We start from the raw sequence: 56361 nt of genomic DNA on the forward strand, positions 1-56361 counted from the left end.
TCCCATCGCCGAGCACACGACCACGACGTCGTTGCCCGCCTTGCGGGTCTCGACGATGCGTTCGGCGACCCGTTTGATGCGATCGGCACTCTCGAGCGAGGAACCGCCGTACTTCTGGACGACGAGCGCCACGTGAAACAAACCTCCTCGACCGCTGCGGTCGTCCCGGGCACGGGTTGTCCCCGCACTGACACCGGGCGACGAAGAGCGCCAACGCACCGCGGGCGCGTCGGATCGCCCCAGCGACCGAGCAGTCGGCAGCGTCGGCCGTACCGGCCGAAACGGCCTTCTACCAGGTCGCTCCGCTGCCGGATTAGCCTACCGAACCGATACCGCCCGGCCCCAGCCCCGGCCGCCGCCACTACGCTGTGAAGCTCGATTGTCGACAAGCGCGGAGGACTGGGTTGCCCACCACTCCAGGTGCGATCGAGCCACCCCTGGGAAGTTTCGGAAACAGCCCCGCTACGCAGCGGAAACACTCCGAGGCCACACCTCTGGAACGGCTGTTGGACGGATCACCCCGGCGGCGTCGGCTGATCGTCGCCGCCGCGCCAGCTGTGGTTTACCTCGCAATCCGCCTGGTCGGCCTGCTGGTGCTGGCGTGGCTGTCGGCGGCCAACGACGAGGCGCTCCTGGACAACCTGACCGCCTGGGACGGGCAGTGGTACCTCGAGATCGCCGAGCACGGATACGGCGGCGTGAACCCGAGCATGGTGGACGGGTTCGGCAACCGGTACCCCGAGACGCCGCTGGCGTTCTTCCCCGGCTACCCGTTCCTGATCGTGGCGTTCTCGCTGATCCCGGGGGTCAGCGCCACCGGTGGGGCGATCACCGCGAGCCTGGCCTGCGGGGTGGCCGCGGCCTACGGGCTGGCGCGGCTGGGGCGTCGGATCGGCGGTTCCGAGGGCGTCGGGCTGCTGCTGGTGGTGCTGTTCGCGGCGGCGCCCATGTCGGTGGTGCTGTCGATGGCGTACTCCGAGGCGCTGTTCTGCGCGCTGGCGATCTGGGCGCTGATCGGGGTCGTCGAGCGGAACTGGCTGCTGGCCGGGCTGTGCTGCGCCGCTTCCGGGCTGGTGCGGCCGACCGCCGCGGCGCTGATCGGCGTGGTCGGGCTGGCCGCCCTGGTCGCCGTCGTGCAGCGCAAGGACACCTGGCGGCCGTGGCTGGCGGTGCTGCTCGCGCCGAGCGGGATGCTGCTCTACATCGGCTGGGTGGGGATCCAGACCGGCAGCCTCACCGGGTACTTCGCGCTCCAGCAGCGCGGGTGGTCGTCGCACTTCGACGGCGGCTTCGCCACCGGCAAGTTCGTCCTGGAGTCGCTGACCACGGAGAAGTCGGTCTTCGAGACGTTCACGACGTGGATCGTGCTGGCCGCGCTGGTGCTGATGGTGCTGTGCCTGCGGCAGCGGATGCCGTGGCCGCTGCTGCTCTTCGCCGCCGCGGTGCTGGTGCTGGACCTGGGTTCGGACGGCTTGATGTACTCGAAGGTGCGCCTGATGCTGCCCGCGTTCCCGCTGCTCATCCCGGTTGTGATCGGGCTGGCGCGGCGCCGGACGACCACGGCGGCGACGACTGCGGTGCTGCTGGTGTTCTTCGGCTCGTGGTTCGGCGCCTACTCGCTGACGGCCTGGCAGTACGCGATCTGAGTGGACAGCGGCCGGTGCGGTCGACAGACTCGCGGGGCGACGACCAGGGAGGTGTCCCGTGACCGCTGAGGACTACACGGTCGAGGTTCCGGCGAGCAAGCCCGCGCAGACGTCCGTTCCGGTGCACCCGCTGCTGGCCGAGCGTTGGAGCCCGCGCGCGCTGGACCCGGCGACGGTGCTGAGCGACGAGCAGTTCACCGCGCTGTTCGAGGCGGCCCGGTGGGCGCCGTCGTGGGGCAACACCCAGCCCGCGCGCTACCTCGCGGCCCGCCGCGGCGAGCCGACCTTCGACCGCATCCACGGCACGCTGTCGCGCGGGAACAAGGGCTGGACCAGCAACGCCGCCGCGCTGGCGATAGGCGTGGCCCGGGTGGTCGACGAGGACGGCGAACCGATGCCCTACGGCGAGTACGGCTTGGCGCTGGCCACGGAGAACCTGGTGCTGCAGGCCGTCGCCGAGGGGCTCTACGGGCACCAGATGGCCGGGTTCGACCGCGACGCGGCGCGCGCCGAGTTCGGCATCCCGGCCGAGTTCGAGCCGATCGTGGCGGTCGCGATCGGCGGCCTGGGCAGCTTGGCGGGCATGCCCGAGCGGCTGCAGGAGAAGGAGCTCCGCCCCCGCACCCGCAAGCCCCTCGCCGAGCTGGTCTTCACCGACACCTGGGGCCAGCCGCGGTTCTGACCCCCCCTTTCCGCAGGTGGTTGCACGTGAGCGTTGTGCGGGGCGGTAGCACCGCACAACACTCACGAGACCTGACCAGCGCAGACCCGAGCTCTAGCGGTCTCGCAGGCGACGCAGGGCGAGCAGGCCGCCGATGCCGGGGATCAGGGCGAGCCAGCGGGCTGCGGGTGGTGCCGGGACCAGGAACGTGGCCGCGATGACGACCAGGTAAGCCGTGCCGTGGAGCGGGCCCAGCAGGGACGACACCTCGCTCACGTGCACCGTGAACAGGTTGAGCAGCAGGAGCGCGAGGGACGCGGCCTCGGCTGCGGCGGAGATCCGGAGGGTGCGCACTCAGGCTCCCGTGGTCGAGCCGGGGCGGACGATCATCAGGACCACGACCACGGCCCAGAGGACGTTGAAGATCCCGGTGGTCATGGCAAGTCGGCTCACCGTGCCGAGCATCTCGCGCGGCTCGTCGAGCAGGCGTCGTTGCGCGGGCAGGATCACCAGGGCGAGGACGCCAGCCGCGATCGCGGTGAGCGCGATCGACACGAGCAGCCAGGCGTCGGTCAGCACCCCGAGCTGCGCCCCGGTGGCGATCCCGAAGACCGGGACCGCGATCCCGAACACGGCATAGCCGCGGCAGATCCGGTGCAGCACCCGCGCGATCGCGGCGGAGCGCTCGTCGTCGGCCTGCTTCGCGAAGCGGGGGAACATCGAGGCGGCGACGGCGATCGGCCCGACCGCCAGGATCGCCGCGATCACGTGTATCGACAGCAGCAGCTTGGTCACGGTGGCCCCTCTCGGATCAATATGTTGCCAGACAACATATACGCAGCCAACGGTCGATGTGTAGGCTGTCGACCCATGAGGGCTGATGCGGTGCGAGGGCACCTGGACGGGCTGCTGCTCGCGGTGCTCGAATCCGGCCCGCTGCACGGCTACGCGATCATCACCGCTGTGCAGCGCCGCAGCGGCGGTGCGCTGGCGCTGCGCACGGGCACGATCTACCCGGCGCTGAACCGGCTGGAGCGGCTCGGATTCCTGCGCAGCACCTGGCAGTCCGTCGGCGAGCGGCGGCGGCGCTGCTACGAGCTCACCGACTCCGGACGCCGCGGCCTGGACACCGAGCGGAGCGCGTGGGACGAGTTCACCAGCGCGATCGGCTCGGTGCTCAATCCCGGGCGCGCCGTATGAGCGATCCCGTCGAGCATTACGTCGCAGACCTGGCACGGGCGCTGCGGGGGCCGACGCGGGCCAAGTCCCGGATGGTCGATGAGATCCGCGACGGGCTAGCGGAGACCATCGCCGCACACGCCGCCCACGGCGCGCCGCACGACGAGGCCGTCGAGCGAGCGCTGCGCGAGTTCGGCACCGTGGACGAACTCGTGCCGAGCTGCCAGCAGGAGCTGACCATCGCCCAGACCCGGCACACCGCGGCCAAGCTCGTCGCCGTCGTCGGGTTCCTGATCATCTGCGGCCACTTCGCCTGGACGACCGAGCGCCTGCCGACGACGGCGCAGCTCATGCTCGGCGTCGCGACGACGGCGGCAGCGCTCGCCGGAGCGGCGCTCGCCGCCACCGGGGTCCTCACCCGCTGGATGCCGATGCCGCAGAACCTCCCGCTCCTGGTCGGCTGGGCGAGCAGCACGGCCAGCGTCGCGATGCCCTTCGCCGCTCTCGCGCTGGCGACGACGGCACCCGTGGACACCGCCTGGCCGCTGATCCCGCTCTCCGCAGTGGTCGCTGTGGGATCGCACGTGGTCCTGGCGGCATCGGCCCGCACCTGCCGGGAATGCGCCCGCCTCCCCGCCGAGGGACCCGGCTGAGCACTCGGTTTTCGGGGTGAGCACGGCGATTTCGCGCGAAATCGCCAATCAGGCCGGGCCGGGGCTCGCGGCCTTGGCGCAGCGGCGGGCCAGGTCGGCGAAGGCGTCCTTCAGCTCCGGTGGGCCGATGACCTCGATGTCCGCGTCGAACCGGGTGATGGTGGCCGCCAGTCCGGGCCAGGACCACGAGCCGAGGATGAGGCGGCAGCGGTTCGGGCCGAGTTCCTCGACCACGCCGTCCCCGGCGAAGCGGGAGACCGCGGCCGCCGGGAGGTCGAGGATCACTTCGCCGCGGCAGGGCCAGGTTCCGGTGCCGTCGGCGCCTTTGAACCGGTTGAGGACGAAGGCCGCGACGTCTCCGCCGGGCACTTCTCGCGGCGTGAAGCGGGGGCCGGTCGGGATCCGCGGGGTGATCCGGTCCGCGCGGAAGGTGCGCCAGTCGTCGCGGTCGAGGTCCCAGGCGACGAGGTACCAGCGCCTGGCCCAGGTGACCAGGTGGTGCGGTTCCACCCGGCGCGGAGCTCCGGAGGCGTAGTCGAAGCGCAGGACCTCGCGGGCGCGGACGGCGGCACCGAGCGCGAGCAGGACGTTGCTGGCGACCTGCGGGGTCGAGCTGGGGACGGCGGTGACCTGGAGCGCGTCGATCCGGCTGCGCAGGCGCGCGGGCATGACCTGCCGGACGGTGTTCAGCGCGCGCACCGCCGATTCTTCGATGCCCGCCCCGGAGGTCGTGGCGATCTGGAGCGCGATGGCCAGGGCGATGGCCTGCTCGTCGTCGAACAGCAGCGGCGGGAGTTCCGCGCCGGGTTCGAGCCGGTACCTGCCATCGGGCCCCTTGCTGGCCGCGATGGGATAGCCGAGCTCGCGCAGGCGGTCGACGTCGCGCCGCACCGTGCGCGGGCTGACCTCCAGCCGCTCGGCCAGCAGCGCGCCCGGCCAGTCACGACGCGCTTGGAGCAGCGAGAGCAGTGCCAGCAGCCGCGCTGAGGTCTTCGGCATGTTCCCCATGCTGCCGGGAGAAGCGGACACATCCTGTCCTCTCCGCCTGACACGGTGCTCCCATGACCGACAACGCCGAGCGCACCGCTCTGATCAACGTGCTCGCCACCGTGCGATCCGCCCTGACCAACACCGTCCGCGGCCTCAGCGACGAACAGCTCGGCGAGCGGCCGACGGTGAGCGCGCTGTGCCTGGGCGGCCTGATCAAGCACGTCGCATCCGTCGAGGAGGCGTGGCTGCGCTTCGCCCTCGAAGGCCCGTCCGCGATGCGCTACGACCTGCCCGACGGCGTCACCTGGGCCGACCTCGCGTCCGGAACAGCGCGCGAGTTCCCGCAGTGGGCGATCGACCACCAGAACGAGTTCCGGATGCTGTCCGGCGACACGCTGGCCGGGATCCTCGCGCGCTACGAGCAGGTCGCCGCCCGCACCGGGGAGATCATCGCCGACATCGACCTGTCGACATCGCACCCGCTGCCGGAAGCGCCCTGGCACGAGCCCGGTTCGACGTGGAGCGTCCGCCGGGTGCTGATGCACGTCGTCGCCGAGACCGCCCAGCACGCCGGGCACGCCGACATCCTGCGCGAGACGATCGACGGCCAGAGGTCGTCCTGAGCAACGGACCTCAACGTGAAAATGCCTGATCTGGCGGGAGATTCCACCGCATGACCGTTCTGGACGTCCGGGCGCTCAACCGCGCCACGCTCGCCCGGCAGATGCTGCTAGACCGCTCCGACGCGTCGGCGCACGACGCCGTCGCGCACCTGTGCGGCCTGCAGGCGCAGGAACCGCAGGAGCCGTTCGTCGGGCTCTGGTCGCGGCTGCGCGCCTTCGAACCGGCGATGTTGTCCGATCTGCTGGTGCAACGGCGCGTGGTGCGGGTCCACCTGATGCGCCGCACCGTTCACCTGGTCACCGCCGAGGACGCGCTGGCCTGGCGCGGCCGTCACGACGCCATGCTGCGCCAACGGGTTCTCGGCGTTTACCGCGACGAGCTGGCCGGGATCGACCTGGAGGAGCTCGCCGCCGCGGGCCTCGCGGTCATGGCCGATGGCGAGCCGCGCTCGATGCCGGAGATCGCGCGGGAGCTCGCCGACCGCTGGCCGGGTGCGGGAGCGCGGGCGCTGGGCGAGATGCTGTTCGCCGCCCTCATCCCGGTGGTGCAGCTGCCGCCGCGAGGGCTGTGGCGGCAGAAGGGCGGAGTGCGCAACGCCCTGCTCTCGTCCTGGCTGGGGCGCGAGATCGACCCGCCGTCCGCGAACGGCGTCGATCCGGTCGGCGAAGTCCTGGTCCGGCGGTATCTCGCCGCTTTCGGGCCTGCGACGTCGACCGACCTGCGCTCCTGGTGCGGCCTCGCCGGGCTGCCGAAGGCGGTGGCCGCGGTGCGGGACGAGCTCGTCTCCTTCCGCGATGAGCGGGGCCGCGAACTGCTGGACCTCCCCGACGCGCCGAGGCCCGACCCCGGCACGCCCGCGCCGGTGCGGTTCCTGCCCGCGTTCGACAACGCGATCCTCGGCTACCACGACCGGAGCCGGATCATCGACGACGGGCACCGCGGCCTGTCGGTCGCCGGTGCACGCGTGGTCCTGGTCGACGGTCGGGTCGCCGCGACCTGGACCGTCGACGACGGAACGGTGCAGGTCAGCCCGCTGCGCGCGCTTTCCCGGACCGATCGCGACGAAGTCGCCGAGCAGGGCCGGGAGCTCGCGGCCTTCCTCTCCGACGGGGAGAGCGGCCGCGTCACCATCGCAGCGTGAGGGTCGTGAGCGCGAAACGGGGTTGGAACGCTGTTGCGCACTCACGACCCCACGGGACCAGCCGAGGAAGGCGAGGATCAGCCCGCAGCTCGCCGAACTCGCGGACGTCGAGATCTGCCGCCGCGCCTCCTGCACGGGCAGCAGCATGGCCGCTGACCAGGGACGACTAGGAGTCGAAGGTGTAGACGAGGGTCAGGACGCCGTGGGCGGCTTCGGTGGCGCGGCCGGAGAGCCCGGCGAGGCCCGCCGTGCCCGAGTGCGGGACCACGGTGCCGAACGTGGTCTGGTCGTCGCCGTCGGCCAGGCCGCCGTGCTGGATCACGAAGGTGCCCCGCCTGCCCTCCAGCGTCCCGGCGATGCGCTCGGAGGCGACGTAGCCCGCGCCCTCGGTCCCCTGCGCGGTGAGCACTTCGGCGACGCCGGTCCCTTCCAGCGCACCTCGGTAGGTCTTGCGGATCACGACCTTGGTCAGCTTCGGGCCTTCGCTCGGCTCCTCGTAGGGAACCTCGTCCCAGCTGTCGATCTCGAACTCCGCCTGGATCGTGGTGGTGTTCAACGCGATAACTCCTTCAGCGGGTGATGCGGGCGAGCGTGCCGTGCTCCAGAGCTGTCCACAGCGCTCCGTCGGGGCCGAGCGCGATGCCGTGCGGCTCGCTGCCGGGCGTGGGCAGGTCGTGGGTGGTGATCGCGCCTTCGGTGGTGATGGAGCCGACGCGGTTGCCGCCCCACTCGGTGAACCACAGCGCGTCGCCGACCGGGGTGATGGCGTGCGGGCGGGCGGCCCGGTCGGACAGCGGGAACTCCGCCACCTCGCCGTCGACCGTGATGCGCCCGATCTGACCTGCGGCGATCTCGACGAACCACAGCGCGCCGTCCGGGCCCGCAGTGATGCCGACCGGGGCGGCCGCCTCGGTGGGGAGCGGGTGGGTGGTGACCGCACCGCCCATGTCGATTCGGCCGATGGCGTTGGCCTGGTTCAGGGTGAACCACATGGCGTCGTCCGGCCCTGCGGTGATGGCGGACGGGAACGCGCCGACCGACGGGAATCCGGTCACCTCGCCGTCGGTGGTGATCCGGCCGATGCGATCGGTGGTGGTCTCGGTGAACCATAGCGCCCCGTCGGGACCAGCGGCGATGCCGTACGGCCCGCACTCCGGCAGCGGGAACTCGGTGATCTCACCAGCGGTGGTGATCCGGCCGATCCGGTGGCCCCCGTACTCGGTGAACCACAGCGCGCCGTCCGGGCCCGGCACGATGATCGTCGGGCCGGACTCGGGGTCCAGCTGGTGGCTGACCGGCTGCTCGCCGGGGACGAGCCGCCCGATCTGTCCACTCCGGACCAGCGTGTACCACAGCGCCCCGTCGGGGCCGGTGGTGATCGCGTACGGGCCCTTCCCGGGCACGGCGTGTTCCTGGATCATCGGATTCCTTCAGCGATGCGTGCGATTTCCGCCGGGGTCCCGGCCATGATGGTGCGGGCGTGCTCGGTGACCAGCTCGACGGGCCAGTCCCACCAGGCCGCGCTCAGCAGCAGGTCCACGTCGGCGTCGGCGAAGCGCCGCCGGATCGCTCGCGCCGGGTTGCCGCCGACGATCGCGTACGGCGGCACGTCCGAGGTGACCACCGCTCCCGCCGCGATGATGGCGCCGTCGCCGATCGTCACGCCGGGCATGACGGTGGCGCGGTAGCCGAACCAGACGTCGTTGCCGATCACCGTGTCGCCCCGGCTGGGCATGCCGGTGACGATGTCGAGCGTCCTCTCCGCCCACTCGCCGCCGAACATCGTGAACGGGTAGGTGGACACGCCCATCGTCGGGTGCTCGGCACCGGCCATCAGGAACCGGGTTTCCGCGGCGATCGCGCAGTACTTGCCGATGACCAGCCGTTCCGGCCCGTAGGTGTAGAGCACGTTGCGGTGCTCGAACCCGGTCGCCCCGTCCGGGTCGTCGTAGTAGGTGTAGTCGCCGACCACGATCTGCGGTGCGCTGATCAGCGGTTTCAGGAACACCACGCGCTCGTGGTCGGGCAGCGGGTGTCGGGTCATCGGATCGGGTGTCACCGTCGAGCTCCTGGTGGTGGGGTGTGGTCGAGGAAGCCGTAGACGCGGCGCAGGCGGCCGTGATCGGTGATCAGCACGGCGAGGCCGACGATCACCGGTGGGCCGTCCGCCGGTCCGAGCTCCCAGGTCAGGCGCGCCACGTCGTGGTGGCTGTCGACGCTCCCGGCCAGCCGGTACACCAGGCCGGGGAACTGCTGCTGGGCGGTGGCCACCACGTCGTCGACGGCCGCGCGGCCTTCGGCCGTCGCGATCGGGTCGACGTAACGCGCGTCCTCGGTCCACAGCTCGTCGATGAGCGCCCGGCGCTCGACCGGATCGCGCTCGTTCCAGGCGGCCAGGTACCTCCTGGCCAGTTCATCGGGCATGGCGCTCACGCTACGGTCGCCGACGAGCTGCGGAATCTGTCACAGCCAGGCAATCTGCTCCGATCGGCTTAAGTACTGTCACCAGGTGTTGCACGGACGAGGTGCCGAGATATCGGTCATCGACCGGTTGCTGGCGGACTGCCGGACCGGTCGCAGCGGAAGCCTGCTGATCACCGGGGAGCCCGGCATCGGCAAGACCGCGCTGTTGGAGCACGCGGCGACGGCCGAGGGGCTGCGGATCGTGCGCAGCACCGGGATCGAGTCCGAGGCACACCTGCCGTTCGCGGGCCTGCACCTGCTGCTGCGACCTGCCCTCGACCGGATCGACGCCCTCCCCGAGCCGCAGGCACGCGCCCTGCGCGGAGCTTTCGGGCTCACCCCGGCCGAGCCGGGCGATCGCATGCTCGTCGGCCTCGCGGTGCTCTCCCTGCTCGCCGAGTTCGCCGACGGCGGGCCCGTCCTGTGCCTGGTCGACGACGCGCAATGGCTGGACCGGGCGTCGTCCGAGGCGCTGCTGTTCGCCGCGCGGCGGCTCGACGCCGAGGGCATCGCGCTGATCATCGCGGCGCGGGACGGCTTCGCCGCGCCCGGGATCGACCAGCTGCCGCTCACCGGGATCGACGCGCCTGCCGCCGCCGAGCTGCTGGCCGAGCACGCCGCTCTCTCCCCCGCCGACCGGTACCGGGTGCTGGCCGAGGCGCGGGGCAATCCGCTCGCGCTGCTCGAACTTCCGGCCGCTCTCGCCGCGCACGAACCCGGCACCGGTGGTTCGCTGCCCATGCCCGCCACCGTCCAGGCGGCGTTCCTGGACCAGGTGCGGCAACTCCCCGAGGCCAGCCAGCACGTGCTGCTCGTCTCCGCGGCCGAGGACACCGGTGATCGCGGCGTGGTCCTGCGCGCGGCCGCCGCGCTCGGCTGCCGACCGGCGGATCTGGTGCCCGCGGAAGCGGCTGGGCTGATCCGGGTCGACAACCACACCGTGCGGTTCCGCCACCCCCTCGTGCGATCCGCCGTCTACCAGGCGTCGCCGGTCAGCCTCCGGCTCGTCGTGCACACCGCTCTCGCCGACGCCCTCGACCAGCCCGACGACGCCGACCGGCGCGCCTGGCACCGCGCCGTGGTGGCAACCGGACCCGACGAGCAGGTGGCCGCAGAGCTGGAGCGCACTGCTCAGCGAGCCGCAGCGCGCAGCGGTTACGCCGCCGCTTCGGCCGCCTACGAGCGCGCGGCGCAGCTGACGCCTCCCGGAGCCGACCACGCCCGCCGTCTCGTGCTGGCCGCCGAAGCGGCTGTCGAGGAGGGCGATGTCGACCGCATGGCCGAGCTCGCAACCACCGACGACCAGCCCCTGGCCGTCCGCGCCATCCGGGTCCGCGCCACCGCGGCCTTCCACCGCGGTTCGCTGCGCACGGCCCGCCAGCTGCTGACCGAGGCCGCCGCGCTCACCGACGACCTGCCGCTGGCCACGCACCTGCTGCTCGACGCGGTGCATGCCGCCTGGTACCTCGGGGAGCACGAGATCGCCGACGCCGCGGACCGGCTCGACGCCCTGCCGCTGCCGCCCGACGACCCGCTCACCCACGTCGCCCGGTTGCTCACCTGGGCTGTCCGATCCGCGATCGGACGGCCGTCCCCGGATCCCCTCGCAGCGCGGATCGCGGATGCCCGGCGAACCGGGTTCGGCGACACGATCCTGGTCGGCGCCACCAGCCTGCAGGCCACCGGCCAGGACGCCGAAGCCCACCGGGTGGCCCGCGAACTGCTCGCCCAGTGCCGCGACCAGGGCTGGATCGGCCGAACGCCACCGGTGCTGGTGTGCCTCGCCCGCGCGTCGACCTTCCGCAGCCGGCACACCGACGCCTGGAACGAGGCGACCCAGGCGTTGCAGATCGCGCAGGAACTCGGGCACCGGCAGTGGATCGGCGACACCAGCGGCGTGCTGGCCTACCTGGCCGCTGTGACAGGTGACGAGCAGCGCTGCCACGCCTTCGCCGACGACGCGCTCGCCGCACCGGAACCCGGCTCACCTGCGCCCGGCGCGTCCTGGGCGCAGTGGGCGCTGGCGCTGCTCGACCTCGGCAACGCCCGGTGGGATTCCGCCCTCGCCCGGTTGACCGCGCTGCACACCGGACCGGTTCGGCACCAGCTGCCCGGCCTGCGCAGCATCCCCGACTTGATCGAGGCAGCAGCACGGCTCGGCCGAACGACCGATGTCCACACACCGCTCGCGCAGCTCACCTCCTGGGCGTACCACGCCGAGCAGCCGTGGATCGACGCGCACGTCCACCGCTGCCGCGCGCTGCTCGCCCCCGACGAGGATGCGGCCGAGCTGTACCTCGCCGCGCTGCGGTGCCATCCCGACGACCGGCCGTTCGAGCGCGCCCGGACAGCCCTGCTGTACGGCGAATGGCTGCGCCGCGCGCGCCGGAAGTCCGATGCCAGGGCACAGCTTCGCGATGCGTTCGAGACGTTCCGCAGGCTCGACGCCGCGCCGTGGGCTGAGCGGGCCCGCACCGAACTCGATGCGACGGGCGAGGCCGTGCCGGAGCCCGCAGGCGGCGCGCTCGCCGCGCTGACCCCGCAGGAGCGGAAGATCATCCGGCTCGCGGCGCGCGGACTGTCCAACAAGGACATCGCCGCGCAGCTCTTCCTCAGCCCGCGCACCGTCGGTTACCACCTGTACAAGGCATTCCCGAAGCTCGGAGTCACCGCACGAACGGAACTCGCCGACCTCGCCGAGCTCTGAGCTCCGGAAGCGGGATCAGCCCTCCTCCGCTCGGGACCGGGCACTGCGCCGCCGTTCACCGCAGCATCGAGGCGGCCCGCTCAGTCCCACGTGATGCGGTGCCCGTACATCCAGTCCATCGCGTCCGGGTTCGGCTTTCGCAGCTTCAAGATCAGCGGCAGCACGTGCCGCATCACGGGCCCGAGCGTCTTGCCGTCGCCGTTGCGCTTCCCCTGCGCCACAACGCGTTCCACCCGCGCGCGGTGCAGCGACTCGTACGCGGTGAAGGCGGCGGGCACGCTGTCCGCGTCGCGCAGGCACTTCGCGAGGGTGACCGCGTCCTCGATCGCCATCGACGCGCCCTGGCCCGAGGCCGGTGAGGTGGCGTGCGCCGGGTCACCGACGATGATCATCCGCCCGCGGTGCCAGGTCGGCACCTTCGGGAAGTCGTAGGTGCTCCAGCCCGCGAAGATCTCGTCGGTCGCGGTGACGAGGTCGCGGGCGGGGCCGTCGTCCGCGTGAACAGGTCGAGCAGCTTGGCGCGCCACTGGTCCTCGCCGATGGCGGCCAGCTCCTTCGGCTGGCGCGGGTTGGCGAACCACCACACGTCGCCGTCGGGGTGGACGAGGTAGCAGTCGAAGCAGCCTCGGCCGAAGACCATGTGCATCTCGCCCGGCTCGGCGTCCAGGCGCAGGCCCTTCGCGAAGCCACCGGTGTTGAGCAGCGGCACGTACCTCGGTGCGGGGGCGTTCGGGTCGGTGATCGTGCGGACCGCGGAGCGCAGGCCGTCGGCGCCGATGAGCAGGTCGGCTCGCTCCGAGGTCCCGTCGGCGAATGTCGCCGTCACGCCGTCCCGCTCCGGTGTCGCGGAAACCAACCGCTTGCCGTACTCGATCGGGACGCCGCGGCGTACGGCCTCGTCCCGCAATACGCCGTAGAGCGCGGCGCGGGTGATGGTCAGCGTGCTGGTCCCGTCGGGCAGCGCTGCGCCGAAGCCGAACTCCGCCACGGGTCTCCGCCCGCCCATGGATATGGAGATCTTCGTGGTCGCGAACCCCTGGTCGCGCACGATCGAGTGCAGGTCGAGCGGCCGAGCCGATGCACCCGTACCGGATGCGCGAGGTGATCAAGGAGCGCGGCAAGGACCGGATCGCGAACGTCGCGCAGCGCAACAGCGTCTACCAGACGATCGACCGCCTGCTGCGCGCCGAGCTCATCGCCGTCCGGGAGACCGCCCGCGACGAGCGCAGGCCGGAGCGCACGGTGTACGAGATCACCGAAGCCGGTCGCGAAACCCTGCGCACCTGGACCGCCGAGATGCTCACGAGCCCGGCCCGCGAGTTCCCGGAGTTCCCCGCCGCACTCGCCACCGCCATGGTCCTGACCCCTGACGAAGTGGCGACCGGGCTGGCGAAGCGGGCGGCCGCCCTGAAGACCTCGCTGGCGGCCGACCGCGAATCCCTCCGCGCGGTGCCCGAACTACCGCGCCTGTTCCTCCTGGACGAGGAGCACTCGATCGCGGTCCGCGAAAGTGGATCGAGGGCGTGCTCTCCGCGCTGCGGTCCGGCGAGCTGACCTGGTCCGAGGAGCGGATCCGCGCGGTGGCCGAGAAGTTCGCCCAGCTCAGTGGCAGCAGTCGAGCACCTGCGGCGTCCAGTCGCGGGCCAGGACGTCGACCAGCCCCAGGTCGGTGATCTTGACGCTCGGCGAGACCGCCAGGGTCAGCGTCGACACGCTCATGAACGGGTTCGCGTGCCGCCAGCCCCACGCCTCGAGCGCTTCGCGCACTCGGCGGCTGCCCGCCACCGCCTCCGCCGTCGGCTCCGCCGACATGACGCCTCCGACGGCCAGCGGCAGTCGCGCCACCACGCCTCCGGCGTGCGCGACCGCCACTCCGCCGTCGTCGGCCAGCACCGCTTCCGCGGTGGCTCGCATCGCTCGCCGGGAGGTGCCCAGGGTGACGAAGTTGTGGCTGTCGTGGGCGTACGTCGTGGTCAGCGCGCCTTCGGCGAGGTCCATGCCGAGCACCGGGACGCACGAGGTGTTCGGTCGTCCGTGGCGGTTGCGCACCCAGAGGAGCGCGACCTTGCCCTCCCAGCGGACCTCGCCGTCGACGACTTCGAGCCTGATCTCCGCCGGTCGGGTGTAGGTGTCGACCGGATTCACCTGCAGGGCGCGGAAGTCGTGCGCGCCGTCGGGCAGGTCGAGGCGCCAGCGGAACTCGTCCGGGTCGATCTCGGCGATGTGCACCGAGCCCGCGAAGGGGTGGGTCACCTCGGGTTCCGGGTAGGTCGCGGTGCCGCCGCGGGCGACGACCGTGCCGCCCGCGATGACCGTGTGCACCGCGAAGTCCGCCAGTTCCCCGTCGAGCAGCAGCAGGTCCGCGCGCTTGGACGGGGCGACCACGCCGCGGTCGTACTTGCGCAGGCGTTGCGCGGGGTTCCAGGTCAGGGCGCGCAGGGCGTCCAGCGCGGGGAGCCCGGCCTCGACCGCCTTCCGACCGATGTGGTCCAGGTGGCCCTTGGCGGCGATGTGGTCGGCGGCCAGGTCGTCGGTGACCAGGCACAGCGGCGGCAGTTGCGGCAACGCCGTCAACGCGCCGACGACCTCCGGGAGCAGGCACTTCTCCTGCAGCATCACCGTCATGCCGAGGCGGGCCTTCTCCACCGCGACCTCGGGGGTGTTCTTGGTGTGGTCGGAGTCGATGCCGGTGGCCAGGTAGTCGCTGAGCTCCTCGCCGGAGAGGTTCGGGCAGTGGCCGTCGAGGATCGTGCCGCGCTCCCGCGCGACGCGCACGATGTCGTGCATCCGCTGGTCACCGGCCACCACGGCGCGGTAGTCCATCACCTCGGCGAGCGCGGAAACCCCGTCCCAGCCGAGGAGTTCGTCGATGTCCTCGGGGTCCAGGTGCGCGCCGGAGTACTCCATCCCGGCCAGCGCCGGGACGCACGACGGCACGCCCCAGAGCTGGGTCTGCGGGCTGCGCGCGCCCTCCTGGATCATCCACCGCATCGCGGCCTTGCCCGCGACGTTGACGATCTCGTGCGGATCGGCGAGGACGGTTGTGGTGCCGCGCGGCAGCGTCAGCCAGGCGAAGGCCGCCGGGGTGGTGAACGAGCTCTCGACGTGCATGTGCGCGTCGATGAACCCCGGCACGATCAGCCTGCCACCCGCGTCGATCACCTCGGCGGCCTCCGGCCCGGCCCCGGGCGGCACCACGCCGCTGATCACCTCGCCGGTGACCAGCACGTCGGCGTCGAACACCTCCCCGGTGAACGTGGACACCACACGTCCCCCGGCGATCCGCAGGTCAGCCATACCTCTCCCTCTCCTTGCCCCAGGGGTGTGCGATTTCAACGGGGCTCAGCGACGTGATTTCCCTTGAAGGCGGGGAAGTCGTCGCGAGCGCCGGGGGTCGGTCCCGACACCCCGCGATTTCGATTGAGCCTTTTTAACCTGCCCGTGGACCGCAGCTGCGAAGGGCGACCGGCACCGATCGGCGAGGGTCGCATGCGCCGCAGGCGCATAGCCCACCCTCGCAACCGGCACCGCCGCGGGTTCACGGTGCCCACCCCTCCGGGGTTCCTTCCGGCGAGGACGGCCCGGCTGCCGTGTATTGGCATACATAAAGCCGGGCACCCGCAGTCCAGGCGGGCGCTGAGGTTCCGCCACTTGCACCGCCACGCAGAACGAGGTTGGAAAAACCTCATTGAAATCAGACGTCCGATTTCCATTGAAGTTGCTGAAGAGTCGCTAGTGGGCGTTGGTCGCGAAGAAGAACACCAGGAACGGCAGCAGGATCCACATGCCCAGGTGGATGTCGCGGAACCGGCCCGCCACCACCTTGATCAGCACGTACGCGGTCAGCGCCGCGGCGATGCCGTTGCCGAAGTTGCCCCAGAAGATCGTGCACGCCACCAGCAGCGCCGCCGGGACCGCCTCGGTCAGGTCGCTGAGGTCGACCCGCTGGAACCCGCGCATCATGCCCAGCCCGACCACCACCAGCACCGGCGCGGTCGCCGCGGACGGGATCATGGTGGCGAACGGCGTCAACAGCAGCAGAACCAGGAACAGCCCGGCGGTGGTCAGCGACGTCAGCCCGGTGCGCCCGCCCGCATCGGACCCGGCCGCCGACTCGGCGTAGGTCGTGACCGACGGGGCGCCGACCAGCGAGCCGCCGGTGATCGCCACCGAGTCGACCAGGAACGTCCGGTTGATGTCGGACTTCTGACCGGTGCGCTCGGACAGGCCGATACGCTCGGTGACCGCGAGCACCACGCCCGTCGCGGAGAACAGCTCCGAGGCGAAGAACGCGAACAGGTACTGCAGGTACTCCGGCCGCAGCGCGCCCCAGAGGTCGATGTCGAAGGCCACCGGGCCGAGCCCGGCCGGGGCCTGGAACCAGTGGTCGGGCAGCTCGGTGACGCCCAGCGGGATGCCGATGATCGTCAGCGCCACGATGCCGATCACGAACGCGCCGGGCACCTTGCGCGCCTGCAGCGCGGCGACCAGCACGATGCCGCCCAGCGCGAGCAGCACCTCCGGCGAGTTGAGGTCGCCGATCTCCAGGCCGCTCTTGGACGGTTCGAGCATGCCGGAGAGCTTGAAGCCGACGTAGACGATGAACAGGCCGATCGCGGTGCCGATGGCCTTCCGGATGTTGTCCGGGATGACCTTGGCGAGCAGGCCGCGGAGTCCGAGCAGGGACAGCACGAAGATCGCCACGCCGGACCAGAACACCATGCCCATGGCCACCGGGTACGGCACGTGCTGCTGCTGGATCAGCGTGGCCGCGACCAGCGCGGTGCCGCCGAGGCCCGGCGCGAGCACGAACGGCATGTTGGCGAAGAGGCCGACCGCGGCCGTGGCCAGCACGATCGTCAGGATCGTGCCGGTGGTGGCCGCCTCGTGCGGGACCCCGGCCTTGGCGAGCATGCCGGGGATCACCACGACCGCGTAGGCCGAGGCGAAGAACATGCTCAGCCCGGCCAGCAGTTCGGTGCGCACCGAGCTGCCGCGCTCGGCCAGTCCGAACCAGCGGTCCAGCTTCGGCTGCTTCACATCGACCATCGGCCGCGACTCCCCTGGTGGCGATTGCAAGCGCTTGCAGTGCAAGCGATTGCAGGGAGGTTAAGCAGCGCGGTATGAAGGTGTCAAAGCAACGTGAGGGAGGACTCGATGGCGCGGCTGGCCGACGTGGCTCGCAAGGCCGGGGTGTCGGTGGCGACCGCGTCGCGCGCGCTGGTGCGACCGGAGATGGTCGCCGAGCGCACCCGGCAGCGGGTCCGGGACGCCGCGATCGAGCTCGGCTTCCGCTACCACCCGTCGGCACAGGCCCTGGCCACCGGCCGGAGCCGCCTGCTCGCGCTGCTGGTGCCCGACCTGACCAACCCCTTCTACGCGCCGATCATCGCGGGCGCGCAGCGCGCGGCCGAGGAATCCGGCAACGACCTGCTGGTCGTGGTCACCGACGAATCGCCGGAGCGCGAGCGGCAGCTGATCGACCGGCTGCGCGACCGGGTGGACGGATTCCTGGCCATCGCACCGCGCGGCGCCGGTTCGCTGTTCACCTCGCTGGACGTGCCGCTGGTGCTGGTGGACCGGCGGGTGCGCGGAGTTCCGTCGGTGGTCGTCGACACCCCGGGCGGGCTCGCCGAACTGGGCGCCCACCTGGCCGAACTCGGCCATCGGCGGGTCGCCTACCTCGGCGGACCGCGCGGCTCGTGGGCCGATCCGCGGCGGCTGGAGGGCCTGCAGCGCGGGCTGGCGCACGAGGTCGTCGCCTTCGGGCCGCTGCCACCGACTTTCGAAGCTGGCAGCGACATCGTCGACGAGCTGCTGGCGAGCGAGTGCACCGCGGCCGTCGCGTACAACAGCGCGCTCTTCCTCGGTCTGCTGTACCGCTTGGCGCAGTTGGGCGTCCAGGTCCCGGAGGCGCTGAGCGTCTGCTGCGCGGACAACCTCGCCGGTCTCGGCCTGGCCGTGCTGGAAGCGACCGCGCTGCACGTGCCCGCCGAAGACGCCGGTTCGTCGGCGGTGGAGATGGTGCTCGGAGCCGTCGAAGGCCGATCGCCGGAACCGAGGCACCGCTCGGTTCCGGTGCAGCTGGTCATCGGGAAAACGACCGCGATCCCACATTGATCATCCGATCGCGAGGGGTGAATTCACCTCAAGTTCGGGATTCAGCCGCCTCTGTCGTTACATTACGTGCGGTGATGCGGTAAGAATTCACACGTGTGGACCAGCACCAGATCCGTCGCCGAAGCGCTCGACCATACCGATGCGCTCGCCGATCTGCGCGTCCGCTACGACCTGCCACCCGGCCTGATCCGCCTCGACGGCGACAGCGGCGGACCGCTGCGCACCACCCCCGCTCGGCTGCGCCGGTTCGTCATGCACCGGCACGGGACGCACACCGGTCGCCCGCGCGGTGAGTCCGAGTGGCGGCGCGAAGCCCGCCTCGCCGCGATCGCGCTCGCCCCGCTGATCGGCGCCGCTCCGAAGGAGCTCACCGTCGGCGAATCGACGTCGATCAACCTGTTCAAGGCCCTGCTCGCGGCCGCTCGCCTGCGCCCCGGACGGCCGGTCCTCGCGGTGGGCCGGGACTGCTTCACCGCAGACCGGTTCCTCGCGAAGTCCGCCGCCGAGTTCATCGGCGGACGCCTGCACCTGTTCAACGACATCTCCGAGCTGGCCGCCCTGCCGTGCGACGAGGTGGCGGTCGTGGCGCTCTCGCACACCGACCTGCGGACCGGAGCGGTGCGGGATGCCTCGGCCATCACCGCCGAGATCCACCGCCGCGGCGCGCTGGCGCTGTGGGACCTGAGCCACTCGGCTGGCGCGCTGCACGTGGACCTGCACGGCTGGCGAGCGGACTTCGCCATCGGCTGCGGGCACAAGTACCTCGGCGGGGGCGCCGGAGCACCGGCCTACTCGTTCGTCGCCGACCGCCACCGCGGCACCTTCCCGGTGTGCACGACCGCCGGGGTGCTGCACCCGCTGGCGGACGGCTTCACCGGCTCGGCGTCGACGCTGTCGGTGTCCGAACTGCGCACCGGCCTGTCGATCCTGGCCGGTATCGACGTGGCGGAGCTGGCGGCCAAGACGGCGAGCCTGGTCCAGCTGTTCGTGGACCGCCTGGACCACTACTGCGCGGACACCGGCATCGAGGTGGTCCGGCCGCCGGGCCCGACCGGCGCCCAGATCCTCCTCCGCCACGAGCGGGCCCAGCACATCGCGGACGCGCTGTTCGACCGCGACATCGTCGTGGAACACCCGGCACCGGACCTCCTGCGCCTGAACTTCGCCCCGTCCTGGCTCCGCTACGTCGACGTCTGGGAGGCCGCCGAACAGCTCCACGCCGCCCTCCACGACGTGAACTGACGGTCCTCGCTCGCCCCCGTCCTCGCGGAAAGTTCGGACAGCTGGGCGGGTTCGGTGCGACACTGGTCGGGTCAACATCAACTGAAGTTCGTCGGCGCCTGGTTGGTCGGTGGAGCGCGCTGGCGTGCTCGCTCGTGCGGGTACGGCCAGCTTGCCGCCAGGCAGTGCTGCGTTCGTTCCCGGTCGAGCCCGATCGGAAGGACGACGATGACCGCCGACCACTTCGACCCCACCGCCGAACACCACGTGCCCGATCCGGAGCGGGACACGACGTTGCTGCTCGACGGCTTCTTCGAGCACCTCGGCGCAACTCTCCGCTCGCACGCGTTGCCCGCGGAACTGCTCGATGCCGTGCGGGAGCGGCATTCGGACCTGATGACCACCAACCTCTCTTCGGCCGTTGACGACATGTCCCACCAGCACCTCCGGACGACGTTGGCGCTGGTCGCCGCCTTCGAGGTGCTTCGCCCGGCGCTCGGGTCCACGGCCGCTGTGGACGCCGTGCGACGGGCCTACGTCGAACCGCTGGCCCCCGCCGTCCGGGCCGCGACCCGGGCGGTGCTGGACGAATCCGAGGATCCGTTCCGGGCCATGGTGGACATGGCGCGGGCTCGCGAACAGCACTTCTACGGCGCGGGTTTCGAGTTTCGGCACCCGGTGGACGACGACCGCCGCTACCACTCCGACGTGCACCGGTGCTTCTACCAGGAAGTGCTGGCCGCCAACTCCGCGTCCGAGCTGGGGCCGGTGCTGTGCGCGTTCGACCAGAGCTGGATCGAGGCGATCGACCCCGAACGGCACGGGTTCCGGTTCGAGCGTGCTTCCACGATAGCGCTCGGCGGGACGCACTGCCCCTTCCATTTCAACCGGGAGAGTTAGGTCGATCGGCCAGAAACCGTTGGCCTGCAAGACGATCCGATCCCACCGAACCCCGGCCGTTCGACCGATTCGCACCGCTGATCGCCGCGGCATGCTCGAAAGCGCATCCGGTGTGCGGGCTTTCCGGGCTCCGCACACAGCAGAGCTGTCGGAGAGGAGCGAGTCATGAACAGCGTTGCAGGGAACCTCGTCGGACGCCCGGGGGACGGAGCGGGTCGGCCAAGCATCCCGGGAAATTTCGGGGAGCCCTCCGGGGTTCTCGTCACCGGGCGGGGCGGGCGCGCTGGAGACTGGGGTCATGTCGATGCACCAACGCGCGGCGGAACTCGTCGCGGACTACCTCGACCTGGTCGATGCCGAAGCGGGCGGGCTCGTGACGGGCCTGTACCTGGAGGGCTCGGTGTCGCTCGGGGACTTCCGGCCGCACGCGAGTGACGTCGACTTCATCGCGGTGAGCGAGGAGCCGCCGGACTCGGCGGCGATCGCCGCGCTGGAGCGGGTGCACGCGCGGCTCGCCGATCGCCGACCGCACTTCGACGGTGCCTACCTGACGTGGCGGGACCTGGCCGTTGGACCCGCGGCGGCCGTCGGCAGGCCGAGCATCGAGGAAGCGCGGTTCCGCACGACGAGCGGGCGGCTGAGCCCGGTCACCTGGCACACCCTCGCCAGGTACGGCGTGACCTGCCGCGGTCCGGCGGTCGCCGAGGTGGACGTCTGGTCGGATGCCGCGGAGCTGGCGGCCTGGCAGGACGCCAACCTCGACGAGTACTGGGGACGGCTGCTGTCCCGGACCGCCCACCTCGCCGACCGGCCCGGCCCGTTCGCGCGGACCGATGCCGCCACGGCCTGGACGGTCACCGGGGTGGCGCGCCTGCACTACACGCTGTCCACGGGGGACATCACCTCCAAGGACGGTGCCGGGCGCCACGCGCTGCGGGTGTTCCCCGAGCAGTGGCACCGCGTGGTGCGGGGAGGCCTGCGCGTCCACCGCGCGGAGAACGACCAGTCGCTGTACCCGGATGCCCGGACTCGGTGGCGGGACGTGCTCGCCTTCGGCGAGATGGTGATCGCCGATGCGCACCGCTGCTACGCCGAGGGCCGCGGAGAAGGCTGACCGATCAGGAACACCGAGCGCCGTTCGAGCTGGCGTGCACCGAGACGTCCGGGGTACGCCGCTCGTTCCAGCGCTCCGGAGCCGAGGAACCCGACCGAAAGGCCGGAATTCCTTGGCCGATCGGCTGATCTGCCCGTCCCCGAATCAGCCGATCTCCTGATCCGCGAAGCTGATCTCGGCGGGCATCCTCGAAGGCGCATCCGGCGTGCGGGGCCATCCCCCACCCGTGCGCCGGGTGCTCACCGACCGGCGACTCCGGCGTACACCCGCTCCAGCTCGTCGTGCAGCTGGGCCGGGCGCACGTCGGTGGAGCGGAGCTGGCGGGTGGTGGTGCGCATGGTCGACACCAGGCGCTGGGCCTGCTGGAGATCTTGGGGGTTGTTGCGGACCGCCTTCTCGGTGGCCGCGTCGACCACCCGCTCCAGCACGCTGATCGTCGGCCACCAGCGTTCCGCCCGCGACGCCGTCGCGGGGTTCATCAGCTGCTGCTGGAGGGCTCCGCGGAGGTCGGCCAGCTGCCGGTAGGTGCGGCGGCGCAGCGCGGGGCGACCGTGCCGCACACCGGCCAGCGACTGGGAGACGTACTCCGCCACCGACGCCACGGCGTCGGCGAACAGGGCCTCCAGCTGCGGCCCCCGGTGCAGCGGCCGCAGCAGGAAACCGACGACCAGCACGATGGCGCACCCGACGAGCGTGTCGACCAACCGGGCCACCGCGTGGAACTCCGCGCCCTGGCTCATCTGCAGCAGCACCAGCGCGGTCACCACCGCGCTGAACAGGCCGTAGTGCCGGTCGATCGCGACCGGAAGCTTGGCCGCCAGCACGACGATGAACGGCAACAACCACCAACCGGGAGGTACCAGGGAGAGCAGCAGCAACGCGATCAGAACACCTGCGACGGTGCCGACGGCGCGCAGCACGGTGCGAGCGAAGACCGAGCCGGAGTTCGGCTTGAGCACCAGCGCGGCGGTCAGCGCGATCCAGTACGGCTGGTCCAGCCCGGCGAGCAGGCCGATCCCCTCGGCCAGCGCCAGGCACAGCACCATCCGGAGCACCTGGGCCCAGGTGGAGCGGCCGAAGGTCAGGCGCACGCGCTCCTTCTCGCTCGACACCTCGGCGTGCTTCGCGAGCCGGAACGCGCTGACCAGCTCCGCGATACCCCGGTCGAGAGCCTGTGCCAGCGGTGAACCGGCGGTGTCCGGCTGGTACGGCGGTGGCACCTCACCGGTGCGCATGCAGCGGGCCAGCGTGCGCAGGGCTTCACGGGCGCGCAGCGAAGGGCGTTCTCCGGCGTGCACCAGGGAGACCGAGGCCTCCACGATCGGGGTGGCGTGGGTGTAGACCAGGTACAGGCGGTCGCGCACCCGGCTGCGGGACATCGACCCGCCGCCGACCAGCACGTCGTGCGCGGTGTTCAGGGCCTTGGTCAGCTCCTGGCGGGCGGCCACCGGCGCCTCGGCGTCGAGCATCCGCAGCGTCGCGTCGAAGATCCCCGCGACCGCGCTGCGCGCCGGCGCGGTGCCCCGGAACGGCCAGGTGGCCACGACCAGCGCGAACAGCAGCAGCTCACCGGCGGAGAACCAAGCGACCTGCTCGACCACCGACAGGGTCGCCGACTTCTCACCGGTGGCGACGATGCAGAACGTCAGCATGTGCGCGCCGCCCGAGGACCACAGGTCGCCCATCCGGCTGGACAGCACCGACGGGACCGCCACCGCGAGCACCGCGGCGGCCGCCCACCACGGGCCGGGCGCAGCAGCTCCGGCGGCGAACCCGAGCGCGCCGAGGACCACGGCGACCCCGACCCGGCGCAGCCGGTAGCGGTACGAGCCGGTGAGGTCCGAGAAGCTCGCGCACAGCGCGCCGACCGAGGCGAGCACCGCTTCCTCGATCCGGCCGGTCAGCAGCCCGACCAGCTGCGGCACCCCGATGCCCAGCGCCACCGCGCAGACGCGCGTCCAGTCGACGGGGATGGACATCGGGCGCAACTGCCGCAGCAACCAGTCCGGCAGCAGGGGGCGGGGCAGCGCTTGACTCGTCAACACGCACATCCCTTCAGGAGGAGGGGACACGCGCTCCACGCCGAGCGGCTGGGATCTGCGCTCGATTGTCACCGGGCGGCGACCGGCGCACCCGCGATCGACACCGGTATCACACCGCGGGCTCGATCACACCCGATCGGGAAAGGTCCGCCCCAACCCGCCCCAACCCGCTCGGTCCCGGCGAGGGCCGGGCCGATCCGGCGACGCCCCTCGACACGGCAGTCCTAAATGGACGGACGGTTGAGGGCGCTCAGGACCCTGGTCGCGAGCGAGGCGATGACCAGCCAGAACAGGGCCGCCACTCCGTAGTTGACGAGCACCTCGAGCTTGGGGTCCGCGGGCATGAACAGGTCCTGGAAGCCCAGTGCCAGCCACTCCGCCCAGGACGCGACGAACTTCGTGATGCCGTTGTCCGGGTTGGCGTTGCCGATCGTCAGGATCACGTGCACCGCCAGCAGCGCGGCGGCCGCCGTGCCGAACCACCGGACGACCGAGATGAGCACGCCGAGGCCCCGGTGCCACGCCCGGCGCACGTCAGCGCGTCGCACACCGCCCTCCCGCGCCCCGGAACTCACTTCTTCCACCACGAATCCAGTGTGGCACGGGAAACGCGATCAGCCGAAGACCCGACCGAGCAGTCCGCCCACCAACACCCAGAAGCACGCGGCGAGGCCGTAGTCGAGCAGCACCTGGAGCACCGGGAAGTCCACCGACAGCAGACCGGGGAAGAACAGCGCCAGCGGCTCGGCGGCCTGCGCCACCGATCCGGCCAGCTCCCCCTCGCTGGCGATCCCGGTCAGGATGAACAGCAGGTGCAGCACCAGGAGCGCGGCGAACAGGAAGCCCACCCCCTGGAACAGCACCGCCACCCCGCTCCGACCCTTGCTCGCCGCCATCGAACCGCTCCCTCCACGTGAGTCCGCTCTCACTCTGCCAGCTCGAGCGCGACGAACCGGCACCACGGCTCCCACGATGTGGAAAGGGTGGTTGCATGGTGGGCCGCCCTTGGGTTTAGCCTGGGTCCGTGGCTCGCGTTCTCCTGCTTCGCCGCCGCGACGGGGTCTGACCGACCGGCCCCTCGTCGCGGGGTTCGAACGCGCCGGTCGTCGGTCCAGATCCGGAAACCGTGCAGGAGAACCACTCGCATGAGCAACATTTCCCCCGAACCGCAGGCCTCGTTCGCCGAGCGGGTGCGCAAGCCGTCCCGCCCCGCGCCCGCCGACCAGCAGCCGTGGAACCCGCAGCTGGGCAGCTCGATGCCGCACCACCGCTACCGCCCGTTCCACGAGCTGGTCGAGAACGTGTCGCTGCCGGACCGGACCTGGCCGGACAAGCGGATCACCCGCGCCCCGCTGTGGTGCGCGGTCGACCTGCGCGACGGCAACCAGGCGCTGATCGACCCGATGTCGCCCGCCCGCAAGCGCCGCATGTTCGACCTGCTGGTGCAGATGGGCTTCAAGGAGATCGAGGTCGGGTTCCCGGCGGCCAGCCAAACCGACTTCGACTTCGTCCGGGAGATCATCGAGGACGGCGCGATCCCCGAGGACGTGCGCATCCAGGTGCTGACCCAGTGCCGCCCGGAGCTGATCGAGCGCACCTTCCAGGCCCTGGAGGGCGCGCCGCGGGCGATCGTGCACATCTACAACTCGACCTCGATCCTGCAGCGCCGCGTGGTGTTCCGCGAGGAGCGCGAGGGCATCAAGAAGATCGCCACCTCGGCCGCCGAGATGACCCTGGAGCTGGCCGGCAAGTACTCCGACACCGACTTCCGCTTCCAGTACTCCCCGGAGTCCTACACCGGCACCGAGCTGTCCTACGCCGCCGAGGTGTGCGACGCGGTCACCGAGATCTGGCAGCCCACCCCGGAGCGGCCGGTGATCCTGAACCTGCCCGCCACCGTCGAGATGGCCACCCCCAACGTCTACGCGGACTCCATCGAGTGGATGCACCGCAACCTGGCCCGTCGCGACTCGGTGATCCTGTCCCTGCACCCGCACAACGACCGCGGCACCGGCATCGCCGCCGCCGAGCTCGGCTACCAGGCCGGGGCGGACCGCATCGAGGGCTGCCTGTTCGGCAACGGCGAGCGCACCGGCAACGTCGACCTGGTGGCGCTGGGCATGAACCTGTTCAGCCAGGGCATCGACCCGCAGATCGACTTCTCCGACATCGACTTCATCAAGCGCACCGTCGAGCACTGCAACCAGCTGCCGGTGCACGAGCGGCACCCGTGGGGCGGCGAGCTGGTCTACACCGCCTTCTCCGGCAGCCACCAGGACGCCATCAACAAGGGCCTGGACGCGCTGCGCGACGCGGCGGACAAGGCCGGGACGCCGGTGGACGAGTACCCGTGGGAGGTCCCGTACCTGCCGATCGACCCGAAGGACGTGGGCCGCACCTACGAGGCGGTCATCCGGGTCAACTCTCAGTCCGGCAAGGGCGGCGTCGCCTACATCATGAAGACCGAGCACCAGCTGGACCTGCCGCGCAAGCTGCAGATCGAGTTCTCCAAGGTGGTGCAGGCCCGCACCGACTCGGAGGGCGGCGAGGTCAACCCGACCGAGATGTGGGAGGCGTTCTCCGCGGAGTACCTGGAGGCCACCGCGCCGGTGAAGCTGGTGCGGCAGCGGGTCGCCGGGGAGAACGGCAACGAGACCATCACCGCGACCGTGGTCGTGGACGGCGAGGAGCAGGAGATCACCGGCACCGGCAACGGCCCGGTCTCGGCCTTCGTGGACGCGCTGAGCACCATCGGCTACGACGTGCGGGTCATGGACTACAACGAGCACGCGCTGACCGCCGGTGACGACGCCCGCGCGGCGGCGTACCTGGAGTGCGCGGTGGGCGACAAGGTCTTCTGGGGCGTCGGCGTGGACACCTCGACGATCACCGCGATGCTGCGCGCGGTGGTATCCGCGGTGAACCGCGCGAACCGCTGACCGACGGCGAACCGGAACGGCCTGCGCACCTCGTCAACCGGGGTGCGCAGGCCGTTCTGGTTTGTCCACAACCCTGTGGATAACTGTGCACAGGCTGTGGACAGCTCCGGGAGACCTGTGGATGCGCGCAGCGGAGTAGCGTGATCACCTCACCCCCGACCGGAGGCCCGCACCGTGCAAACCCGCCGCAGTCGGCGCTTGGCGCTCAAAGACCACGTCACCATGGCCGAGGTGAACGAGTTCGCCGCCGCCCGCGGCTGGACCGAGCTCGGCACCATGCGCGCGGACCCCGGGGCCGGGGTCTTCTTCGAGAAGAAGTGGCAGGTGCGGGACGAGCTCAGCCTCCACTACGTCGTCGACGACCTCGCGGGCGAGCGGTACGTGCTGGCGATGGGCCCGGATCCGGACGCCGAGCTGGCCGAGCTCACCTCGGGCCTGGACACCTGGACGATCTCCGAAGCAGCGTTCAACTTCGACGCGAGCGTCTACCGCGCCGACAAGGACCGGGCCGTCCGCCTCCTCGGCGTCGTCTCCCCCGCGGACCCCACCCGGGCGATCATCGACCGCGTCACCAAGGCCGCCCGCAGCGACCACTCCGAGATCAGGCACGCCGCCGTCCTGGCCATGGCCTACGCCGAGTGGCCGGATTACCGCCGCGCCCTGGAAGACCTCGTCGAGCGGGAGACCGACGAGGCGGTGCTCCTGGACGCCCAGGACGTGCTGTCCGCGCTGAACGCCGAGTAGGCGATCACGGGACCTTCGCGTCGGAGTCCTCGGCGGCCGCCAGCTCCTCGGCCTCGTCCGCCTTCGCCGCGCGGCGGCGCACCACCCGCACGATCAGCCAACCGATCACCACCGTGACCAGCAGGGCGATCCAGGAGAAGCGGTGGAACCACTGGCCCGCCACCAGGCCGAACACGTACGCCAGGGTGGTCACCGCGCCTGCCCAGGCGATGCCGCCGGTGGCGTTCGCGATCAGGAACTTCCGGTACTTCATGCCGAGGATGCCCGCCAGCGGCCCGGCCAGGATCCGCAGCAGCGCGACGAACCGGCCGCCGAACACCGCCCAGGCGCCCCACCGGTCGAACATCCGCTCGGCCTGCCGGACCGGTTTCGGCCCGAAGTGCTTCGGCAGCTTGCGCCCCAGCCAGCCCAGCAGGGTCCGGCCGTACCGCTTGCCGATGGCGTAGCCGATCGAATCGCCGATGATCGCCCCGCTGGCCGCGACGACGCCCAGCGCGATCGGGTTGACGATGCCCTGCGAGGCCGCCACACCCGCGCTGACCAGCATGATCTCACCGGGCAGCGGGATCCCCACGCTCTCCAGGCCGATGATCAACCCCACCACCAGGTAGATCACCCCGGGCGGGATCGAGTCCAGCAGTTCGATCATGGAGGTCCGTTCTGATCGGGTTCGGTCGCGGCCGCGACAGGCCACCGGCCAGAGTACGTATCCACCGCCGATGACGTCGCCGGGAACCCGAATACCCGCGCACATCTATGGCGCAGTCGCACATCCGGTGTGACCGTTACCACATCGGACGTTCGCGAGCATTGCTCGCGATGCCCGCAGGGGGAGGGCATTGTGCGCATCATCGGCATTCGGCACATACCGGTCGCCGTGCCGTTCCACCACGCGGAGCGGTGGACCTCGGGACGGCGCGGGCTGATCAGCGTGCTGATCGAGATCGACACCGACGAAGGCATCACCGGCATCGGCGAGGCCCCGGCGCACCCGTCGGCCGAGATCGTGCTCGCCGTGCTGCGCTCGGTCGAGCGCTTCGCCATCGGCGAGGACCCGTTCCGCACCGAGCGCCTCGCCAAGCTCGGCGAGGTCGTCGGCACCTGGCACCCGGTGGGCGCGACCAGCCCGGCGCTGGCCGCCATCGACATGGCCTGCTGGGACATCGTCGGCAAGGCCTGCGGCCAGCCGCTGGTCAACCTGTTCGGCGGACGGCTGCGCGAGGACGTCGAGTACCTGCACCAGATCCCGACCGGCGCGCCGGACCGGATGCGGGACCTGGCCGCGCAGGGTGCTGCTGCCGGGTCCGAGAGCTTCCACGTGCAGGTCGGCGCCGACGACCTCGACGTCGACGTGGAGCGGATCGCCGCCGTCCGGGACGGCATCGGCCCCGACCGGTCGATCCGGGTGGATGCCAACGCGGCTTGGTCGCCCGCGGCGGCCCTGCGGGCGCTGCGCGCCTTCGCGCCCTACGACATCGAGTTCGCCGAACAACCCGTCCCCACCCGCAACATCCCGGAGATGGCCCGGCTGCGCGCGCACGTCCGCACGCCGCTGCTCGCGGGCCAGCTGTGCCGCGACCGCCAGCTGGAGGTGATCCGCCTCGGCGCGGCCGACGCGATCTCGGTGGACAACGCGCTGGACGGCGGCCTGCTGAACATGAAGCGGTCGGCGGGCATCTGCGAGGCGGCGGGCATCCCGACCGTCAAGCACAGCCTCGGCGAGCTCGGCGTGGCCACCTGCGCGGCAGCGCACCTGATCGCGGCCACCCCGGGCTTCGGTCTCGCCAACCAGTCCTACCGCGCCCTGCTCTCGGACGACGTGCTCGAAGGCGGCCCGCTGCCGTACCGGAACGGTCGGCTGCGGGTGCCGGACGCACCCGGCATCGGGGTCGAGCTGGACCGCGACCGCCTGGCCCGGTACGCGGAGCTGTACCAGGTGGCGGGCGAGGAGTTCGAGGCCGCGGGCCCGCCGAGCTGAGCTGCGGGGTCCTACTGCGGTCGTAGTCGGCGGGCGCCGGAATCAGCGTCCGGTCCGGCGAACACACTCGACCAAAGACGGTACTGCGCGCGGCCTCCGTTCGGCAGCATGGTGCTACGTCGCGGGATGCCAAGCGACGCCCCTGGGGAACAGGGTCGGAGGGACGGGCCGGAGGGGCGGGGGAACAACGTCGGGGACCGGCCCTCCCTCTTGATCCTCTCGGGGACTTCCAGCGGTTGACGACACGTCCCGCTGCTGCTCGGCCGGGCTCCGGCGTTCGGGTTCTCGTGTTGGTCGGTGCGTGTGAAGTTCGGGTCGGCTCCGTTGCCGAAACCACCCGATCGGTGTACCGAACTTGATGCCGGGTTGTGCACCGGGTTCAGTCAGGCACCGGAATGACAGCCGTGCCGAGGTGAACATGTGGCCGATCGAAGACCCGTGCGAGCAGTTACGTTGGCGCATCCCGTGCCGACCGCCCGCCACCGACTCCCTGTCCGTGCTCGTGGTGGGTGATCGGGTCGCCGTCGTGCTGCCGCCCGGGGAGACGCTCGTGTTCACCGCGGACGAGGCGGACGGGCTCGCCGCACTGCTGGACAAGGCCGTCGGGTTCGCTGCCAGCGGCGGACCGGACCGATAGGAGGGTGCCGCGTGGGACTGATCGACACCGACCTCAGCTTCGATCCGCGCGACCCCTACTTCCCCGCCCCCGGCGCGACCGGCGTCGAGTGGGCCCTGCAGGTGTTCACCACGACCAACGGCTACGGCCTCGACTCGGCGGGCGTCCGGCTCAGCGACGACCGGACGCACCTGCACGCCGACCGCTACGCCTGGCTCGGCCAGCAGCTGCCCGTGGACGCCGGGTCGGTCGACGTCGCGGTGACCAGCAGCGGCGGCGTGCTCGAGTGGTCCATCGCGGTGCGCCACGAGGAGCCGATCAAGTCCGTCAAGCTGCTGCTGCGCGGCCTGCCCGCCGAGCAGCTGCGGGCGGGCTGGTGGGCGCCGAACACCGGGCGCGGTCGGGCGCACGGCGTCAACGGCCAGCGGTTCCAGCTCGAATACCCGGGCCCGGACTGGGCGACGCCGTGGGTGGCGGCGGGCACCGAGCAGAGCGGGCTCGTGCTCAGCGTGCGCGATCCGCTGGTGCGGCGGCAGATCCTGCACGTCCACCAGCCGCCCTACGCGCCGGGGCCGATCACCGAGCTGGTGCACCTGCCGATGGCCAGCGCCCGCTCGACCAGCTACCAGGTCCCGCCGATCCGGCTCCGCCCCGGAACCGACGCGCCCACCGCGGACGCCGACCTGGACGAGCACATGTCCTTCGTGGAGCAAGCGCACGGCCTGCAGCCCTGGGCCACCCGGCCGGACGTGCCGGACTGGATGCGCCGCATCGCGCTGGTGGTGACGCTGCACGGCCAGCACTGGACGGGGTACGTGTTCAACACCTTCCCGCAGATGGCCGAGGCCCTGCGCTTCGTCGCGCAGCACATCGAACCGCACCGGGTGCTGGCCTACCTGCCGGGTTGGGAGGGCCGCTACTACTACGCCTACCCGCAGTACCACCCCGGCGAGGACATGGGCGGCGCCGAGGGGTTCGCCGCGCTCACCCGCTCCGCGCGGCAGCTGGGCGTGCGGCTGATGCCGATGTTCGGCGGCCACGGCGCGAACGTCGTCCAGTACCCGCCGTGGGAGCGGGCGGTGCTGCGCAACGACACCGACCGGTACGTCGAGCTGCTGAACCGGCCGGACTGGGACAGCGACCGGGTCGGCGAGGGCGACCAGGTGTTCCTCAACCCCGGGGAACCGGAGTTCCGCGCGCACCTGGTGGAGTCGATCTCCGCGACGGTGCGCAACTTCGGCGTCGACGCGGCGTTCCTGGACACCCTCGGCTTCTGGTTCAACGACCCGCGCCACGACGTCTTCGACGGCTACCGGCAGCTGGTCGCCGAGCTGCGCAGCCGCCACCCCGAGCTGGTGCTGGCGGTGGAGGGCTGGTGGGACGCGCTGATGTCGCTCTTCCCGCTGAGCCAGCAGTGGTACGGCATGGACCGCGACCTCCGCAAACCCCGGGTGCTCAACCGCTACGCCCGCACCACCGGCCACCTCGCGGAGGGCACCCCCGGCCAGGGCAGCACGGGAGTGCACGAGAAGGGCTTCCTGCCCCGCCCGCCCGACGTCTTCCACGAGGGCCACATCCCGGTGGTCGGCATCTCGGACACCACCCTGCCCGCCCAGGCCGACGAGGTCGCCGCGATCTGCCGCTGGGCCGCCGAGCACGGCCCGGCCTGATCGTCGCTCGACGTCGAGTCCGATCATTCGGCGATGCGGCTGGCCTCCGCGATCAGGGCGTCGAGGACGAGCTGGACGGCCGGGCGTTCGGTGGCTCCGCGGCGGGAGACGACCTCGATGTTGCGACCGGCGCGGACGCCGCCCAGCGGGCGGAGCGCCACCGTGCGGAGGTTCGCCGAGTACCTCGGCAGCAGGGCGACGCCGTGGCCGTCGGCGACCAGCGCTTCCGTGACCTTGAAGTCGTTGATGCGCTGCACGACCTTCGGCCGGACACCGGTGCGGACGGCCAGCGAGCGCAGGACGTCGTCCACCGGGAACCCGACGTCCACGCTCAGCCACGGCTCCTCCACCAGCTCGGCCGGTTCGACGCGCTCCTGCTCGGCCAGCGGGTGCCCGAGCGGGAGCGCGACGTCCAGCGGCTCGCGCAGCAGCGGGGTGATCGCCATGCGCTCGCCGTCGAACGGCGGTGCCTGGTCGTCCCGGTGCGTGACGACCAGGTCGAAGTCCGCGGTCAGGCCGGGCACCTCCCCCGGCGTCATGTCGACGTCCCGGCACTCCAGCCGCACCTCGGGGTGCGCGGACATCCGCCGCAGCAGGCCGGGGAGCAGCAGGAACGCCCCGGACGGGAAGATCGCCACCCGCACGACTCCGCGCGGCGTGGACCGGTAGCTGTCCAGCTCGGCCTCGGCCCGGTCCAGCGCGGCGAGCACCTCGTCCGCCCGCGCGGCCAGCGCCCACCCGGCGTCGGTGAGCCGCAGCCCGCGCCCGGCGGGCTCGGTCAGCTGCACCCCGACCTCGGCCTGCAGCGCCCGGATCTGCTGCGAGACGGCGGACGGGGTGTAGGCCAGGGCCTTGGCAACAGCGGTGACGGTCCCCCGGTCGGCCAGCTCCCGCAGGAGCCGCAACCTGCGAACGTCCATGAAGGAAGGCTACGTGTTCTGCGTCGAACCGAATCCTGGACTTCACGGTTCGAGTTCCCGGGGTGTGGACGTCCATGAAGGACTTCTGCATGCTTAGTGCAGATAGTGTTGCTTGTGCTTCACAGTTGCGCCGATCAGGCTGGAGGGCGTGAATCCTCGGGACCGTTCGCTGGCCGTGCTCGTCGCCGTGCTGTGGGGCGCCAACTTCATCGCGCTCGACTTCGGGCTCGGGCACTTCCCGCCGTTCTTCTTCGCCGGGTTGCGGTTCGCCGTGCTGCTGCCGCTGCTGTTCTTCGTGCCGCGGCCGGATGTCCCGTGGAAGTGGCTGCTCGGGTACGGGTTGTGCTTCGGGGCCCTGCAGTTCGCGTTCCTGTTCGTGGCGATGAACATCGGGATGCCGACCGGGCTGGCGTCGCTGGTGCAGCAGGCGTCCGCCCCGTTCACCGTCGCGCTCGGAGCGCTGCTGCTGCGGGAGCGGATCACCCCCGTGCAGATCGTCGGGATCCTCACCGCGGTGCTCGGCATGGTGGTGATCGGCTGGCACCGCGCGCAGACCGCCGCCCTGCTGCCGATGCTGATCACCGTGTGCGGCGCGTTCTCGTGGGCCCTGGGCAACCTGTGCGCCCGGAAGGCGAACCCGCAGAACCCGCTGCACCTGACGCTGTGGATCTCGATCGTGCCGCCGCTGCCGATGTTCGCGCTGTCCGCGGCCGTCGAAGGACCGGGCGCCGGGTGGGACGCGCTGGCGACAGTCTTCGACTCCCCCACCGGCTGGTACGCGCTCGGCGGTCTCGCCTACACCTCGCTGCTGGCCACGATCATCGGGTCCGGGCTGTGGACGACCTTGATGGGCCGCTACCCGGCGAGCCGCGTGGCGCCGTTCTCGCTGCTGGTGCCGATCGTCGGGTTCACCACCGCGTGGCTGGTCCTGGACGAGCGCCCGCACCCGGTGGAGCTCGCGGCGGGCGCCGTCGTCGTGGCCGGGGTGCTGCTGGGCAGCCTCAAGCTCACCCGGCGCGCGACCCCGCCCGGACCGCTCGAACCCGTCCCGATCCGGGCGACCTGACTGCGGCGCCGCCCGACTCGGTGCGCAGCCAGCCGCCGCACTCGACCCGGATCTGGAACCGTGCCCGCCACCAAGCCGCCCAGCGCGGTCGCGGCCAGCACCGCGTCGACGGGTCGGGGTCACTGCCCGTCCGGTGCGATGTCGGGGCGCGGCTGACCAGCGCAGGTCAGGTCCGGGGGCGGCAGCACGCCGTCGACCAGGTATCCGGTCACGGCATCGTCCACGCACGCGTTGCCGCGCCGGGCGTACTGGCCGTGGTTGCCGTCGTCGACCACGGTGATCAACCGGTCACCGAGCCGCTCGGCCATCGCCGCCCCGCCCGCGTACGGGGTCTGCACGTCGGCCTCGGCCTGCACCACCACGCCGACCGGGTAGCCGTCCCGCTCGACGCGGGTCGGCGCTTCCGGCGGGGTGAACGACCGGAACGTGCAGGGGCCCGGCATCGCCGTGGCCGCTCCCCAGCCGTAGGGGTACTGCTCGCTGAAGAGCTCGACGTCGCGCCGGTAGACGTCGAGGTCCGAGGGCCAGTCGGTCTCGCAGTGGATCGTCCGGTTCACCGCCTCGTACCCGGACACCGTCGACGTCCCGGGCTCCGGCGGGGTGAACTCACCGGTGTCCCCGACCCGCCGCACTAGTTCGGCCAGTCCCGGCCAGTCGGAGCGCAGCGTGGACTGGTGCCCCACCGCCTGGTCGAAGCGCGTCTGCGGGCTGAAGCCGTGCTCGTCGGGCGTGCGCGACAGCGCGCGCGAGGTGGCCTCGACCGCGGCGAGCACCTCGGCCTTCGAGCTGCCCAGCCCGAACCGGCTGTCGCGCTGGCCGACCCACTCCGCCCACGCCTCGACGTTCTGCCGGTTGGCGAGGGACGAGGCCATGTCCACCTGCCGCCAGCTCAGGTTCGGCGGCAGCGAGGAGTCGAGCACGCTGCGGTCGAGGTGCGCGGGGAACATCGCGCCGTACACCGCGCCGAGGTAGGTCCCGTACGAGTAGCCGACGTAGTTGATCTTCTCCTCACCCAGGACGTCGCGGATGACGTCCATGTCCCGCGCGGTGTTGCGGGTGTTGATGAACGGCCGGACGTCCCCGCTCGCCCGCTGGCAGCCCTCCTCCGCCGCCTTCGCCCAGCGCGCGTAGGTGTCGAAATCGGCCTCGGTCGGCCGCGAGACGATCGGCTTCGAGACCTCGGTGTCCTCGCAGGAGACCGGCGTGGACCGCCCGACGCCTCGGGGGTCGAAGCCGATCAGGTCGTAGTGCTCGCTCAGCGGCGTGTCGGCGAAGCGCTGCTTGGGCCAGGACACCACCTCGCCCGCCGCGTTGGTGTCCGTGAGCCCGGAGCCGCCGGGACCGCCGGGGTTGGCCAGCAGCACGCCGCGGCGGTGCGCCGGGTCGGACGCCCGCTGGCGGCTGATCGCGATGCTGATCTGCTCGCCCTCGGGGTGGGCGTAGTCCAGCGGGACGCGGATCGACGCGCACTCTACGGAGGCGTCGAAGTCGCACGGTTGCCACGCCGGTTCTTGCGCGCGGAGATCGGATGCCGCGAAGGCCGTCGGAGCGCAGGCCGTGACGAGCACCAGTGCCGCCACCGCGCCGATCCCTGTCAGCTGGAAGTGCCTCATGGCAGCGACTGTGCTGCACCCGCGTCGGCGCCCGGTCCCGGCGACGTCGCGGTTTCGTCGCAACCGCCGTCAGGACCGGCGGTTGCTGCTGCGCTCGAAGTCCGGGTTGCAGACGTGGACCCCGTTGCCCTCCGGGCAGTCGTAGGACACCAGGGTCCGGCCCGATTCGGCCACCAGCCGGTCCGCCGTCGCCGCCGCCAGGATCGCCCGGTGCTCGCACGCGGTGCACCGCTGCGCGCTGCTGTACCTCACTCGCCACCTCCGTTCGCACCTGACCGGCGATCCTATGTGGACGACCCCGGGCACGGGGCCGACACGCACCTCCCGACCAGGAACTGCAGTTTCAATTGAAACTGCGGTTCCCACCCACACCGGATCGCAGTTTCAATTGAGCCTTTTCATCCTGCCCGTGGACCGCAGCTGCGAAGGGCGACCGGCACCGGTCGGCGAGGGTCGCATGCGCCGCCAGGCGCATAGCCCACCCTCGCAGCTCGCACCGCCGCGGGTTCTCAGCGTTCGCCTGGCGAGGACGGCCCAACTGCCGTGTATTGGCATACATAAAGTTGGGCACCCGCAGTCCAGGCGGGCGCTGAGGTTCCGCCACCGGCACCGCCACGCAGAACGAGGTTGGAAAAACCTCAATGGAAACTGCACCTCCCGGACGTCCGACGGCTCAGCTGGCCGAGGTGATGTCCCGGTCGCCGAAGTCCGCCGGGTCGACCGCTTCGGCGACCACCTCGTGCGGCTTCAGCCGCCCGTCGCGGATCTCCTCCGCGTAGTGGCACGCCACCCGGTGCCCGGGCTTCAGCTCGCGCAGCGCCGGGCGCTCCGTGTCGCAGCGGTTCGGCTGGCGCCACGGGCAGCGGGTGTGGAAGCGGCAGCCCGCCGGGGGGTTGGCCGGGGACGGCAGGTCGCCCGAGAGCAGGATCTGCTCGCGCGAGTCCTCCACGGTCGGGTCCGGCACCGGGACCGCCGACAGCAGCGCCTTGGAGTACGGGTGCAGCGGTTCCGCGTAGAGGTCGTCCGATGTGGACTCCTCCACGATGCCGCCGAGGTACATCACCCCGACCCGGTCCGCGATGTGCCGCACCACCGCCAGGTCGTGCGCGATCACCAGGTAGGTCAGGCCGAACTCGGCCTGCAGGTCCTCCAGCAGGTTCACCACCTGCGCCTGCACCGAGACGTCCAGCGCCGACACCGGTTCGTCGGCCACCAGCAGCTCCGGGCCCACCGACAGCGCGCGGGCGATGCCGATGCGCTGGCGCTGGCCGCCGGAGAACTCGTGCGGGTACTTGCGCAGCGAGGTCGACGGCAGGCCGACCGCGGCGAGCAGCTCCCGCAGCTTCTTGTCGGTGGCCTCGCGGCCGGTGTCCATGCCGTGCGCGCGCATGCCCTCGACCAGCAGCGACTGCACCGACTGCCGGGGGTCGAGGGAGGACAGCGGGTCCTGGAAGACCATCTGCATGCGGCGGCGCATCCGGCGCAGCGGCTCGCCCTTCATCCCGGACAGGTCGACGCCGTCGAACACCACCCTGCCGCCGGTCGGCTTCTCCAGCCGCAGCACCGCGCGCCCCAGCGTCGACTTGCCGCAGCCGGACTCCCCGACCAGGCCGTAGGTCTCGCCGCGCTCGATGCGCAGCGACACCCCGTCCACGGCGTAGACGTGGCCGACCGTGCGGTCCAGCACCACGCCGCGCTTGATCGGGAAGTGCACGGCGACGTCCTCGACGTCGATCAGCACGTCCCGGGACTCCCCGGCAGTTTCCAGGGTCTCGGTCATGCGGTTCCGCCTCTCCGCGATTTTCCGTGGTGGTCGCGCCCGGGATCGAACTCACGTTTCGCGGTTTCTTGTGGCCAAGTCACATCACGGTCCCCTGAGGCGCGGTTGAGCAGGGCTCCAGTTGGCACAAGAGGTGTCACGGTGCCTCCACCGGAGGCTTCCCCGCCGCAAGTTCCATTGAGGTTTTTCCAGCCTCGTTCTGCGTGGCGGTGCCGGTGGCGGAACCTCAGCGCCCGCCTGGCTGTGGGGTCCCTGACTGATGTATGACCGATACACGGCGTCAGGGCCGTCCTCGCCAGGCGAACGCTGAGAACCCGCGGCGGTGCGAGTTGCGAGGGTGGGCTATGCGCCTGCGGCGCATGCGACACCTGCCGACCGGTGCAGTTCGCCCTTCGCAGCTGCGGTCCACGGGCAGGATGAACAAGTTCAATGGAAATCAGACGTCCAATTTCAATGGAAATCGCATCAGGTTCTCCACAGGAACCGGCGAGTTGTCCACAGGCACCGGTGTGTCGGGAGCCGACACACCGGTGGTCCGCAAGTTCCCTTGAAATCTCAGGTTCGATTTCAAGGGAAATCGGACGTCGAAGTTCCATTGAAATTGCACGGGGACACAGGGTCCGGGAGGGCGTCATGACGCCTCCACCGGGGTTTGCGCTTCGCGCACCGGGTTGTGGCAGCGCAGGAGGCGGGCGCCGACGTCGATGCTCACGTCCGGGGTCTGCTGCTCGCAGACCTCCAGCGCGTTCGGGCAGCGCGGGCAGAACGCGCACCCCGCGTCCCACGGGATGTTGTCGCTGACCGAGCCCTTGATCGGCGAAAGCCGCTGGCCGCGCGGGGCGTCCAGGCGCGGGATCGAGGCCAGCAGCCCGGCGGTGTACGGGTGCCGCGGGCGCGCGAACAGCTCGTGCCGCGCGGCGCGCTCCACCACCCGGCCCGCGTAGAGCACGTTCACCTCGTCGCAGAGCCCGGCCACCACGCCCAGGTCGTGCGTGATCATGATCAGCGCGGTCTCGGTCTCGGCGACCAGCTCCGCCAGCAGCCGCAGGATCTGCGCCTGGATCGTCACGTCCAGCGCGGTGGTCGGCTCGTCGGCGATCAGCAGCCGCGGCTTGCACGCCAGCGCCATCGCGATCAGCGCGCGCTGCCGCATCCCGCCAGAGAGCTGGTGCGGGTACTCCTTGAGCCGCCGCCGCGGGTCCGGGATGCCCACCCGGCGCAGCAGGTCCTCGGCCTCCGGCATCGCTTCCTTGCGCGACAGGCCGCGGTGCTGCTCGATGACCTCGGAGACCTGCAGCCCGATCGACACCACCGGGTTCAGCGAGGTCAGCGGGTCCTGGAACACCATGCTCAGGTCGCTGCCGCGGCGCTGGTCGAGCTCCCGCTTCGACAGCCCGAGCAGGTCGGTGCCGTCGAAGCGCACCGACCCGGAGACCTCCGCGCCGCGGCTCGGCAGCAGCCCCATGATCGCCAGCGAGGTGACCGACTTCCCGCACCCGGACTCGCCGACCAGGCCGACGGTGCGGCCGGGTTCGACGTCGAAGGAGATGCCGTCCACCGCGGTCACCGGCGGTTCGCCCTTGCGGGCGAAGACGACCGAGAGGTCGCGGACTTCCAGCAGTGCCATGCGAATCCTTCCGTCAACGCCGGCGCTTCGGGTCCAGCGCGTCCCGCAGGGACTCGCCGACCAGGGTGAAGCCGAGGGCGACCAGGATGATGCAGCTCGCCGGCCAGAACGCCAGCTGCGGGTGCGAGTCGATGATGTTCTGCGCGCCGCCGAGCATCTGGCCCCACTCCGGGACCGAGTCGTCGGCCGCGCCGAGGCCCAGGAAGGACAGCGCCGCCGCGTCGATGATCGCCACCGCCAGCACCAGCGTGGCCTGCACGATCACCGGGCCGAGCGCGTTCGGCAGCATGTGCCGGAACACGATCGAGCTCTCCTTCACGCCCAGCGCCCGCGCCGCCAGCACGTGATCGCTGGCGCGCTGCGCCAGCATCGTGCCGCGCAGCAGGCGGCCGAAGATCGGCACCTGCACGATCGCCACCGCCAGGATCACGGTGAACTGGCTCTGCTGCACGAACAGCGCGCCGATCGACACCGCCAGCAGCAGCGACGGCACCGACAGCATCACGTCCACGACGCGCATGACCACCGAGTCCACCCAGCCGCCGAACGCCCCGGCGAGCACGCCCAGCACCAGACCGCCGCCGAGGCCGATCACGGTGGCCAGCACCGCGACCAGCAGCGTCTGCTGGGAACCCAGCAGCAGCCGGGAGAACAGGTCGCGGCCGTACTGGTCGCCGCCGAGCGGGAAGCCCTCCTGCGGCGGCGGGATCATGTTCTCCGCGCGGGACACCTGGTCCACCAGCACCCGCTGCGCCGGGTCGTGCGGGGCCAGCAGCGGCGCCAGCAGCGCCACCAGCACGAACACCGCGATGATCACCGCGCCGACGACGAACACCGGGTTGCGCTTGAGCCGCCGCCACGCGGACGCGGCCAGGCTCACCCCGGCGTCCGCCGACGACTCCGCCAGCGCGTCGATGCGCTCCTTGCGCTGCGATTTCAGAGCCATGACCTCACCGTGTCCGCAGTCGTGGGTCGATCAACGCGTACGAGAGGTCCACCAGCAGGTTGACCAGCACGTACACCATCGCCGAAGCCAGGATCACCACTTGCAGCACCGGGAAGTCCTTGCGCTCGAAGCCCAGCGCGACCGCCTGCCCGATGCCGGCGATGTTGAACACCCGCTCGGTCAGCACCGCCCCGGCCAGCAGCGCACCGGTCTGCAGGCCGATCGTGGTGACCACCGGCAGCATCGCGTTGTGCAGGATGTGCCGACGGCGGATGACCATCGCGCCCAGGCCCTTCGCCCGCGCGGTGCGCACGTAGTCCTCGTCCATCACGTCCAGCACCGCGGCCCGGGTGATCCGGAAGATCACCGCGAACGGGATGGTGGACAGCGCGATGGCCGGGAGCACCAGGTGCACGAACGAGTTCCACGCGGCGTCCCACTCGCGGGTCATCAGCCCGTCGAGGATGTAGAAGCCGGTGATCCGGGTGGCGTCCAGCCCGGCGTCCTGCCGACCGGACGCGGGCAGCACGCCCAGCTGGACGGCGAACACGAACTTCAGCAGGAACGCCAGGAAGAACACCGGCACCGCGACGCCCACCAGCGACCACGTGATGCTCAGGTTGTCCAGCCAGCTGCCGCGCTTGCGGGCGGCCAGGTAGCCCAGCGGGATGCCGATCGCGACCGCCAGCAGCAGCGCCAGGATCGACAGCTCCAGCGTCGCCGGGAAGCGGGTCAGGAACACCTCCAGCGCGGGCGACCCGGGCTGGACGCCGGTCGAGGTGCCGAAGTCACCGGTGACGGCGCGGCCCAGGAACCGCCAGTACTGCACGAAGATCGGCTGGTCCATGCCGAGGTCGGCTTCCAGCTTGGCCCGCGCCTCCGGCGTGGCGCGGTCCCCCAGCATCGCCGACACCGGCCCGCCGGGCAGCGACCGCAGCCAGGCGAACAGCAGGACCGACAGGACGAAGACGACCAGCACCAGCTGCGCCAGTCGCCGGATCGTGTAGCGGAGCACGCAAACCCCCGTTGCTCAGTTCGGCAGCGAGCGCGTTTTCGCGCGAAACCGACGGGCCCGTGCGGGAGCCGCGCCGATTTCGCGCGAAATCGTCAGCTCACTGACCCGAGACGCTCACCGAGGCGAACTCTTCGGCGGTCAGCGGCGAGGTCTGCAGACCCTCCACCTTGGAATTGGTCACGATCGCCGGCGGCGAGTGCGACAGCGGGATCGCCGGCAGGTACTCGGACAGCAGCTTGCGGTTGATGTCCTGGTACATCTGGTTGCGCTTGGCCTCGTCCGGCTCGCTGTCGGCCGCCTTCAGCTGGTTGGCCAGGTCCGCGCCCCACGGCGAGCCCGCCGTGTAGAAGCGGTTCTCCGTGGTGCCGAAGAAGGTGCCGATGAAGTTGTCCGGCGTGTTGTAGTCACCGGTCCAGCCGAGCAGGAATAGGTCGGCCTTGGCGTTGTCGACGTCGTCGATGTAGCCGCCGTTCCACGGCTTGCTGACCGGGTTCACGGTGATGCCCACCTCGCGCAGGTCCTCCGCGAGGGCGTTGTAGATGCCCTGCGGGTCCGGCATGTACGGCCGGGTCACCTCGGTGGGCCAGTAGAAGTTCACCGTCAGGTTCGGCACGCCCGCCTCGGCGAGCAGCTGCTTGGCCTTGGCCGGGTCGTGCGGGTACTTCTGCACGTCGGAGGCGTAGCCGTCCACCGTTTCCGGGTAGAACTGGGTCGCGACCGAGGCGCCCTCCGGCAGGTTCGCCTTGACCAGCGTCTCGCGGTCCACCGCGTAGGCCAGCGCCTGGCGCACCCGCAGGTCCTTCAGCGCCGGGTTGTTCTTCTGGGTGATGCCCAGGTACATGATGTTGAACGGGTCGCGGACCTGGACGTTGTGCCCGGCGTCGCGCAGCGCCTTGAGGTCGGCGGCGTTCGGGTAGTCGTAGCCGTCGATGGCGCCCGACTCCAGCTCCTGCTTGCGCACCGTCTCGTCCGGGATGATGCGGAAGATCAGCTCGTTGACCTTGGCCTTCTCGCCCCAGTACTCCTCGTTGCGGGCCAGCTTGATGGTGCCGTTGCCCTCGTCGTAGGAGACGAACTTGAACGGCCCGGTGCCCGTCGGGTGCGAGCGGGAGTACTCCGGGTACACGAAGCTGTCGCCCTGGGCCTGCACGTTGTTGGCCTGGTACTTCTCCATCGCCGTCGGCGACTGCATGCTGAACGACGGGAGCCCGAGGATGTCCGGGAACTTCGAGCTGGCGCGGGTCAGGTGCACCACCGCGGTGGTCGGGTCCGGCGACTCGCAGGACTGGTACAGCGACGGCGTCTTGCCGTCGGAGAACCCGCCGAAGTTCTCGATCCAGTAGTAGGACAGCGCGTTGTTCTGCCCGGCACCGGTCTGGTCGAACATGCGCTGGAAGTTCTTGCACACCGCTTCGGCGTTGAAGTCGGTGCCGTCGTGGAACTTCACGCCGGTGCGCAGCTTGAACGTCCAGGACTTGCCGTCCGGGGTGTGCTCCCAGGACTCCGCGAGCTCCGGTTCGACGTCGGCGGACCCGGGCTTGAACCCGACCAGCCCCTCGGTGATCTGCCGGGTGACCCGGAAGGTCTCGCCGTCGGAGGCGTAGAACGGGTCGAACCCGTCCGGGGCGCCGGCCGCGCCGAAGGTGAACGTGCCGCCCTCACCGCCGCCCGCCTCGCGCTGCGACTGCGCGCAAGCGGCCAGCGAGGTGGCCGCGACCAGTGCGACACCGACGGTGGCGACACGGCGCCGCGTGGTGAGCGGACGTCGTGACGCCGATGGAGCTCTGCTCATGGAAGCACCTCAGTGTGTCTCAGGTCTCAGAGTTCCGTGAGACTAACCCGCAGCACGCGTTCACTGGAGTCCCCGAGGTTACGATCCGACTACTTAGGACTACCTAATGAACCGGTCGATATCGGGCATTCATCCGCTCGGACCAGCGAATTCTCCTACTTGCCGATCGAGCAACATCGGACCGGATTTACGGCAAATACGGGAAAAACCGCTAACGCCCCGCCGAGTTCACAGACCGGGGAAAGGCACAGCTGCGACCAGCTGAACTACGACAGGAAGAGGAGTGCGAGCGAACACCTCGAAGCCCGCATCGTCAGGCAAGCGGCGTCAGCCGCTTTCGGCGGTAAACAGCGACCGCGAAGCGTGACTGGTGCCGTGCCGCGAGGGTCGCATGCGCCGCAGGCGCATAGCTCACCCTCGCAACTCGCACCGCCGCGGGTTCTCAGAGGTCGCCTGGCGAGGACAGCCCGTTCGCCGTGTATTGGACATACATCAGAACGGGATCCCGCAGCCAGGCGGCCTCTGAGGTTCCGCTACCCGCACCGCCGCGCAAACCAGCCACTGGAACTTCCGATGGCTACAGGGCTCGGCGACCTGAAAGAGCCCTGCCCAAGGTGAGCTCGTCGGCGAATTCGAGGTCGCCGCCCATCGGGAGACCGGAGGCGAGGCGGGTGACCGTCAGACCGGGGAAGTCGCGGAGCATCCGGACCAGGTAGGTCGCGGTCGCCTCGCCCTCGGTGTTCGGGTCGGTCGCGATGATCACCTCGGTGATGTCGTCCTGCCCGATGCGGGCCAGCAGCTCGCGCACCCGCAGCTGGTCCGGGCCCACCCCGGACAGCGGGTCCAGCGCGCCGCCGAGCACGTGGTACCGCCCCTTGAACTCGCGGGTGCGCTCGATGGCCAGCACGTCCTTGGGTTCCTCGACGACGCACACCAGCGTCTTGTCGCGGCGGGCGTCCCGGCAGATGCGGCAGGTGGCCTCCTCGGAGACGTTGCCGCAGACGTCGCAGAACACCACGCCCTCCTTGACCTTCTGCAGCACCTCCTGCAGCCGGGTCACGTCCGCGGGCTCAGCCGCGAGCAGGTGGAAGGCGATGCGCTGCGCGCTCTTCGGACCGATGCCCGGCAACCTGCCGAGCTCGTCGATCAAATCCTGTACCGGACCTTCGTACACTTCTCGCTCGTTTCGAGGGACTGCACAGCTTCAACTGAAACTGCGATCACGGCTGGTGCACAGCTTCAATCGAAACCGGGCGGCGATCACATGCCGGGCAGGCTCAGCCCGCCGAGGCCACCACCGCCGAGGCCGCTGGTCAGCGGGCCCATCTTCTCCGCCTGCAGCTCCTGCGCCGCGCGGTTGGCGTCGCGGACCGCGGCGACCACCAGGTCCGCCAGGGTCTCGGTGTCCTCCGGGTCGGCCGCCTTCGGGTCGATCGCGAGCCCCTTCAGCTCACCGGCACCGCTCACCGTCGCGGTCACCAGCCCGCCGCCGGCGCTGCCCGAGACCTCGGCGTCGGCGAGCTCCTGCTGCGCAGTCATCAGCTGCTGCTGCATCTTCTGCGCCTGTTCCATGATCTGCTGCATGTTCGGCTGGCCACCAGGCTGCACCGTGTTCCTCCTCGTCTCGCGGGACCCGCGCCACCCCGCACGGGGGGTACAACCCCAGCCTAGAGAATGCTCGGCCCGACCCGTCGACCCCTGTGCTCAGCGGGTCGCGCGTGACAGGGTGTCGGCATGGGGCTGGACATCGTGCGGTTGCTGGAGCTCACCACTTGGCGGGCCTTCGACGTGGCCGACACCGGGCGGGTGCTGGCGGGCTCCGACGAGTCCGGCTCGACGCAGCTGGTCGAGCTCGCCGACGGCGCGAGCACCCGGCTGACCGCGCTGTCCGGTGCGGTGACCGGCCGCTACCTGCCCGGCGAGCGCGCGGTGGTGGTGCAGCACGACACCGACGGCGACGAGCGCGGCCAGCTGTCGCTGCTGCGCCTGGACCAGCCGCGGCCGGGACCGGTCCGGCTGCCCGAGCTGTGCCCGCTGGTCCGCGACCCCGCGCACGTGCACCGGCTGCTGGACGTGCTGCCCGGCCGGATCGTCTACACCACCAACCGGCGCAACGAGGTCGACTTCGACGTGGTGGTCCGCGACGTGACCACCGGCGAGGAGCGCGTCGTCTACGACGGGGGCGGCATGGTGCTGGAGGTGGCGGCGGCACCGGACGGCCGCCGCGTGGCGCTCACCGTGCCCGGCGGTCCGCCCATGTCCGACCAGCTGGTGGTGGTCGACGCGGCCGGGGTGCGGGCGGTGACCGGCCGGGAGGTGCCCGCCCGGCACACCAACATCCGCTGGCTGCCCGACGGTTCCGGGCTGATCACCACCACGAACTTCGAGCGCGACCGCACCGGCGTCGCCCGCATCGACCCGCGCACCGGAGCCCGCACCTGGCTGGTGACCTCCGACGAGCACGACCTGACCGGCTGGCCCTCCCCGGACGGCTCGACGCTGCTGGTGCAGGCCAACGACGACGGCGCGAGCCGCCTGGCGCTGCACGACGCGACGACCGGTGAGCGGTTGCGCGAGGTGCGCCTGCCCGCGGACGGCTGGTGCGCGTTCCCGCTGCCGCAACCCGTGTGGTCACCGGATTCGCGGTTCGTCGCGCTGACGTTCAGCGGTACGACGGTCCCCGGTGATGCGCTGCTGCTGGACGTGGCCACCGGCGAGTGCCGCTCGCTGACCGACTCCGCCGGGCAGCTCGACGAGCGACCGGTGGAGCCGAGCACCCACCGGGTGCCGACCCGCGACGGCGAGCGGCTGCCGTGCTTCCGCTACTCGCCCGGCGACCCCGACCCGCAGCTCGCCGGGTCCGCGGTGCTGATCGTCCACGGTGGACCGGAGAGCCAGGCGGTGCGGGCGTTCAACCCGATCGTCCAGGCGCTCGTCGCGCAGGGCCACGAGGTGCTGGTGCCGAACGTGCGCGGCTCCACCGGCTACGGCAAGCGCTGGTACTCCGCCGACGACGGCCGGAAGCGGCTGGAGGCGGTGGCCGACCTCGGCGACCTGCACGACTGGCTGCCCGAGATCGGTCTGGACCCGCGCCGCGCCGCGCTGTGGGGCGGCTCGTACGGCGGCTACATGGTGCTGGCCGGGCTGGCGTTCCAGCCGCAGCGCTGGGCGGCGGGCGTCGACATCGTCGGCATCTCGTCGCTGGTCACGTTCCTGGAGAACACCGCGGCCTACCGCCGCGCGCACCGCGAGCGCGAGTACGGCTCGCTGCACGCCGACGCGGACTTCCTGCACCGCGCATCACCGCTGACCGAGGTCGCGGCGATCGCGGCGCCGCTGTTCGTCCTGCACGGCGCGAACGACCCTCGGGTGCCGCTGTCGGAAGCGGAGCAGATCGCCGGAGCGGTCCGCGCGAAGGGCCTGGAGTGCGAGCTGCTGGTCTACCCGGACGAGGGCCACGGCTTGGCGAAGCGCGCCAACCGGCTGGACGCGTACCCCAAGGCCCTCGAATTCCTGGCCCGCCACCTCGCGAAACCCGCCTGACGAACCACGACCGCGGCGCGCCGCCGCCCGGCCCGACGCGATTTCAATGGAAATCAGACCTCCGATTTCCATTGAAATCGCATCCTGCCCGTGGACCGCAGCCGCGACGGGCGACCGGCACCGACCGGCAGGTGTCGCATGCGCCGCAGGCGCATAACCCACCCTCGCAACCGGCACCGCCGCGGGTTCACGGTGCCCACCCCTCCGGGGTTCCTTCCGGCGAGGACGGCCCTGACGCCGTGTATCGGGTCATACACAAGTCAGGGCACCCGGAGTCCAGGCGGGCGCTGAGGTTCCGCCACCGGCACCGCCACGCAGAACGAGGCTGGAAAAACCTCATTGGAATCGCGGGTTCCGGGCCGAACGCGGGGTGACGTCAGTTGTCGATCCGGCGAGCGCCGAGCTCGCGCTCGAAGAGCTCGACCGCGGCGGCTTCCGGGTCCGGGCCGACCGGGGTGCTGGCGTCGTACGGGGAGGACTCGGCGAGCATCGCCTCCGGATCCTCCTCGTCGTCGCTGGCCGACGGCTTCGGAGCGCGCTGCGGCTCCGGCGGCCTGACCGGCTCCGGTGGCGGCGGGACGTCGTCCGGCGGTGGCGGTTCCTCGTCCGGCGGTTCCGGCGGGGGCGGGATGTCGTCGGGCTCCGGCGGGCGCGGCACCGACCCCTGGCGCGGTGCCTGCGGCCGGGCCTGCCCGTTGGACGGGCGCGACGGCTGAGCGCTCGGGGCCTGGTTGTTCGGCGGCTCGCTCGGCGGCGGGCTCGCGGGCTCGGCGGCCGCGGTCGAACGGCGCTGCGGGGGCTGCTTCGGCGCAGCCGGGCGCGCCGGAGCTGGTGGCGGGGCCGCGCCCGCCTCGACGCACTGGATCTCCCAGTCTCCGGAGCTGATCACCTGGCTCAGCGCCTGCTTCACGAAGTCCAGCCGACGCTGCTGGGCGAACTGCTTGACCAGCCCGGACGTGGGCATCGACAGCACGAGCACACCGTCGCGGATGTCCTGCACCGTGGCGTTGAGCAGCAGCGCCTGCGTCGGCCGGTTCAGCTTCGCGACGGCCTGCAGCACGTCGCTCCACACCTGCCGCACCTTCGCCGCGTCGTACCCGCCCGCGGCTCCCGCCGCAGCAGGCTCCGCCTGCCCGGCTCCGCCGGTCGCTGCGCCGCTGCGCTGCGGCTCCGCCGCAGCCGCGGGGGCCTCCGCAGCTCCGCCGCCACGGCTCACGCCGCTCTGCGGCTGCGCTGCAGCTCCCCCGGGCTCCGCCGCAGCTCCGCCACCCGGCGACGCCGCATCAGCTCCGCCGCGCGGCTGCGCAGCTGCTCCGCCCTGCGGCTCCGCCGCGGCTCCGCTCGCGCTTCGCTGCTGCGCAGCTGCGCTGCCTGCTCCGTCGCGCGTCGCAGCGGCCTCTTCCGCCGCACGCGCTTCCGCTGCCGCGCGCTCGTGCGGGCGTTGGAAGACCCGGCGCGGCCGGGAGTCGCCGTCCGCCGCTGGCGCGGCTTCCGGTGCGGGCGCGCCGCCCTCAGCGGGCGCGATGGTCGCTCGGCGCTCGATCCGCTCGAGTCGTTGCAGCAGCGCGGTTTCCGAGTCCGAGACCGCGGGGAGCAGCATCCGGGCGCAGAGGAGTTCGAGGAGGAGGCGGGGCGCGGTGGCGCCGCGCATCTCGGCCAGTCCGGTGTGGACGATCTCGGCGAAGCGGGAGAGGGTGGCCGGGCCGAGCTGGTCGGCCTGGTTGCGCATCCGCTCCAGCTCCTCGCCCGCCGCTTCCACCAGGCCGCGGTCGGCCGCGTCCGGGACCGAGCTGAGCAGCACCAGGTCGCGGAGCCGGTCGAGCAGGTCGGAGCCGAAGCGGCGCGGGTCGTGGCCCGCTTCCACCAGCCGGTCGACGGTGGCGTAGACGGCCGCGGCGTCGCCGCCCGCGAGCGCGTCGACCATGTCGTCGATCAGGGCCACGTCGGTGACGCCGAGCAGCGCGACCGCGCGCTCGTAGGTGACGCCCTGGTCGGTCGCCCCGGCCAGCAGCTGGTCGAGCACGCTCAGCGTGTCGCGCGCGGAGCCGCCACCAGCCCGGATGACCAGCGGGAACACCGCGGGCTCCACCTGCACGCCCTCCTCGGCGCAGATGCGCTCGACCAGCTCGCGCATCACGCCCGGCGGCATCAGCCGGAACGGGTAGTGGTGGGTCCGGGACCGGATGGTGGTGAGCACCTTGTCCGGTTCGGTGGTGGCGAAGACGAAGATCAGGTGTTCCGGCGGTTCCTCGACGATCTTCAGCAGGGCGTTGAAGCCCTGCGTGGTGACCATGTGGGCCTCGTCGATGATGAAGATCCGGTACCGCGACTGGGCGGGCGCGTAGAAGGCCCGGTCGCGCAGCTCGCGGGTGTCGTCGACGCCACCGTGGCTGGCCGCGTCGAGCTCCACGACGTCGACGCTGCCGCCGCCCTCGGGGGCCAGCGCGACGCAGGAGTCGCACTCGCCGCACGGGTCGGCCGTCGGTCCCTGCGCGCAGTTCAGCGAGCGGGCGAGGATGCGCGCGCTGGAGGTCTTGCCGCAGCCGCGCGGCCCGGAGAACAGGTACGCGTGGTTGATCCGGCCGGAGGACAGCGCGGTCCGCAGCGGCTCGGTGACGTGTTCCTGCCCGACGACCTCAGCGAAGGTCGCCGGTCGGTACTTGCGGTAGAGGGCGAGCGCCACGACCAGAACCCTACGCGGTACGCCTGACACCCCGAACAGGACCCGAACGGCCCCCGGGAAAGAAAGGGGACCCCGTGCACCCGCCAGAGCCCGCTTACCCTTGCTGCCTTCCGGCCCTGGGGGAGTTCACAGGATGGACGCCGCACGAGGTCCACGGACAGTGTAACCCGACCCCCGCGGTGCTCCGCGACGAGGCCTCGCCCACCGATCAGCGGGTGCTCTTTCGTGTGGAGCCACTCCACCACCTGCCGGATTGGCGCCCCCGCACCATCTCATTGACCTGCGCAAATCCAATTTCCCGATAGACCATGTCACGCTGTGCACCTGCTAGCGTGCGCTGAGTAACCAGCTTCGTTCACGTTCGAAGGAGGAAATCGATGAGCAGCGATGCGCTCACCGCGGAGAACGCCCCGGTCGAGAACTTCTCGTTCGGCGACATCGTCGACGGACTCAAGACGGTGGCGAACACGTTGCGGTTGCCAGGTGCGCCGAAGATCCCCTACGCCGCTGATGAGCTGGACCTTCCCACCGGGGTCGAGGCCAGCGAGCACTGGGAGAAGCTGGCCGCGCTCATCCCGGAGGCGCGGGCTCACGCGCAGGCGCTGCTGGACGACTGGGACCAGCAGCAGCACGTCGCGAAGGCGATCGTGGAAGCACGGGGACAGGACGGTCCGCAGGGCTCCCTCAAGAACCCGATCAACCTCTGAGGAACGGGCCGGGAATCGGTCGTCGCTCGATCCGCGTTGCTCAACCAGCGGTCGATCGACGAGGACACCATCGGCGAACGCGGCCCCGCGATCAGGACCCCCAACCGGCGCGAGCCTCGCTGAAGCAGCAGGAACCCCCTCCGAGCAGGGGGTTCCTGCGCGTCTCGGGCAGCCACCCCGGCACACCCCCAGCGCCGACCGGGTTGATCCCCAGCCCCTCACCGAGCGCTGCGCAAGATCACGACGTCGACCGCTGCCAGGCCGTCCGCCCAGGTCACGACCCGTATCCGCTGCTCAGGGAGCCCTCTGCTAGGCTTCCGCACGGAGGATTGGCCGAGCGGCCTAAGGCGCACGATTGGAAATCGTGTTGGGTTAACAGCCCTCACGGGTTCGAATCCCGTATCCTCCGCTGGTCAGAGCCCCGGCAGCGAAACAAGCGGCCGGGGCTCTTTCGCGCCCAGGCTCAGTTTCCGTCTCAGTTGCCCCGTTGTAGGGGCTTCCCGTGCCCGCGCTACGCGGCCGTCGGGTCGTCGCCCTCCTCCTCGTCGTCCAGCTGGTCGAGCTGCCTGCGCAGCTCCTCCGGCAGGATGGCCATGACCTGCTGGAGGACCTGGCGCAGTTCCTCATTGCGCCGGAAGATCGCGGCGACGTCGGGGGCCATCCCGTTCTCGTCCCGTTCCGCATCAGGCCACATCATGTCGCTCACCTGGTCGGCGATCGCGGTCACCAACTCGTGCGGGACGTGCATGTACCGCTTGGCCACCGACGTGTCGGACCAGCCCATGATCTCCATGACCGCGGGAAGCGGGACCTTCAGCACCAGGAGCATGGTCGCCGCGGTGTGGCGGGCGTCATGCAGTCGAGCATCACGCACGTTCGCGGCACGCAAGAGCGCTTTCCAGGCGTCGAAATCGACCGTCGGGTGAACTGGCCGTCCCCACCGGTTGGTAAAGATCCAGCCGCCCTCTTCCCATTCGTTGCGAGCGGTTTCGCGTTCGATCTGCTGGTGGGCTCGGTGCTCTTCCAACGCCACTACAACCGGATGCGGAAGTCCAACCGTTCGCCTCCCGGCCCGCGACTTCACATCGGTCACGACAACTCCACCACTGTGCCGCTGTGGACAGTGCGCTCCATACCGATGTCCGCATGGCTTCTCGTCAGAGCAGCCGTGCTTCCACACCTGCTGCTGAATCGCGCGCCGGATGGTGAGCGTCCCGCTCCCCCGCCGCTGTTCGCACTTCTCGGCACGGCACGCCTTTCGGCACGCGCTTTTCGCTGGGCATCCGTGTTTCCACATAACCACCATGTCGGACCACTTCAGTCCGAGTGCCTCACCACGTCTCAACCCCAGGGTAAGCGCGATGATGAATCGAGCACCGTTCCGCATCTCGGCAGCAGCATCGAGAATCCGCCGCGCCTCGTCCACAGTGAATGGAACGATTTCCTCTTCGTCCACACGAGGCGGTTTCGCGACCTTCGCAGGGTTCTCGGTGATGTACTTGCGCCTCTTGGCTTCATTCAGGGCCACGCGCGCAGTTCGGTGTGCAAGGTGTGCCGTCGCGGCCTTCAGCCCGTTCTGCTGCATCCGCGCGTAGAGCCGCTCCAGGTGTTCCGGCTGGAGCCGATCGAGCCGGTGCTTACCGACGCCGGGAATCAGGTGCTTGTAGACCGACGCGCGGTAGCCGACCATCGTGGTCGGCCGCACGGTCGCGGCCGCGATGTTCTCGACCCAGTGAGTCAGCCACTTCTCGACGGTCCAGGCCTTGCCCGGCTTGCGGACGTTCCCGTCGTCGCGAGCTCGTTCCAGCTTGCGGACCTTCTCGGTGACCTCGGCCTCGGTCTTGGCCTGGACGTGCCGCCGGTCGGGCCGTCCGTCGTCGCGGGTGCCGACGGTGACGCGGCCGTGCCAGTAGCCGTCGGCCTCGCTGAAGTAGATGCTGCTAGCTCCGTTGGGTGCCCGGGTGCCTTCCGGGCGGGGCTTGCGCGGCATGTGGTTGTCCTCCTAGTTGTGGGCGTGCGGGATCGCCGCGTCCTTTCAGCGCGGGGAGCGATAGGGCTGAAAATTGGGCTCTGTCGGGTTTCCGGGTTTCTGGGTTTGGTGCGGGCTGACTGGCGCAGCTGGGCCGGGCGCTGGCGTGGCGGGCCGAGTTAGCTCGGGAGTTAGATCCGCATCGGGCAGTTAGGTTCCTAACTCCGGGGTTAGGTCGCCCGTTCTGGCCTGTGACCTGCGGGGAGTTAGGGAGTTAGGCGAGTTAGATCCGGGCTGAGAGCGTCCGGAAGTGGCTCCCAACGGGTGGGGCTCGATGACGTAGCGGGCCTAACTCCCAGCCAGCAGCGGCCTGGTTCGGCGGCGGTGGCGGGTGCCTCGGCGTAGCCGCGGTGTGGGTATCGCTGCGCCAGCGCGGTCGAGCGCGAGCATGGCGGCGCGGAGTCCGGCGAGTGCGGCGAACCCGGCCAGGGCGACGGTGCGCACCATGCCGGAGGCCACCGCCAGCGCGCCAATCGCGAGTACGGGCAGCACCGCCCGCCACAGCACCACGGCCACAGCGGCCGCGATCAGCACGGCGAGCACTCCGAGCATGGCCAGGGCTCGGCCGAGGATGTCCAACAGCGGGTTCATGACGGGTTCCTTCCTGGTTCGGCTGGGCGGCCTGGTCGTTCGGGGACAGCGGGGACAGGCCCGCTTGGGGGTGTCCCCGGATTCCGGGTGGTGTTCGTGCTGATCGGCACCAATGCGGGGACTCGGGGGACAGCGGGGACACCCCCACCCCCCATGTCCCGGCCGTTCTGGTGCCGATCCACTGATCCGCTGGTCGCCCGCTTCACGCGGCGTGCTGCTGCTCCTCGGCCAGGCGTTGGACGTAGGCGGTGATGGCCTCGGCCGGGACTCGGCGGGCGTGGCCGATGCGCACCGAGTCGACCGCGCCGGACTTCAGTAGCCGGAACATCGTGGTCCGGCTGACCGACAACCGGCGCGCGGCGGCCTCAACGGTCAGCAGCACGCGCGCCTCGTCCTCCAGGGACCGGGGCGCGGGGAGGGGCCGACCGGGGCCGTTCAGCGAACCCGCGTTCCCAGCAATTCGGCCGGGGCATGGGGTGGGGCTCGTTGCGGCTCGGTGCGGGACCTGGCGGTTGGTGTGCTGGCTGCGGTTCATCGGTACTCCCGTGGTCGGGCGAACTTAGCGAACTTTCGAACTTTGGGGTTGACCTGCGGTTTTGGTGGTGGCCTAAGTTCGCGGGCCAGCGAACTTAGGTCAGCAGCGTTTTCCCTGGTCAGGGGCTAAGTTCGTAAGTTCGCTAAGTTCGCGGGGTGGCGAGGTAGATCCGGGTGGGTCGGCCGGTCTTGCCGTCGGCGCGCGCCCGTTCGGACTCGGTGATCTCTCCCTTCTCGATGAGCTGTTGGATGTAGCGGTCGATGTCGGCGGCCTTGGTCTTGCCCTGGAAGAACTCGGCGGTGACGTCCTTGCGGGTGCGCCCGGCCGGTCCGGCCTCGGCAATCCAGGCGGCCAGGCGCGGCGCGGTGGTGTCGTTGCCGCTGAACACGGCGCGGGCGGAGGCCACGGCGTAGCGGACGAACGCGGCGGCGGCGGTCAGGTGCTCGACGGTGATCAGCTGCACGCCGTCGAGCGCGGCGTGCAGCCCGGCCACGCGCAGGCAGTTCGGCGCGGCGCGGGAGAGGAACTGCTCGATCGGGCCGTCTTCGGCGCTGTAGCCGCCGAACTCGACGTAGAGCCGTTGCCACAGCGCGGCGGCGTCGCGGGTCAGGCCGAGTTGTCCGAGTCGGGAACCGGCGGCCAGGCGGGCGCGGAGGTCAACGGCCAGGTGGTCGAGCAGGGCGGGGTCTGCTCCGGTGCTGTTGGGCAGGAACTGGGTTTGGGCGACGAACACCGGTAGGAACCGGTTGTAGGTGCCCCCGGCCATGTCCGAGGCCGACAGCTTGGCCTGGAACTCCTTCGGGGTGATGTGGGCGAGGATCGCCACGTGGGTGTCGCGCACGATCCGCGCGTTCACGCCGAGGGTGGACAGGTTCCCGCCCTCCCACGCCGCCCGCAGCGTGGCCGAGAGGGTGTTGCCCTCGCGCTTCATGCGAGCCATGACGGTGGCCCATTCGGTCTCGAACGCCAACAGGCGGCGGTCACCAGGCGGCAGCAGGCTCGCGCGTTTCTTGCCCTTGCCCTGCTCCTCCTCGCCGTCGTCGGCACCGACCGCCCCGGCCTCGTCGTCGGTGAACACCTGCGTCAGCCCCTCGCCGGAGGTCAGTCCGGAGTGGATGTTGCGGTCCACGAAGTCCGGGTCGGTGGCCAGCAGCAGCCGTTTCGCGGCCGACCAGCCCGCGCCCTTGCGGCCGACCCCAGTACGGCCGATGACCATCGGCCAGATCAGCAGCGGGTGCCGGTCGTCCCCGGCCCGCATGTGCGGCCCGTCGCCGAGGTAGACCCCGGTCGCGGCCATCAGCGAGGCCAGGATGTTGGCGGGGTCGGCCTCGCTGGTCGGTTCCAGTCGCCGCACCAGCGAACCGAGGTAGGTGCCGAACATCGCCTCATCCCGGTCGGGCAACTCGGCGCGAGCGCGGCCGATCTCTGCCAGCGCGCGCCGCTCGGTCTCCGGGTCCAACGCCAGCGGCGAAGTAGCCGGCACCGCGGTCGCGGTCGCCCCGATCGCCTCGGCGGGGCCGGTGGGGTCGGGGACCAGGTGCAGCCGTCGCCGCATCTCGCCCGGCGCGGCGGGCGGTGTGTCGGGCTTACTCATGGGCTTTCGGCTCCGATGCGCTCGGTGGGGTGTTCGTGCTGTTGGCCGCCGGTCGAAACCCCCTCGACCGGCGGGGTCGACTCCCCTCGACTCATGCAGGTCACCGGTGGTGGTCGAGGGGTTCTCGGCGGGTTCTCCGGGGCTTCCCCGGCGCGGCTTCTCCGGGTTCTTCCGATGCAGGTGAGAAGGGGTGGAAAACCCGGTCCGGCGGCCGGTGGGAACCCGGCCGGTGGCGGTGTTCAAACCCTGTGTGGCGGCACAGGGCGGCGGAATGGCACCACCGGCCGGGAAACCGTGGGCCGGGCTCAGTTCGGCCAGAGCACGTCGGGCTCGACCTCGATCGGATGCGCCCTGGTGCCGGTCGGCGGGTGCTGCATCAGCACCGAGATCGCCTCCGCCCGGGCCTCCGCGAGGGTGTAGCGGGGGCGGTCGAACGCCGGGCCACCGCGCTCGGTCAGCTCGGCCATGCCCTGCTCCAGGCGCTCCAGCGTCGCGCCCGGCACCCTCAGGTGCAGCTGCCCGATGAACCGGGCCAGGTCCGAGATCTCGGCGTCCATCAGCTGCTCGTGGGTCAGCGGGCACCGGTAGAGCGCGGTGACCATCCCGTGCCGGGTCACAGCCTCCGAGGACATCACGCCACCCCCTGGCCCGGCTCCGGGTTGGCCCGCACAGCCCGCGCCAGCGCGCGAGCCACCTGGTAGCGCTCCCGCTCGAACCGCGGGCCGCCGCGCTCGACCAGCGCAGCCAACCCCTGCTCCAAGCGCTCCCGGTCCTCGACCGGCAGGCCCTCGGCCATCGCGGCGACGTAGTCGACCAGGTCGTCCAACTCCAGCCGGGGCAGCAGCGTGGTGGGGATCGGCGCGACGTAGAGCAGCGTCGTCACCCCGTGCAGATCCAGCGGAGTCCGCATCAGGCGCTCACCGCCGTCCGCGAACGCACCTGCCGCCGGGCCGAAGGCTTCTCCGAGACCGGGGCGAACAGCTCGATCACCCGCGCCTGAATGGCCTGGACAAGGACGTACTCCGGCGTGCCGGGCTTGGCCTCGGCCATGGTCCGGCGAGCCGCGTCGATGTTGTCGCCGGTGTCGTTGATCAGGGTGTCGAACACCAGCTTGTGCGCGTACTCGACGTCGTCGAGGTCCGACAGCGTCCCGCCGAGGACGATGCAGGTGTAGTAGGCCGCCGCGATGTCCTCGTAGGACATCGGCACGCTGATCGTGACCTGCAGGGCGGCTGGGGTGTTGTTGAACGCCCGGTGTGCCGCCTCGAACTCGGTGTACTGGCCGTTGATCTGGCCGAAGGCCTTCTGCTGCGCCATCTCAGGCCACCTCCCCAACCTGCGCACCCTGCGCGTCATCAGCGGCCTCAGCGGCCGACTGGTTCCCGGCCACGAACGTCTCGTAGGCGGCCAGCGAGCACGCCTCGACGTAGGCGTTCAGCGCCCACCCCGGGACCCGCAGCGCGCCCTTGCCGGTGCCCAACTTCAGCGCGCCCAGCTCGCCGGACTCGATCGCCCGGTAGATCGTCTGCACCGAGACGTCGAACATCTCGGCCACTGCCTTCACGCGGAAGACCGCGTTACTCTCGAACTGCATCGACGCTCCCAAAAGTCTCGATGTGCGCCCCGGCTGGTGTTGCAGCACCGGTCGGGGCTTTTTCGTGCCCCCTGACTCCCTGGGAACCAGAGGAACGAGAGGAACAGTAGCCAGGTGTGCCAGGTGTGTCAACACACCTGGTTGACCAGCTCTGCTACTTGACGGGGCAGTACCCTGTCTGACATGGGAAAACTCGACCCGAAAAACCCCCAGCCGCCGTACCTCCAAATCGCCGAAGACCTGCTTTCGGCGGTTCGCGACGGCAAGCTGAAGCCAGGTGATCAGCTGCCCTCCTACAGCGCCCTCGCCCGCGACTACGGTGTCGCGGTCGGCACCGTCCGCAGCGCACTCGACGTCCTCCGCGACCGCTCGGTGATCGTGACCCGACATGGCACCGGTTCGACCGTCCGACCGGACCTCGACCCGGCGACGCTCCCGCCAGCCATTGACCGGCCCGTCGCAGTGCAGCCCGCCGACCTCACAGAGGTCTTGCGCCTCCTGCGCGACATCAGCGCCCGCCTGGCCGTGCTGGAAAGTCGGCTCGGTGCCGACTAGTCGGCAGCGCCCCTCTCTCACTGCATGACTCCCCGGAAGAACGAGGCCAAGCTCTCGACTGCGCCGCCGAGCAGGTCGAACACGCCGTTCACGAACGCCGCGGCATCGCCGGGATACTTGACGACCAGCACCAGCAGCGCAACACCGACCAGTAGCCAGATCACCTTCGACAGTGCGCCACCGCCAGCCTTCGGCATGATCGGCAACGAGTTCTTCGCCATGCTGTCCTCCTCGGTTCATGAGTCCCAGCCAGTCCACTCCGGACCGCTCGGTTCCTGGTGTCGCTTACGAACCCAGGAAACCCCGGCAAAAGTGGCTCCAACAGGGCACACAAGGGGGCACACTTGAACACTCGGGAGCACA

Annotated in this window: 57 protein-coding genes, 1 tRNA gene and 1 other RNA gene (1 of these 59 running past the window's edge); 22 read left to right on the plus strand and 37 right to left on the minus strand. The window is 71.0% G+C overall.

Annotated features, from left to right (window positions below):
• Window positions 1–132, minus strand: partial view of an aspartate kinase gene (locus F1721_RS06350; RefSeq protein WP_150065630.1) — the beginning only. The gene continues 1134 nt to the left of window position 1, outside the view; only the first 132 of its 1266 coding nucleotides appear in the window; the start codon lies at window positions 130–132; the stop codon falls past the left edge of the window.
• Window positions 133–506: 374 nt separating this feature from the next.
• On the opposite strand from F1721_RS06350, the gene F1721_RS06355 reads away from it, so the two are divergent.
• Window positions 507–1646, plus strand: a complete 1140-nt coding sequence (locus F1721_RS06355) for a glycosyltransferase family 39 protein (protein ID WP_246154353.1) — start codon at window positions 507–509, stop codon at window positions 1644–1646.
• Between the two features lie 58 nt (window positions 1647–1704).
• A complete protein-coding gene (locus F1721_RS06360; RefSeq protein ID WP_150065631.1) occupies window positions 1705–2328 on the plus strand; it encodes a nitroreductase family protein in 624 nt (207 codons plus the stop codon).
• Between the two features lie 93 nt (window positions 2329–2421).
• On the opposite strand, the gene F1721_RS06365 is transcribed toward F1721_RS06360, so the two are convergent.
• Window positions 2422–2661 (minus strand): DUF3817 domain-containing protein, encoded by a 240-nt coding sequence (locus F1721_RS06365; RefSeq protein WP_150065632.1) that lies wholly within the window; start codon window positions 2659–2661, stop codon window positions 2422–2424.
• Complete coding sequence (locus tag F1721_RS06370) at window positions 2662–3102, minus strand: hypothetical protein (protein ID WP_150065633.1); 441 nt, start codon at window positions 3100–3102, stop codon at window positions 2662–2664.
• A 75-nt stretch (window positions 3103–3177) separates the two neighbouring features.
• On the opposite strand from F1721_RS06370, the gene F1721_RS06375 reads away from it, so the two are divergent.
• On the plus strand, window positions 3178–3507 hold the full coding sequence (locus F1721_RS06375; protein ID WP_150065634.1) for a helix-turn-helix transcriptional regulator: 330 nt from the start codon (window positions 3178–3180) through the stop codon (window positions 3505–3507).
• Window positions 3504–4139 carry a permease prefix domain 1-containing protein gene (locus tag F1721_RS06380; protein ID WP_150065635.1) on the plus strand — a complete coding sequence of 212 codons (636 nt, stop codon included), beginning with the start codon at window positions 3504–3506 and terminating at the stop codon, window positions 4137–4139. The genes F1721_RS06375 and F1721_RS06380 overlap by 4 nt, the downstream gene beginning before the upstream one ends.
• Before the next feature lie 48 nt (window positions 4140–4187).
• On the opposite strand, the gene F1721_RS06385 is transcribed toward F1721_RS06380, so the two are convergent.
• Window positions 4188–5138, minus strand: a complete 951-nt coding sequence (locus F1721_RS06385; RefSeq protein ID WP_150065636.1) for a helix-turn-helix transcriptional regulator — start codon at window positions 5136–5138, stop codon at window positions 4188–4190.
• 62 nt (window positions 5139–5200) lie between these two features.
• Between F1721_RS06385 and F1721_RS06390 the strand changes: the two genes are divergently transcribed.
• Both F1721_RS06390 and F1721_RS06395 read left to right on the plus strand, forming a co-directional pair.
• Window positions 5201–5752 (plus strand): DinB family protein, encoded by a 552-nt coding sequence (locus F1721_RS06390; protein WP_150065637.1) that lies wholly within the window; start codon window positions 5201–5203, stop codon window positions 5750–5752.
• A 50-nt stretch (window positions 5753–5802) separates the two neighbouring features.
• Window positions 5803–6894: a winged helix DNA-binding domain-containing protein gene (locus tag F1721_RS06395; RefSeq protein ID WP_150065638.1), complete on the plus strand. Its 1092-nt coding sequence runs from the start codon at window positions 5803–5805 to the stop codon at window positions 6892–6894.
• A 166-nt stretch (window positions 6895–7060) separates the two neighbouring features.
• On the opposite strand, the gene F1721_RS06400 is transcribed toward F1721_RS06395, so the two are convergent.
• The 4 genes from F1721_RS06400 to F1721_RS06415 are packed head-to-tail and all read right to left on the minus strand — an operon-like array spanning window position 7061 to window position 9318.
• Window positions 7061–7450, minus strand: coding sequence for a DUF3224 domain-containing protein (locus tag F1721_RS06400; protein ID WP_246154355.1), 390 nt, complete (start codon window positions 7448–7450; stop codon window positions 7061–7063).
• A gap of 13 nt (window positions 7451–7463) precedes the next feature.
• Entirely contained in the window at window positions 7464–8315 is an 852-nt protein-coding gene (locus F1721_RS06405) for a Vgb family protein (protein WP_150065639.1), read from the minus strand.
• Entirely contained in the window at window positions 8312–8953 is a 642-nt protein-coding gene (locus F1721_RS06410) for a CatB-related O-acetyltransferase (RefSeq protein ID WP_150065640.1), read from the minus strand. Before F1721_RS06410 ends, F1721_RS06405 begins: the two co-directional genes overlap by 4 nt.
• A complete protein-coding gene (locus F1721_RS06415) occupies window positions 8950–9318 on the minus strand; it encodes a nuclear transport factor 2 family protein (protein ID WP_150065641.1) in 369 nt (122 codons plus the stop codon). Before F1721_RS06415 ends, F1721_RS06410 begins: the two co-directional genes overlap by 4 nt.
• A gap of 85 nt (window positions 9319–9403) precedes the next feature.
• On the opposite strand from F1721_RS06415, the gene F1721_RS06420 reads away from it, so the two are divergent.
• On the plus strand, window positions 9404–12064 hold the full coding sequence (locus F1721_RS06420) for a helix-turn-helix transcriptional regulator (RefSeq protein ID WP_246154356.1): 2661 nt from the start codon (window positions 9404–9406) through the stop codon (window positions 12062–12064).
• Window positions 12065–12144: 80 nt separating this feature from the next.
• Here F1721_RS06420 and F1721_RS35280 read toward each other — a convergent pair whose 3' ends face one another.
• Both F1721_RS35280 and F1721_RS35285 read right to left on the minus strand, forming a co-directional pair.
• Window positions 12145–12456 (minus strand): FAD-dependent monooxygenase, encoded by a 312-nt coding sequence (locus F1721_RS35280; protein WP_281288741.1) that lies wholly within the window; start codon window positions 12454–12456, stop codon window positions 12145–12147.
• Complete coding sequence (locus tag F1721_RS35285) at window positions 12453–13052, minus strand: FAD-dependent monooxygenase (protein ID WP_281288742.1); 600 nt, start codon at window positions 13050–13052, stop codon at window positions 12453–12455. The genes F1721_RS35280 and F1721_RS35285 overlap by 4 nt, the downstream gene beginning before the upstream one ends.
• Before the next feature lie 89 nt (window positions 13053–13141).
• Between F1721_RS35285 and F1721_RS06430 the strand changes: the two genes are divergently transcribed.
• Window positions 13142–13618, plus strand: a complete 477-nt coding sequence (locus F1721_RS06430) for a PadR family transcriptional regulator (protein ID WP_246154358.1) — start codon at window positions 13142–13144, stop codon at window positions 13616–13618.
• 48 nt (window positions 13619–13666) lie between these two features.
• On the opposite strand, the gene F1721_RS06435 is transcribed toward F1721_RS06430, so the two are convergent.
• Window positions 13667–15361 carry an adenine deaminase gene (locus F1721_RS06435; protein ID WP_150065643.1) on the minus strand — a complete coding sequence of 565 codons (1695 nt, stop codon included), beginning with the start codon at window positions 15359–15361 and terminating at the stop codon, window positions 13667–13669.
• A 435-nt stretch (window positions 15362–15796) separates the two neighbouring features.
• Entirely contained in the window at window positions 15797–17113 is a 1317-nt protein-coding gene (locus tag F1721_RS06440; protein ID WP_150065644.1) for an NCS2 family permease, read from the minus strand.
• A 93-nt stretch (window positions 17114–17206) separates the two neighbouring features.
• Between F1721_RS06440 and F1721_RS06445 the strand changes: the two genes are divergently transcribed.
• The 4 genes from F1721_RS06445 (at window position 17207) to F1721_RS06460 (ending at window position 21419) form a co-directional block, all read left to right on the plus strand.
• Window positions 17207–18184, plus strand: a complete 978-nt coding sequence (locus tag F1721_RS06445) for a LacI family DNA-binding transcriptional regulator (RefSeq protein ID WP_150065645.1) — start codon at window positions 17207–17209, stop codon at window positions 18182–18184.
• Between the two features lie 93 nt (window positions 18185–18277).
• Window positions 18278–19426 carry an aminotransferase class V-fold PLP-dependent enzyme gene (locus F1721_RS06450; protein WP_150065646.1) on the plus strand — a complete coding sequence of 383 codons (1149 nt, stop codon included), beginning with the start codon at window positions 18278–18280 and terminating at the stop codon, window positions 19424–19426.
• Window positions 19427–19633: 207 nt separating this feature from the next.
• Window positions 19634–20305, plus strand: a complete 672-nt coding sequence (locus F1721_RS06455; RefSeq protein WP_150065647.1) for an L-2-amino-thiazoline-4-carboxylic acid hydrolase — start codon at window positions 19634–19636, stop codon at window positions 20303–20305.
• A 298-nt stretch (window positions 20306–20603) separates the two neighbouring features.
• Entirely contained in the window at window positions 20604–21419 is an 816-nt protein-coding gene (locus F1721_RS06460; RefSeq protein ID WP_150065648.1) for a nucleotidyltransferase domain-containing protein, read from the plus strand.
• Window positions 21420–21658: 239 nt separating this feature from the next.
• On the opposite strand, the gene F1721_RS06465 is transcribed toward F1721_RS06460, so the two are convergent.
• From F1721_RS06465 to F1721_RS06475, 3 genes are all read right to left on the minus strand, one after another.
• Window positions 21659–23464 carry an FUSC family protein gene (locus tag F1721_RS06465; protein ID WP_246154359.1) on the minus strand — a complete coding sequence of 602 codons (1806 nt, stop codon included), beginning with the start codon at window positions 23462–23464 and terminating at the stop codon, window positions 21659–21661.
• Between the two features lie 221 nt (window positions 23465–23685).
• Window positions 23686–24009, minus strand: coding sequence for a hypothetical protein (locus tag F1721_RS06470; RefSeq protein WP_246154361.1), 324 nt, complete (start codon window positions 24007–24009; stop codon window positions 23686–23688).
• A gap of 66 nt (window positions 24010–24075) precedes the next feature.
• Complete coding sequence (locus tag F1721_RS06475) at window positions 24076–24357, minus strand: hypothetical protein (RefSeq protein WP_150065650.1); 282 nt, start codon at window positions 24355–24357, stop codon at window positions 24076–24078.
• Window positions 24358–24606: 249 nt separating this feature from the next.
• On the opposite strand from F1721_RS06475, the gene leuA reads away from it, so the two are divergent.
• Complete coding sequence (gene leuA / locus F1721_RS06480) at window positions 24607–26400, plus strand: 2-isopropylmalate synthase (RefSeq protein ID WP_150065651.1); 1794 nt, start codon at window positions 24607–24609, stop codon at window positions 26398–26400.
• A gap of 198 nt (window positions 26401–26598) precedes the next feature.
• Window positions 26599–27144, plus strand: coding sequence for a HEAT repeat domain-containing protein (locus F1721_RS06485; protein WP_150065652.1), 546 nt, complete (start codon window positions 26599–26601; stop codon window positions 27142–27144).
• 4 nt (window positions 27145–27148) lie between these two features.
• Here F1721_RS06485 and F1721_RS06490 read toward each other — a convergent pair whose 3' ends face one another.
• Window positions 27149–27793, minus strand: a complete 645-nt coding sequence (locus F1721_RS06490) for a DedA family protein (RefSeq protein WP_150065653.1) — start codon at window positions 27791–27793, stop codon at window positions 27149–27151.
• A 192-nt stretch (window positions 27794–27985) separates the two neighbouring features.
• Here F1721_RS06490 and F1721_RS06495 point away from each other — a divergent pair, with 192 nt between their 5' ends.
• From F1721_RS06495 to F1721_RS06505, 3 genes are all read left to right on the plus strand, one after another.
• On the plus strand, window positions 27986–29122 hold the full coding sequence (locus tag F1721_RS06495) for a mandelate racemase/muconate lactonizing enzyme family protein (protein WP_150065654.1): 1137 nt from the start codon (window positions 27986–27988) through the stop codon (window positions 29120–29122).
• Window positions 29123–29540: 418 nt separating this feature from the next.
• Window positions 29541–29759 carry a hypothetical protein gene (locus tag F1721_RS06500; RefSeq protein ID WP_246154364.1) on the plus strand — a complete coding sequence of 73 codons (219 nt, stop codon included), beginning with the start codon at window positions 29541–29543 and terminating at the stop codon, window positions 29757–29759.
• 11 nt (window positions 29760–29770) lie between these two features.
• Window positions 29771–31408: a hypothetical protein gene (locus tag F1721_RS06505; RefSeq protein WP_150065656.1), complete on the plus strand. Its 1638-nt coding sequence runs from the start codon at window positions 29771–29773 to the stop codon at window positions 31406–31408.
• Window positions 31409–31431: 23 nt separating this feature from the next.
• Here F1721_RS06505 and F1721_RS06510 read toward each other — a convergent pair whose 3' ends face one another.
• Window positions 31432–32328, minus strand: a complete 897-nt coding sequence (locus F1721_RS06510; protein WP_150065657.1) for a LysR family transcriptional regulator — start codon at window positions 32326–32328, stop codon at window positions 31432–31434.
• 148 nt (window positions 32329–32476) lie between these two features.
• Here F1721_RS06510 and F1721_RS06515 point away from each other — a divergent pair, with 148 nt between their 5' ends.
• Window positions 32477–33394, plus strand: a complete 918-nt coding sequence (locus F1721_RS06515; protein WP_150065658.1) for an EamA family transporter — start codon at window positions 32477–32479, stop codon at window positions 33392–33394.
• 119 nt (window positions 33395–33513) lie between these two features.
• Here the strand turns inward: F1721_RS06515 and F1721_RS06520 are convergent, their stop codons facing one another.
• The 9 genes from F1721_RS06520 to F1721_RS06560 form a co-directional block, all read right to left on the minus strand.
• The gene (locus F1721_RS06520) at window positions 33514–35007 is read right to left on the minus strand and encodes an alpha/beta hydrolase (protein WP_150065659.1); all 1494 of its coding nucleotides are present in this window, start codon (window positions 35005–35007) and stop codon (window positions 33514–33516) included.
• Window positions 35008–35076: 69 nt separating this feature from the next.
• Complete coding sequence (locus F1721_RS06525) at window positions 35077–35259, minus strand: hypothetical protein (protein ID WP_150065660.1); 183 nt, start codon at window positions 35257–35259, stop codon at window positions 35077–35079.
• 421 nt (window positions 35260–35680) lie between these two features.
• Complete coding sequence (locus F1721_RS06530) at window positions 35681–36787, minus strand: ABC transporter ATP-binding protein (protein WP_150065661.1); 1107 nt, start codon at window positions 36785–36787, stop codon at window positions 35681–35683.
• Between the two features lie 631 nt (window positions 36788–37418).
• Entirely contained in the window at window positions 37419–38414 is a 996-nt protein-coding gene (locus F1721_RS06535) for an ABC transporter ATP-binding protein (protein ID WP_150065662.1), read from the minus strand.
• Window positions 38415–38427: 13 nt separating this feature from the next.
• A complete protein-coding gene (locus F1721_RS06540; RefSeq protein ID WP_150065663.1) occupies window positions 38428–39360 on the minus strand; it encodes an ABC transporter permease in 933 nt (310 codons plus the stop codon).
• 4 nt (window positions 39361–39364) lie between these two features.
• Entirely contained in the window at window positions 39365–40375 is a 1011-nt protein-coding gene (locus F1721_RS06545; protein WP_150065664.1) for an ABC transporter permease, read from the minus strand.
• A gap of 97 nt (window positions 40376–40472) precedes the next feature.
• Window positions 40473–42167 carry an ABC transporter substrate-binding protein gene (locus tag F1721_RS06550; protein ID WP_150065665.1) on the minus strand — a complete coding sequence of 565 codons (1695 nt, stop codon included), beginning with the start codon at window positions 42165–42167 and terminating at the stop codon, window positions 40473–40475.
• A 577-nt stretch (window positions 42168–42744) separates the two neighbouring features.
• Window positions 42745–43341, minus strand: a complete 597-nt coding sequence (gene recR, locus F1721_RS06555) for a recombination mediator RecR (RefSeq protein WP_150065666.1) — start codon at window positions 43339–43341, stop codon at window positions 42745–42747.
• Between the two features lie 86 nt (window positions 43342–43427).
• A complete protein-coding gene (locus F1721_RS06560; protein ID WP_150065667.1) occupies window positions 43428–43775 on the minus strand; it encodes a YbaB/EbfC family nucleoid-associated protein in 348 nt (115 codons plus the stop codon).
• Window positions 43776–43901: 126 nt separating this feature from the next.
• Between F1721_RS06560 and F1721_RS06565 the strand changes: the two genes are divergently transcribed.
• Window positions 43902–45710 (plus strand): alpha/beta hydrolase family protein, encoded by a 1809-nt coding sequence (locus tag F1721_RS06565; protein ID WP_150065668.1) that lies wholly within the window; start codon window positions 43902–43904, stop codon window positions 45708–45710.
• A 376-nt stretch (window positions 45711–46086) separates the two neighbouring features.
• Here the strand turns inward: F1721_RS06565 and F1721_RS06570 are convergent, their stop codons facing one another.
• The gene (locus F1721_RS06570) at window positions 46087–48393 is read right to left on the minus strand and encodes a DNA polymerase III subunit gamma and tau (protein ID WP_150065669.1); all 2307 of its coding nucleotides are present in this window, start codon (window positions 48391–48393) and stop codon (window positions 46087–46089) included.
• 61 nt (window positions 48394–48454) lie between these two features.
• Window positions 48455–48549, minus strand: an RNA gene (ffs, locus tag F1721_RS06575) — signal recognition particle sRNA small type.
• A gap of 221 nt (window positions 48550–48770) precedes the next feature.
• Here ffs and F1721_RS06580 point away from each other — a divergent pair.
• Both F1721_RS06580 and F1721_RS06585 read left to right on the plus strand, forming a co-directional pair.
• The gene (locus F1721_RS06580; protein ID WP_150065670.1) at window positions 48771–49100 is read left to right on the plus strand and encodes a hypothetical protein; all 330 of its coding nucleotides are present in this window, start codon (window positions 48771–48773) and stop codon (window positions 49098–49100) included.
• A gap of 323 nt (window positions 49101–49423) precedes the next feature.
• A tRNA-Ser gene (locus F1721_RS06585) sits at window positions 49424–49509 on the plus strand.
• 102 nt (window positions 49510–49611) lie between these two features.
• Here the strand turns inward: F1721_RS06585 and F1721_RS06590 are convergent.
• From F1721_RS06590 to F1721_RS06625, 8 genes are all read right to left on the minus strand, one after another.
• Window positions 49612–51090, minus strand: a complete 1479-nt coding sequence (locus F1721_RS06590; protein WP_150065671.1) for a tyrosine-type recombinase/integrase — start codon at window positions 51088–51090, stop codon at window positions 49612–49614.
• A 327-nt stretch (window positions 51091–51417) separates the two neighbouring features.
• The gene (locus F1721_RS06595; protein ID WP_150065672.1) at window positions 51418–51720 is read right to left on the minus strand and encodes a hypothetical protein; all 303 of its coding nucleotides are present in this window, start codon (window positions 51718–51720) and stop codon (window positions 51418–51420) included.
• Window positions 51721–51922: 202 nt separating this feature from the next.
• Window positions 51923–52102: a helix-turn-helix domain-containing protein gene (locus F1721_RS06600; protein ID WP_150065673.1), complete on the minus strand. Its 180-nt coding sequence runs from the start codon at window positions 52100–52102 to the stop codon at window positions 51923–51925.
• Window positions 52103–52397: 295 nt separating this feature from the next.
• On the minus strand, window positions 52398–53849 hold the full coding sequence (locus F1721_RS06605; RefSeq protein ID WP_246154366.1) for a DUF3987 domain-containing protein: 1452 nt from the start codon (window positions 53847–53849) through the stop codon (window positions 52398–52400).
• Between the two features lie 305 nt (window positions 53850–54154).
• Window positions 54155–54481: a hypothetical protein gene (locus tag F1721_RS06610; RefSeq protein ID WP_150065674.1), complete on the minus strand. Its 327-nt coding sequence runs from the start codon at window positions 54479–54481 to the stop codon at window positions 54155–54157.
• On the minus strand, window positions 54481–54759 hold the full coding sequence (locus F1721_RS06615) for a hypothetical protein (protein ID WP_150065675.1): 279 nt from the start codon (window positions 54757–54759) through the stop codon (window positions 54481–54483). The genes F1721_RS06610 and F1721_RS06615 overlap by 1 nt, the downstream gene beginning before the upstream one ends.
• Complete coding sequence (locus F1721_RS06620; protein WP_150065676.1) at window positions 54759–55166, minus strand: hypothetical protein; 408 nt, start codon at window positions 55164–55166, stop codon at window positions 54759–54761. The genes F1721_RS06615 and F1721_RS06620 overlap by 1 nt, the downstream gene beginning before the upstream one ends.
• A 1-nt stretch (window position 55167) precedes the next feature.
• A complete protein-coding gene (locus tag F1721_RS06625) occupies window positions 55168–55443 on the minus strand; it encodes a helix-turn-helix domain-containing protein (RefSeq protein ID WP_150065677.1) in 276 nt (91 codons plus the stop codon).
• A 183-nt stretch (window positions 55444–55626) separates the two neighbouring features.
• Between F1721_RS06625 and F1721_RS06630 the strand changes: the two genes are divergently transcribed.
• Window positions 55627–55998, plus strand: coding sequence for a GntR family transcriptional regulator (locus F1721_RS06630; RefSeq protein WP_150065678.1), 372 nt, complete (start codon window positions 55627–55629; stop codon window positions 55996–55998).
• Between the two features lie 17 nt (window positions 55999–56015).
• On the opposite strand, the gene F1721_RS06635 is transcribed toward F1721_RS06630, so the two are convergent.
• Complete coding sequence (locus F1721_RS06635; protein WP_150065679.1) at window positions 56016–56219, minus strand: hypothetical protein; 204 nt, start codon at window positions 56217–56219, stop codon at window positions 56016–56018.
• Window positions 56220–56361 lie beyond the last annotated feature (142 nt).

The organism is Saccharopolyspora hirsuta, assembly GCF_008630535.1.
Classification (GTDB): domain Bacteria; phylum Actinomycetota; class Actinomycetes; order Mycobacteriales; family Pseudonocardiaceae; genus Saccharopolyspora; species Saccharopolyspora hirsuta.

Coding starts and splice junctions, on each gene's coding strand:
- F1721_RS06375 (WP_150065634.1), top strand. CDS start 3,178: ATGAGGGCTGATGCGGTGCGAGGGCACCTGGACGGGCTGCTGCTCGCG.
- F1721_RS06380 (WP_150065635.1), top strand. CDS start 3,504: ATGAGCGATCCCGTCGAGCATTACGTCGCAGACCTGGCACGGGCGCTG.
- F1721_RS06385 (WP_150065636.1), bottom strand. CDS start 5,138: ATGCCGAAGACCTCAGCGCGGCTGCTGGCACTGCTCTCGCTGCTCCAA.
- F1721_RS06390 (WP_150065637.1), top strand. CDS start 5,201: ATGACCGACAACGCCGAGCGCACCGCTCTGATCAACGTGCTCGCCACC.
- F1721_RS06395 (WP_150065638.1), top strand. CDS start 5,803: ATGACCGTTCTGGACGTCCGGGCGCTCAACCGCGCCACGCTCGCCCGG.
- F1721_RS06405 (WP_150065639.1), bottom strand. CDS start 8,315: ATGATCCAGGAACACGCCGTGCCCGGGAAGGGCCCGTACGCGATCACC.
- F1721_RS06415 (WP_150065641.1), bottom strand. CDS start 9,318: ATGCCCGATGAACTGGCCAGGAGGTACCTGGCCGCCTGGAACGAGCGC.
- F1721_RS35280 (WP_281288741.1), bottom strand. CDS start 12,456: ATGATCATCGTCGGTGACCCGGCGCACGCCACCTCACCGGCCTCGGGC.
- F1721_RS06430 (WP_246154358.1), top strand. CDS start 13,142: ATGCACCCGTACCGGATGCGCGAGGTGATCAAGGAGCGCGGCAAGGAC.
- F1721_RS06435 (WP_150065643.1), bottom strand. CDS start 15,361: ATGGCTGACCTGCGGATCGCCGGGGGACGTGTGGTGTCCACGTTCACC.
- F1721_RS06440 (WP_150065644.1), bottom strand. CDS start 17,113: ATGGTCGATGTGAAGCAGCCGAAGCTGGACCGCTGGTTCGGACTGGCC.
- F1721_RS06455 (WP_150065647.1), top strand. CDS start 19,634: ATGACCGCCGACCACTTCGACCCCACCGCCGAACACCACGTGCCCGAT.
- F1721_RS06460 (WP_150065648.1), top strand. CDS start 20,604: ATGTCGATGCACCAACGCGCGGCGGAACTCGTCGCGGACTACCTCGAC.
- F1721_RS06475 (WP_150065650.1), bottom strand. CDS start 24,357: ATGGCGGCGAGCAAGGGTCGGAGCGGGGTGGCGGTGCTGTTCCAGGGG.
- leuA (WP_150065651.1), top strand. CDS start 24,607: ATGAGCAACATTTCCCCCGAACCGCAGGCCTCGTTCGCCGAGCGGGTG.
- F1721_RS06490 (WP_150065653.1), bottom strand. CDS start 27,793: ATGATCGAACTGCTGGACTCGATCCCGCCCGGGGTGATCTACCTGGTG.
- F1721_RS06500 (WP_246154364.1), top strand. CDS start 29,541: ATGTGGCCGATCGAAGACCCGTGCGAGCAGTTACGTTGGCGCATCCCG.
- F1721_RS06510 (WP_150065657.1), bottom strand. CDS start 32,328: ATGGACGTTCGCAGGTTGCGGCTCCTGCGGGAGCTGGCCGACCGGGGG.
- F1721_RS06520 (WP_150065659.1), bottom strand. CDS start 35,007: ATGAGGCACTTCCAGCTGACAGGGATCGGCGCGGTGGCGGCACTGGTG.
- F1721_RS06530 (WP_150065661.1), bottom strand. CDS start 36,787: ATGACCGAGACCCTGGAAACTGCCGGGGAGTCCCGGGACGTGCTGATC.
- F1721_RS06535 (WP_150065662.1), bottom strand. CDS start 38,414: ATGGCACTGCTGGAAGTCCGCGACCTCTCGGTCGTCTTCGCCCGCAAG.
- F1721_RS06540 (WP_150065663.1), bottom strand. CDS start 39,360: ATGGCTCTGAAATCGCAGCGCAAGGAGCGCATCGACGCGCTGGCGGAG.
- F1721_RS06550 (WP_150065665.1), bottom strand. CDS start 42,167: ATGAGCAGAGCTCCATCGGCGTCACGACGTCCGCTCACCACGCGGCGC.
- F1721_RS06565 (WP_150065668.1), top strand. CDS start 43,902: ATGGGGCTGGACATCGTGCGGTTGCTGGAGCTCACCACTTGGCGGGCC.
- F1721_RS06580 (WP_150065670.1), top strand. CDS start 48,771: ATGAGCAGCGATGCGCTCACCGCGGAGAACGCCCCGGTCGAGAACTTC.
- F1721_RS06590 (WP_150065671.1), bottom strand. CDS start 51,090: ATGCCGCGCAAGCCCCGCCCGGAAGGCACCCGGGCACCCAACGGAGCT.
- F1721_RS06595 (WP_150065672.1), bottom strand. CDS start 51,720: ATGAACCCGCTGTTGGACATCCTCGGCCGAGCCCTGGCCATGCTCGGA.
- F1721_RS06605 (WP_246154366.1), bottom strand. CDS start 53,849: ATGAGTAAGCCCGACACACCGCCCGCCGCGCCGGGCGAGATGCGGCGA.
- F1721_RS06610 (WP_150065674.1), bottom strand. CDS start 54,481: ATGTCCTCGGAGGCTGTGACCCGGCACGGGATGGTCACCGCGCTCTAC.
- F1721_RS06615 (WP_150065675.1), bottom strand. CDS start 54,759: ATGCGGACTCCGCTGGATCTGCACGGGGTGACGACGCTGCTCTACGTC.
- F1721_RS06620 (WP_150065676.1), bottom strand. CDS start 55,166: ATGGCGCAGCAGAAGGCCTTCGGCCAGATCAACGGCCAGTACACCGAG.
- F1721_RS06625 (WP_150065677.1), bottom strand. CDS start 55,443: ATGCAGTTCGAGAGTAACGCGGTCTTCCGCGTGAAGGCAGTGGCCGAG.
- F1721_RS06630 (WP_150065678.1), top strand. CDS start 55,627: ATGGGAAAACTCGACCCGAAAAACCCCCAGCCGCCGTACCTCCAAATC.
- F1721_RS06635 (WP_150065679.1), bottom strand. CDS start 56,219: ATGGCGAAGAACTCGTTGCCGATCATGCCGAAGGCTGGCGGTGGCGCA.